Annotated in this window: 56 protein-coding genes and 1 tRNA gene (2 of these 57 only partly in view); 21 read left to right on the forward strand and 36 right to left on the reverse strand. The window is 57.5% G+C overall.

Annotated elements, in window-relative coordinates:
- Both B9Z49_RS09060 and B9Z49_RS09065 read left to right on the forward strand, forming a co-directional pair.
- Positions 1–524, forward strand: the final stretch of a protein-coding gene (locus B9Z49_RS09060; RefSeq protein WP_108353124.1) for an acyclic terpene utilization AtuA family protein. 868 nt of this gene lie to the left of the window's left edge; 524 of the gene's 1,392 nt are visible here — the last part of the coding sequence; the start codon falls outside the window, past its left edge; its stop codon occupies positions 522–524.
- The gene (locus tag B9Z49_RS09065) at positions 521–925 is read left to right on the forward strand and encodes a hypothetical protein (protein WP_108353125.1); all 405 of its coding nucleotides are present in this window, start codon (positions 521–523) and stop codon (positions 923–925) included. Before B9Z49_RS09060 ends, B9Z49_RS09065 begins: the two co-directional genes overlap by 4 nt.
- 4 nt (positions 926–929) lie before the next feature.
- On the opposite strand, the gene B9Z49_RS09070 is transcribed toward B9Z49_RS09065, so the two are convergent.
- The 4 genes from B9Z49_RS09070 to B9Z49_RS09085 are packed head-to-tail and all read right to left on the reverse strand — an operon-like array spanning position 930 to position 4,593.
- Positions 930–2,243 carry a sulfatase gene (locus B9Z49_RS09070; RefSeq protein ID WP_108353126.1) on the reverse strand — a complete coding sequence of 438 codons (1,314 nt, stop codon included), beginning with the start codon at positions 2,241–2,243 and terminating at the stop codon, positions 930–932.
- Between the two features lie 13 nt (positions 2,244–2,256).
- Positions 2,257–2,631, reverse strand: a complete 375-nt coding sequence (locus B9Z49_RS09075; RefSeq protein ID WP_158273463.1) for a nuclear transport factor 2 family protein — start codon at positions 2,629–2,631, stop codon at positions 2,257–2,259.
- A 5-nt stretch (positions 2,632–2,636) separates the two neighbouring features.
- Entirely contained in the window at positions 2,637–3,608 is a 972-nt protein-coding gene (locus B9Z49_RS09080) for a tripartite tricarboxylate transporter substrate binding protein (RefSeq protein ID WP_108353128.1), read from the reverse strand.
- Between the two features lie 4 nt (positions 3,609–3,612).
- Positions 3,613–4,593, reverse strand: a complete 981-nt coding sequence (locus B9Z49_RS09085) for a tripartite tricarboxylate transporter substrate binding protein (RefSeq protein ID WP_108353129.1) — start codon at positions 4,591–4,593, stop codon at positions 3,613–3,615.
- A 148-nt stretch (positions 4,594–4,741) separates the two neighbouring features.
- Between B9Z49_RS09085 and B9Z49_RS09090 the strand changes: the two genes are divergently transcribed.
- The 5 genes from B9Z49_RS09090 to B9Z49_RS09110 all read left to right on the forward strand — a co-directional run bounded on the left by B9Z49_RS09090 (position 4,742) and on the right by B9Z49_RS09110 (position 9,595).
- A complete protein-coding gene (locus B9Z49_RS09090) occupies positions 4,742–5,302 on the forward strand; it encodes a VOC family protein (RefSeq protein WP_108353236.1) in 561 nt (186 codons plus the stop codon).
- Positions 5,299–6,810, forward strand: a complete 1,512-nt coding sequence (locus B9Z49_RS09095; protein WP_108353130.1) for a bifunctional 3-(3-hydroxy-phenyl)propionate/3-hydroxycinnamic acid hydroxylase — start codon at positions 5,299–5,301, stop codon at positions 6,808–6,810. Before B9Z49_RS09090 ends, B9Z49_RS09095 begins: the two co-directional genes overlap by 4 nt.
- Before the next feature lie 12 nt (positions 6,811–6,822).
- Positions 6,823–7,584, forward strand: coding sequence for an IclR family transcriptional regulator (locus B9Z49_RS09100; protein ID WP_108353131.1), 762 nt, complete (start codon positions 6,823–6,825; stop codon positions 7,582–7,584).
- Positions 7,585–7,618: 34 nt separating this feature from the next.
- The gene (locus tag B9Z49_RS09105; RefSeq protein WP_108353132.1) at positions 7,619–8,470 is read left to right on the forward strand and encodes a fumarylacetoacetate hydrolase family protein; all 852 of its coding nucleotides are present in this window, start codon (positions 7,619–7,621) and stop codon (positions 8,468–8,470) included.
- A gap of 117 nt (positions 8,471–8,587) precedes the next feature.
- Entirely contained in the window at positions 8,588–9,595 is a 1,008-nt protein-coding gene (locus tag B9Z49_RS09110) for a tripartite tricarboxylate transporter substrate binding protein (RefSeq protein WP_108353133.1), read from the forward strand.
- Between the two features lie 65 nt (positions 9,596–9,660).
- Here B9Z49_RS09110 and pcaF read toward each other — a convergent pair whose 3' ends face one another.
- The gene (pcaF, locus tag B9Z49_RS09115; RefSeq protein ID WP_108353134.1) at positions 9,661–10,863 is read right to left on the reverse strand and encodes a 3-oxoadipyl-CoA thiolase; all 1,203 of its coding nucleotides are present in this window, start codon (positions 10,861–10,863) and stop codon (positions 9,661–9,663) included.
- A 113-nt stretch (positions 10,864–10,976) separates the two neighbouring features.
- On the opposite strand from pcaF, the gene B9Z49_RS09120 reads away from it, so the two are divergent.
- Positions 10,977–11,411: a DUF1841 family protein gene (locus B9Z49_RS09120; protein WP_199225028.1), complete on the forward strand. Its 435-nt coding sequence runs from the start codon at positions 10,977–10,979 to the stop codon at positions 11,409–11,411.
- Between the two features lie 79 nt (positions 11,412–11,490).
- Here the strand turns inward: B9Z49_RS09120 and B9Z49_RS09125 are convergent, their stop codons facing one another.
- Positions 11,491–12,150: a cytochrome c gene (locus B9Z49_RS09125; protein ID WP_108353136.1), complete on the reverse strand. Its 660-nt coding sequence runs from the start codon at positions 12,148–12,150 to the stop codon at positions 11,491–11,493.
- Between the two features lie 106 nt (positions 12,151–12,256).
- Here B9Z49_RS09125 and B9Z49_RS09130 point away from each other — a divergent pair, with 106 nt between their 5' ends.
- The 8 genes from B9Z49_RS09130 (at position 12,257) to B9Z49_RS09165 (ending at position 22,248) form a co-directional block, all read left to right on the forward strand.
- Positions 12,257–13,099, forward strand: a complete 843-nt coding sequence (locus tag B9Z49_RS09130; RefSeq protein WP_108353237.1) for a MoxR family ATPase — start codon at positions 12,257–12,259, stop codon at positions 13,097–13,099.
- A gap of 10 nt (positions 13,100–13,109) precedes the next feature.
- Entirely contained in the window at positions 13,110–13,349 is a 240-nt protein-coding gene (locus B9Z49_RS09135) for a hypothetical protein (RefSeq protein ID WP_108353137.1), read from the forward strand.
- Positions 13,346–13,957, forward strand: a complete 612-nt coding sequence (locus tag B9Z49_RS09140) for a GNAT family N-acetyltransferase (protein WP_108353138.1) — start codon at positions 13,346–13,348, stop codon at positions 13,955–13,957. Before B9Z49_RS09135 ends, B9Z49_RS09140 begins: the two co-directional genes overlap by 4 nt.
- A gap of 15 nt (positions 13,958–13,972) precedes the next feature.
- Positions 13,973–15,157, forward strand: coding sequence for a VWA domain-containing protein (locus B9Z49_RS09145; RefSeq protein ID WP_108353139.1), 1,185 nt, complete (start codon positions 13,973–13,975; stop codon positions 15,155–15,157).
- Complete coding sequence (locus B9Z49_RS09150) at positions 15,154–17,016, forward strand: autotransporter assembly complex family protein (protein WP_108353140.1); 1,863 nt, start codon at positions 15,154–15,156, stop codon at positions 17,014–17,016. Before B9Z49_RS09145 ends, B9Z49_RS09150 begins: the two co-directional genes overlap by 4 nt.
- A gap of 2 nt (positions 17,017–17,018) precedes the next feature.
- A complete protein-coding gene (locus tag B9Z49_RS09155; RefSeq protein WP_108353141.1) occupies positions 17,019–21,023 on the forward strand; it encodes a translocation/assembly module TamB domain-containing protein in 4,005 nt (1,334 codons plus the stop codon).
- 162 nt (positions 21,024–21,185) lie between these two features.
- The gene (locus tag B9Z49_RS09160; protein WP_108353142.1) at positions 21,186–22,127 is read left to right on the forward strand and encodes a hypothetical protein; all 942 of its coding nucleotides are present in this window, start codon (positions 21,186–21,188) and stop codon (positions 22,125–22,127) included.
- Positions 22,128–22,173: 46 nt separating this feature from the next.
- Positions 22,174–22,248 (forward strand) — tRNA-Arg (locus B9Z49_RS09165).
- Between the two features lie 110 nt (positions 22,249–22,358).
- On the opposite strand, the gene B9Z49_RS09170 is transcribed toward B9Z49_RS09165, so the two are convergent.
- From B9Z49_RS09170 to B9Z49_RS09190, 5 genes are all read right to left on the reverse strand, one after another.
- Positions 22,359–23,633, reverse strand: a complete 1,275-nt coding sequence (locus tag B9Z49_RS09170) for an aminotransferase class V-fold PLP-dependent enzyme (RefSeq protein ID WP_146188510.1) — start codon at positions 23,631–23,633, stop codon at positions 22,359–22,361.
- Positions 23,593–24,393 (reverse strand): ABC transporter permease subunit, encoded by an 801-nt coding sequence (locus B9Z49_RS09175; RefSeq protein WP_146188511.1) that lies wholly within the window; start codon positions 24,391–24,393, stop codon positions 23,593–23,595. Before B9Z49_RS09175 ends, B9Z49_RS09170 begins: the two co-directional genes overlap by 41 nt.
- Positions 24,390–25,253: an ABC transporter ATP-binding protein gene (locus B9Z49_RS09180; protein WP_233254571.1), complete on the reverse strand. Its 864-nt coding sequence runs from the start codon at positions 25,251–25,253 to the stop codon at positions 24,390–24,392. Before B9Z49_RS09180 ends, B9Z49_RS09175 begins: the two co-directional genes overlap by 4 nt.
- Positions 25,254–25,258: 5 nt before the next feature.
- A complete protein-coding gene (locus tag B9Z49_RS09185) occupies positions 25,259–26,296 on the reverse strand; it encodes an ABC transporter substrate-binding protein (protein WP_158273464.1) in 1,038 nt (345 codons plus the stop codon).
- A 135-nt stretch (positions 26,297–26,431) separates the two neighbouring features.
- Positions 26,432–27,121, reverse strand: coding sequence for a GntR family transcriptional regulator (locus B9Z49_RS09190; protein WP_108353146.1), 690 nt, complete (start codon positions 27,119–27,121; stop codon positions 26,432–26,434).
- A gap of 180 nt (positions 27,122–27,301) precedes the next feature.
- Here B9Z49_RS09190 and B9Z49_RS09200 point away from each other — a divergent pair, with 180 nt between their 5' ends.
- Positions 27,302–27,559 carry a hypothetical protein gene (locus tag B9Z49_RS09200; protein WP_108353147.1) on the forward strand — a complete coding sequence of 86 codons (258 nt, stop codon included), beginning with the start codon at positions 27,302–27,304 and terminating at the stop codon, positions 27,557–27,559.
- Positions 27,560–27,692: 133 nt separating this feature from the next.
- Here B9Z49_RS09200 and B9Z49_RS09205 read toward each other — a convergent pair whose 3' ends face one another.
- Positions 27,693–28,412 (reverse strand): aldolase, encoded by a 720-nt coding sequence (locus B9Z49_RS09205; protein ID WP_108353148.1) that lies wholly within the window; start codon positions 28,410–28,412, stop codon positions 27,693–27,695.
- Between the two features lie 181 nt (positions 28,413–28,593).
- On the opposite strand from B9Z49_RS09205, the gene B9Z49_RS09210 reads away from it, so the two are divergent.
- Positions 28,594–29,916, forward strand: coding sequence for a VWA domain-containing protein (locus B9Z49_RS09210; protein WP_108353149.1), 1,323 nt, complete (start codon positions 28,594–28,596; stop codon positions 29,914–29,916).
- A gap of 258 nt (positions 29,917–30,174) precedes the next feature.
- Here B9Z49_RS09210 and B9Z49_RS09215 read toward each other — a convergent pair whose 3' ends face one another.
- From B9Z49_RS09215 to B9Z49_RS09240, 6 genes are all read right to left on the reverse strand, one after another.
- The gene (locus B9Z49_RS09215) at positions 30,175–30,927 is read right to left on the reverse strand and encodes a hypothetical protein (RefSeq protein WP_108353150.1); all 753 of its coding nucleotides are present in this window, start codon (positions 30,925–30,927) and stop codon (positions 30,175–30,177) included.
- 63 nt (positions 30,928–30,990) lie between these two features.
- On the reverse strand, positions 30,991–31,716 hold the full coding sequence (locus B9Z49_RS09220; RefSeq protein ID WP_108353151.1) for an ABC transporter ATP-binding protein: 726 nt from the start codon (positions 31,714–31,716) through the stop codon (positions 30,991–30,993).
- Positions 31,709–32,482 (reverse strand): ABC transporter ATP-binding protein, encoded by a 774-nt coding sequence (locus B9Z49_RS09225; RefSeq protein WP_108353152.1) that lies wholly within the window; start codon positions 32,480–32,482, stop codon positions 31,709–31,711. The genes B9Z49_RS09220 and B9Z49_RS09225 overlap by 8 nt, the downstream gene beginning before the upstream one ends.
- Positions 32,475–33,434 (reverse strand): branched-chain amino acid ABC transporter permease, encoded by a 960-nt coding sequence (locus tag B9Z49_RS09230; protein ID WP_108353153.1) that lies wholly within the window; start codon positions 33,432–33,434, stop codon positions 32,475–32,477. Before B9Z49_RS09230 ends, B9Z49_RS09225 begins: the two co-directional genes overlap by 8 nt.
- Positions 33,431–34,297, reverse strand: coding sequence for a branched-chain amino acid ABC transporter permease (locus B9Z49_RS09235; protein ID WP_108353154.1), 867 nt, complete (start codon positions 34,295–34,297; stop codon positions 33,431–33,433). Before B9Z49_RS09235 ends, B9Z49_RS09230 begins: the two co-directional genes overlap by 4 nt.
- Before the next feature lie 83 nt (positions 34,298–34,380).
- A complete protein-coding gene (locus tag B9Z49_RS09240) occupies positions 34,381–35,625 on the reverse strand; it encodes an amino acid ABC transporter substrate-binding protein (RefSeq protein WP_199225023.1) in 1,245 nt (414 codons plus the stop codon).
- A 126-nt stretch (positions 35,626–35,751) separates the two neighbouring features.
- Here B9Z49_RS09240 and B9Z49_RS09245 point away from each other — a divergent pair, with 126 nt between their 5' ends.
- Together B9Z49_RS09245 and B9Z49_RS09250 are read left to right on the forward strand one after the other, a co-directional pair.
- A complete protein-coding gene (locus B9Z49_RS09245) occupies positions 35,752–36,654 on the forward strand; it encodes a LysR family transcriptional regulator (protein WP_108353155.1) in 903 nt (300 codons plus the stop codon).
- Positions 36,655–36,780: 126 nt separating this feature from the next.
- Positions 36,781–38,235 carry an aldehyde dehydrogenase family protein gene (locus B9Z49_RS09250; RefSeq protein ID WP_108353156.1) on the forward strand — a complete coding sequence of 485 codons (1,455 nt, stop codon included), beginning with the start codon at positions 36,781–36,783 and terminating at the stop codon, positions 38,233–38,235.
- 142 nt (positions 38,236–38,377) lie between these two features.
- Here the strand turns inward: B9Z49_RS09250 and B9Z49_RS09255 are convergent, their stop codons facing one another.
- The 16 genes from B9Z49_RS09255 to B9Z49_RS09330 all read right to left on the reverse strand — a co-directional run bounded on the left by B9Z49_RS09255 (position 38,378) and on the right by B9Z49_RS09330 (position 53,920).
- A complete protein-coding gene (locus tag B9Z49_RS09255) occupies positions 38,378–39,376 on the reverse strand; it encodes an MBL fold metallo-hydrolase (protein ID WP_108353157.1) in 999 nt (332 codons plus the stop codon).
- A gap of 55 nt (positions 39,377–39,431) precedes the next feature.
- Entirely contained in the window at positions 39,432–41,165 is a 1,734-nt protein-coding gene (soxB, locus tag B9Z49_RS09260; RefSeq protein WP_108353158.1) for a thiosulfohydrolase SoxB, read from the reverse strand.
- Between the two features lie 60 nt (positions 41,166–41,225).
- Positions 41,226–41,882: a sulfur oxidation c-type cytochrome SoxX gene (soxX, locus tag B9Z49_RS09265; protein WP_108353159.1), complete on the reverse strand. Its 657-nt coding sequence runs from the start codon at positions 41,880–41,882 to the stop codon at positions 41,226–41,228.
- An 18-nt stretch (positions 41,883–41,900) separates the two neighbouring features.
- On the reverse strand, positions 41,901–42,704 hold the full coding sequence (soxA, locus tag B9Z49_RS09270) for a sulfur oxidation c-type cytochrome SoxA (protein ID WP_108353160.1): 804 nt from the start codon (positions 42,702–42,704) through the stop codon (positions 41,901–41,903).
- 76 nt (positions 42,705–42,780) lie between these two features.
- Positions 42,781–43,092 (reverse strand): thiosulfate oxidation carrier complex protein SoxZ, encoded by a 312-nt coding sequence (soxZ, locus tag B9Z49_RS09275; protein ID WP_199225024.1) that lies wholly within the window; start codon positions 43,090–43,092, stop codon positions 42,781–42,783.
- A gap of 52 nt (positions 43,093–43,144) precedes the next feature.
- Complete coding sequence (gene soxY, locus B9Z49_RS09280; RefSeq protein WP_108353162.1) at positions 43,145–43,600, reverse strand: thiosulfate oxidation carrier protein SoxY; 456 nt, start codon at positions 43,598–43,600, stop codon at positions 43,145–43,147.
- Positions 43,601–43,669: 69 nt separating this feature from the next.
- On the reverse strand, positions 43,670–44,743 hold the full coding sequence (locus tag B9Z49_RS09285) for a c-type cytochrome (protein WP_108353163.1): 1,074 nt from the start codon (positions 44,741–44,743) through the stop codon (positions 43,670–43,672).
- Positions 44,727–46,091: a sulfite dehydrogenase gene (soxC, locus tag B9Z49_RS09290; protein WP_233254572.1), complete on the reverse strand. Its 1,365-nt coding sequence runs from the start codon at positions 46,089–46,091 to the stop codon at positions 44,727–44,729. Before soxC ends, B9Z49_RS09285 begins: the two co-directional genes overlap by 17 nt.
- Positions 46,088–46,417 (reverse strand): helix-turn-helix transcriptional regulator, encoded by a 330-nt coding sequence (locus tag B9Z49_RS09295; protein WP_108353164.1) that lies wholly within the window; start codon positions 46,415–46,417, stop codon positions 46,088–46,090. The genes soxC and B9Z49_RS09295 overlap by 4 nt, the downstream gene beginning before the upstream one ends.
- Positions 46,418–46,664: 247 nt before the next feature.
- On the reverse strand, positions 46,665–46,988 hold the full coding sequence (locus tag B9Z49_RS09300; protein WP_108353165.1) for a hypothetical protein: 324 nt from the start codon (positions 46,986–46,988) through the stop codon (positions 46,665–46,667).
- A 120-nt stretch (positions 46,989–47,108) separates the two neighbouring features.
- Positions 47,109–47,417, reverse strand: coding sequence for a c-type cytochrome (locus B9Z49_RS09305; RefSeq protein WP_108353166.1), 309 nt, complete (start codon positions 47,415–47,417; stop codon positions 47,109–47,111).
- Between the two features lie 157 nt (positions 47,418–47,574).
- Entirely contained in the window at positions 47,575–47,955 is a 381-nt protein-coding gene (locus tag B9Z49_RS09310) for a rhodanese-like domain-containing protein (RefSeq protein WP_108353167.1), read from the reverse strand.
- A gap of 30 nt (positions 47,956–47,985) precedes the next feature.
- Complete coding sequence (locus B9Z49_RS09315; protein ID WP_108353168.1) at positions 47,986–49,371, reverse strand: TolC family protein; 1,386 nt, start codon at positions 49,369–49,371, stop codon at positions 47,986–47,988.
- An 18-nt stretch (positions 49,372–49,389) separates the two neighbouring features.
- Positions 49,390–49,596: a DUF2892 domain-containing protein gene (locus B9Z49_RS09320; protein WP_108353169.1), complete on the reverse strand. Its 207-nt coding sequence runs from the start codon at positions 49,594–49,596 to the stop codon at positions 49,390–49,392.
- 36 nt (positions 49,597–49,632) lie between these two features.
- Positions 49,633–52,848 (reverse strand): efflux RND transporter permease subunit, encoded by a 3,216-nt coding sequence (locus B9Z49_RS09325; protein ID WP_108353170.1) that lies wholly within the window; start codon positions 52,846–52,848, stop codon positions 49,633–49,635.
- Positions 52,849–52,858: 10 nt separating this feature from the next.
- The gene (locus B9Z49_RS09330; protein ID WP_108353171.1) at positions 52,859–53,920 is read right to left on the reverse strand and encodes an efflux RND transporter periplasmic adaptor subunit; all 1,062 of its coding nucleotides are present in this window, start codon (positions 53,918–53,920) and stop codon (positions 52,859–52,861) included.
- A 148-nt stretch (positions 53,921–54,068) separates the two neighbouring features.
- On the opposite strand from B9Z49_RS09330, the gene B9Z49_RS09335 reads away from it, so the two are divergent.
- Positions 54,069–54,404: a helix-turn-helix transcriptional regulator gene (locus B9Z49_RS09335; RefSeq protein WP_108353172.1), complete on the forward strand. Its 336-nt coding sequence runs from the start codon at positions 54,069–54,071 to the stop codon at positions 54,402–54,404.
- Positions 54,405–54,451: 47 nt separating this feature from the next.
- Here the strand turns inward: B9Z49_RS09335 and B9Z49_RS09340 are convergent, their stop codons facing one another.
- On the reverse strand, positions 54,452–54,901 hold the full coding sequence (locus tag B9Z49_RS09340) for an OsmC family protein (RefSeq protein ID WP_108353241.1): 450 nt from the start codon (positions 54,899–54,901) through the stop codon (positions 54,452–54,454).
- A gap of 181 nt (positions 54,902–55,082) precedes the next feature.
- A protein-coding gene (locus B9Z49_RS09345) for a MerR family transcriptional regulator (protein ID WP_158273465.1) crosses the window boundary here: on the reverse strand, positions 55,083–55,915 show its 3' portion. It continues 151 nt past the right edge of the window; only the last 833 of its 984 coding nucleotides appear in the window; the start codon falls outside the window, past its right edge; it ends in the stop codon at positions 55,083–55,085.

Raw genomic sequence — 55,915 nt, forward strand, 5'->3', positions numbered from 1 at the left:
ACATGGGCCAGATCCAATTGACCGACGAGGGCCAGCACCGCGTGCGATTGACCGGCGCACAAGGCCGCGCACCGACAGATCAGCTGAAGGTGGTGGCGGGCTTTAGGGATGGCTTCAAGGCCGACATCACTTGGGGCTTTTCATGGCCTGACGCCTGGGACAAAGTGCTAGCGGCCGAGGCCATGATCCGCAGCCAACTGCAAGAGCGAAAAATGCCGTTTGACGAGTTGTTTGTGGAATACCCCGGCCTGAATTCGGCGCACGGCCCACTGGCCCCGCTGCCGCCTGCGGCTGAACTGAACGAACGCGCAGAAATTTGGGTGCGCATGGTGCTGCGAACGCCCGTCAAATCGGTGGCCGATGGCTTCGGGCGGCTTTTCCCCTGGATGGCGTTAAGCGGCCCGGCCTACACCTGCGGCTTTCAGGGTCTGAACAATACCAGCGAGCTGCTTGGCATCTGGCCCACGCTGATGGATCGACACCTTGTCAAAGCGCGCATTGAAATGCTGGAGGTGCAATCATGAGCATAACCCTGCGTATTCCGCTGGTCCGCATCGCCCACGCCCGAAGCGGCGACAAGGCCGACTGGGTGGACTTTGGCCTGTTTGCGTGGAACGAGGCGGGTTACCGCATCATCGAGCGCGAAGTGACGGCGGCCCAAGTGCAAGCGCACTTTGCGCCCTGGCTGCCGGGGCAGGTGGATGCCTGGCCTTTGCCGAACATCCTGGCCCTGAAGTTCGTGTTGCACGGCGCTTTGCAAGGCGGCGGCGCACGTAACCTGCGCCTGGACAACTTGGGCAAAGCCATGGGTGCAGCGCTGTTGCGCATGGAGATCGAGGTCAGCGCCGAAGAATTGGCGGAGGCACAAAAAAGCCCCCGAAGGGGCTGGTGGCCAAACGGCACCCCATCGACGAGCACCTCATAGCTTGTCACCTGGACGGCATGTGGCGCAAGGTATAGGCCACATCCACCCGGGCATCTTCTGGCACAGGCGGGACCTGTGCATTCCATTCGAGCCAGGCCGCCTGCATGGCCTTGAACTTGTCCGGCTGACGGTGTGCCTGATTGGCCCGCTCCCGGGCATCTTCTGACAGGTTGAACAGGTATTCGTGGTCATCGACCTGGAGGTATTTCCAATCACCCTCACGGTGCGCCCGCTGTTGCTTGTATTTCATGCGCCAGAACATCGGTCGCTCAAAGGTCTTCTGAGCATCCTGCAAGGTCGGTCTCATCGACACACCATCCAGTACATGCCCTTCAGGCGGCTGCGCTTGGGCGATGTCCAGCACGGTGGCGGTCCAGTCCATGGTCAGGCAGTGTTGTGTGCAGACGCTGCCAGGCTGGGTAATCCCCTTGGGCCAATGCACGATGTAGGGGACACGGATACCCCCTTCCGTCAAGTCCATCTTGCCGCCCACCAAGGGCCAGTTGTCCGAGAAACGCTCGCCGCCATTGTCGCTGGTGAAAATGATCAGCGTATCGTCCAGCTGCCCGGTCTCGCGCAAGGCCTCCACCACCCATCCGATGCCCTCGTCCATTTCGCGGATCATCGTGCGGTAGGTCTCCACATTGCCACCATCGAGGTGCATGTTGTCTTTGACGATATCGGGGTTGATCTGGCCCTGAGCACGTGTCTCCCAGGGCCAGTGGGGCGCCGTGAAATGCAGGCTCAGAAAGAATTTTTGGCCCTCAGCCGCACGGTCGCGCACATACTGCGCGGCCCGTCTGGAGATCAGGTCGGTCAAGTAGCCCGGCTCATCGTAGGGCTGGCCGTCCAGTTCCAGATCCGACCCAGTCCCTCGCGCGTTGTGGCCGTAATAACTCACGCCGCCCGACATGGGGCCGAAGTGGTGCATGTAGCCCGATTTTTCTGGACCAAAATGAGGCCGAAATCCAAGATGCCACTTGCCAATCAAGGCCGTGTGGTACCCCTGCGCCTTGAGCATGGACGGCAATGTCGGCAAGTTGGCGTGAAGTCCCATTTCAGGATGGCCACGCGTAGACCCCAACAAGGGCTCTTCACTGGCCCCGCGGACCCAATACTGGTAGCGACCGGTCATCAATGCAAAACGTGTGGGGGAGCACACAGGCGAGTTCGAATACCCATTCACATACTTCAGGCCCTGGGCCGCCAGACGGTCCAGCACCGGTGACACAGGTCCAAACCCGGCCTCGCGCCCTTCATAACAGCCCAAGTCGGCGTAGCCCAGATCGTCGGCGACGATGAAAATGAAATTGGTCATTTGCAGGTGTTGTTCAGGCGGGGCCAGATGTACCCTGGTACGCCAGCATGCGCAGGCGTTGCTGCCCATCTGCGCCAAGCTCGGGCATCCACACCGTCAGAAACAAGCTGCGCACCGCTTTGGACTGCCCACCGATGATCACCTCGGCCGACATGCGTCCAGTCACCATTTCGCCCGGGCCTGCCGTATGCACTTGCAAGTCTTCAAAACACAAGGTCAGGTACTTCAAACTGCCGCTGGCCATTTTGTCCAGATAGGTGGTCTTGGTATCGCGCCCCCCCGTGGAATGCACGTAGACCAGCCCATCCGACAGCAAGGCTTCGAGTACTGCGATGTCACCACTCAGCATGGCCTGGCGGCGTTGCTCTTCTGCGATCAATGCGCTCATGTTTTTCATTCCATTTTGATGTTCGAGCGGCGCACTACGTCCGCCCATTTGGGGATTTCTTTTTTCACCAATTCGCCAAATCCGGCCACCGTGCTGGTCTGCAGATACACCCCCATCTGGGAGAATCTTTGCTCTAGACCAGCTTCAGTGAGCGCTTTGCCCACCTCGGCATTGAGCCGCTCGACCACCGCTGGCGGCAACGCAGCAGGCCCCACCAGACCCGCCCAATCCCGGACATCAAACTGGGGAAATCCAGCTTGGGCAAAAGTCGGTACACCGGGCAGCGCTTCCAGCGGTTCTGCCGCCGTGACCGCGATGGCCCGCAAACGACCGCTTTTGATGTGGGGCAGCGCCGCAGCCAGCGAAGCGAACATCATGTCCACCTGCTCGCCCATCAGGTCTTGCAAAGCCGCCACCGGCCCCCGGTAGGGCACATGCAAAATGAAGGTGCCGGTCAACTGCTTGAAATACTCGCCCATCAAATGCGCGGGCGAGCCTGCACCACCGGAGCTGTAAATCAGCTTACCAGGGCTTTTACGGGCCAAAGCCATCAATCCGCTCACATCCCGCACTGGCATGTTGCTGCGGACCACGAGCACGTTGTAGGTCCACTGCGTTTGGCTGATGGGCACAATGTCTTTCAAGGTGTCATAAGGCATCTTGGCGACCAGGGCGGGCAATACCGTGTGCGGCATGAACATGATGCCCAGGGTGTGGGCATCGTTGCTTTTGGCCACCTGGTCCATGCCGATGAGCCCGGTGCCCCCGGACCGGTTTTCCACAATGAAGGGCTGCCCAAAAACTTTGGACAAACGGTCTGCCAAATGCCTGGCCATCGGGTCCCAAGGGCTGCCAGCAGCCGATGGCACCACGATGCGCACCGGTTTGGCGGGCCAAGCCTGGGCGCGGCCGACAGAGGTCAGGGACGCCAGACTCGCCGCACCGAGTGTTTGAATGAGTTGCCGACGGGTCGTCATGCGGTCAGTCCAACTTCACGCCGGCTTTGCGGATGGCCGGGCCCCACAGGGCATCGTCTTGCTTGAGGAAGGCCGCAAATTCGGCCGGAGTCTGCGCCTTCAGATCACCGCCATAGGAGCGCCATTTAGCGATCAGATCTGGGTTTTGGGCTGTGGCCTTTTGCATGGCCTCGCCCAGTTTGGCCACCACAGCGGCCGGTGTGCCCGCAGGCGCAAACAAGCCAATCCAGGCGGTGGGACTGAAGTCAGGCAAACCCGACTCGGCAAAAGTGGGCACATCCGGAAAGTTGGGGTGTCGCGTCTTGCCCGTCAGTGCCAAGATCTTCAGCTTGCCAGCCTTGACGTTGCCAATGGCAGCGGGCAGCGCATCAAAAATCACATTCACCTGACCTGCCACCAAATCCGCATAAGGGCTCGAGGTGTTGTAGGGGACAAAATTGATCTTGACCCCAGCGTTCGAGGCAAACCACTCACCGGCCAGATGGGAGTAGCTGCCCACACCCGATGTGGCCGATGTCAAGGAGCCGGGCTGTTTTTTCAGACGCTCGATCAGTTCCTTCGCATTTTTCTCGGGCACGCTCGGGTGGGCTGTCAAAGCGGTGTTCAGCAGACCCACAACGCTGATGGGCACAAAGTCCCGCTCCACCTTGTAAGGCACTTTGGCACCATAGGTGTAGGGCAACACCGACATCGAAGTGGTCGAACCCATCACCAGGGTATAGCCATCGGGTGTGGCCTTGGCTCCCGCTTCCATGCCAATCATGGTGGAGGCACCCGGACGGTTTTCCACCACCACCGACTGCCCCAGCGCCTTGGACAACTCCAGCGCAATTTCACGGGTGTTGGCGTCGGGGCCTGTGCCCACGGGGAAAGGGGCAATGATCTTGATCGGCTTGCTCGGATAGTCCTGGGCCATGGCGGGCCAGGCACTGAACAAAGCCAAGGCCAAAGTGGCCAGGCCCAAGCGGCGGGTGGTGCGGTTCATGCGGGTATCTCCTGTTGGTGGATGGTCACGACCTTGAGGTCTGTCAGCATTCTTTCAAAACAGGTAAATTATCACTATGGGATAAACCATTAGTTTTTTATCCACTAATCAAAATAGAATGAGTGCAATTTTTGCAAAAGGAGTGATCATGGCCCAGCCACTTTCCCAGTCCAATTCGCTGGTCTTCAGCCACATGGGGATTTATGTGCGCGACCTCGAACGCATGGCCCGCTTTTACAAAGACGTGATGTGCTTCTTCGAAACCGATCGCGGCGACTTGGGGCCCGTGCAGCTGGTCTTCCTCAGTCGCGACCCGTCCGAACACCACCAAATCGTGCTGGCCACGGGCCGCCCTGCGGACCTGTCGTTCAGCGTGATCAACCAGATTTCCCTGCGCGTGCCCGACTTGGCCTCGCTGCGCACGGTGCGTGACCGCGTCCAGGCCGAACCCGATGTGAGCGACTTGGTCTGCACCAGTCATGGCAACGCGGTGTCGATCTATTTTCGCGACCCCGAGGGCAACCGCCTGGAGGTGTTCCTGGACATGCCTTGGTACTGCGAGCAGCCGCTGCGCGAACCGATCGACCTGGACCAAAGCGACGAAGCCGTGATGGCAGCTGCTGAAGCACTGGCGCGCAGTCGGCCCAAATTTCGCAGCCGCGCCGAGTGGTTGAAAGAAATGCAGCAACTCATGGGCTACCAGGCATGAACCAGACGGTGTTTGACGTCGCCATCATCGGCTACGGCCCGGCGGGTGCCACGCTGGCCAACTTGCTGGGCCAATATGGCCTGTCGGTGCTGGTGCTCGAGCGAGAGGGCGAGATCTACCCCCTGCCCCGCGCCATCCATTTCGACGGCGAAACCATGCGCGTGTTCGAGACCGCCGGTTTGCGCCCACAGGTTGAGAGCATCTCGCGCCCGGGCCTCAAGGGCATGTACTTCAACAACGCCGCTGGCGAGACCTTGCTGATCCGCGCCGGCACCCAAGAACGTGGCCCGCACGGCTGCGCCACCAACCACTACTTTCACCAACCCGAGCTCGAAGCCGTGTTGCGGTCTGGCTTGCAGCGCTACCCGCAGGTGCAAGTGCGCACCCACCACGAAGTCACTGCCATCGAAGACGGTGCTGACGCGGCCACCCTGAAAGTCACTGACCTGCAAACACAACAAATTCATGCCGTGCAGGCCCGCTACGTGGTCGGTTGCGACGGCGCCCGCTCACTGGTGCGCAAAGTGCTGGGCACACGCATGCGCGATCTGGGCCTGCACCAGCCCTGGCTGGTGTTCGATGTGCGGCTCAAAACCGATGTGCCCACCCTGCCCGACCACACGGTGCAGCACTGTGACCCGTCCCGCCCCATGACTTATTGCAATGTGACCGGCAACCGCAGGCGCTGGGAAATCATGCTCTTGCCCGGTGACAAGCCGGAGGAAATGGTCCTGCCCGAGACACTGTGGAAACTGGTGAGCAAATGGGTCACGCCAAGCCAAGCCGACATCGAACGCGCCGTGATCTACACCTTCCACTCGGTGATGGCCGAAGGCTGGCGACAAGGCCGCTTGATGCTGGCAGGTGATGCAGCCCACCAAACGCCACCCTTCTTGGGCCAGGGCATGTGTGCGGCCATCCGCGATGTGTCCAACCTGGCCTGGAAGCTCGACGCCGTGCTGCGCGGCCGTGCAGACGATGGGCTGCTGGACACCTACGAAAGCGAGCGTTCACCGCATGTGCAGGCCTTCATCGACTTGGCCGTGAAGCTGGGCGACATCATCCAAACTACCGACCCGCACGCGGCACGCGAACGCGACGCCAAGTTCAAAGCCGGGCAGCCTGAGATCTTCCAGTTTCCGACGCCGCGCCTGGGCCCTGGCATCTGGCAAGGCGAGCAGGCACCGGTCGCCCAAGTATTTCCGCAACCCACGCTGGCCAACGGCCATCTGCTGGACACGCTGCTGGGCTTGAACTTTGCCGTCCTGGGCCAGGACACCGTGTTGGCCGAAGTCAGTGAAGACACCCGTGAGCGCTGGCAGGCGCAAGGCGTGATCACCGTGCCTGCGCGCGACCCCGAGGTCAAAGCCTGGCTGGACCAACAAGGCGTGCGCGCCGTGCTGCTTCGCCCGGACCGCTACATTCTGGGAGTGGCCCAAAGCAGTGCCGAGCTCGATCGCATCAGCGCCGTGCTGCCCACTGCGGGTGCCTTGGCCCACGGATGTTGAACAGAACCCACCATGACCGATAAAGCAGACAAAGCCGACACCAGCCTCGCCCGGATGCTGAGCGTGCTCGACCTGTTTTCCGACCAGCGCTTGCATTGGAGCGCCGAGGACATCAGCGAAACGCTGGGGGTTTCACTGCCCACCAGTTACCGCTATCTCAAGACCCTCAGCGATGCGGGCCTGCTGCGGCGCGGCAGCGATGCCCAGTTCACGCTGGGGTCCCGCATCGTGGTGCTGGACCACTTCATCCGCCAGGCCGACCCGGTGCTGCAGTGTGGCGTGCCGTTCATGAAAGAACTGGTGGCGCAGACCGGTTTTGACTGTGTGGTCTCCAGCTTGCACGGCGACCAGTTGCTGGACACCCACCGCGAGTTCGGCACCATGCCTGCCAATTTGAGTTATGGCCGTGGGCGCCCGCGCCCGCTGTTTCAAGGCGGCGCACCCAAAGTGATACTGGCAGGGCTTCCTACACCACAACTGCACAAACTGCTGGACACCCACAGCATGGCGGTGGCTGCAGCCGGGCTGCCCACCGATTGGCCCAGCTTTCGGCGTTACTACAGCCAGATCCGCAAGGACGGTTTTTATTTCTCCAACGGCGAACTCGAAACCACTTTGGCTGCAATCGCGGTGCCCTTACAGCAGACCGACGGCACCGTGATCGGCGCACTCTCTCTGGTGACCACTGTGCAACGCATGGCGGTGATCGACCAGACCAAACTCACCCCCCTCATCCAGCGCGCCGCACGCGAAATTTCTGCGCGGCTGCACTGATGCTTATCCTTTCCATTTGACTGAAAGATCCTCCATGAAACTCATCAGCTTTTTGAACCAGGGCGTGCCCTCCTACGGCGTCGTGAACGGCGACGACGTGCTCGACCTGAGCCCCTTCCTGGGTGCACAAGCGCCCGACCTGAAAACCCTGATCGCCAAAAACCTGTTCGGTGCAGCCGCCGATGCGGCCAAGGCGCACAAGCCGACGCTCAAGTTCTCGCAACTGCAGCTGCTGCCGGTGATCCCCAACCCGGGTCAGATCTTTTGCATCGGCCTGAACTACGGCGAACACGTGCTCGAAACCGGCCGTGAAGTGACCGAAGTACCGACGATCTTCATACGCCTGGCCGACTCGCAGGTCGCGCACGGCCAGGACATCATGCGCCCGCCCGAGTCGCACCGCCTGGACTACGAAGCCGAAATCGCCTTGATCATTGGCAAAGGTGGCCGCCGCATCCAAGAAGAAGACGCCTGGGATCACATTGCCGGCTACAGCTGCTACAACGACGGCTCGGTGCGCGACTGGCAAATCGCCACCTCGCAGTGGACACCCGGCAAGAACTTCTACAAGACCGGTGGCTTTGGTCCCTGGATGGTCACCAGCGACGAGATAGCGCCTGCGCAAGTGATGCGCCTGCAAACCGTGCTCAACGGTCAGGTTTTGCAGGACACCACCACCGACAAGATGATCCACAGCATTCCGCGCCAGATCGCCTACATCTCGACCTTCATCCCGCTGTCGCCTGGCGACGTGATCGTGACCGGCACCCCCGGTGGCGTGGGCAACAAGCGAACCCCGCAAATATTCATGAAGCCTGGTGACGTGTGTGAGATCGTGGTGGACGCGATTGGCACGCTTCGCAACGGCATCCGCGACGACGCATGAGCCAAGCAGTCTTTTAGGATCGTCTTTACACCTTTGTAAAACCACGATCATCGCTACCATGACACGTCACTTGTTCTTGTCGCATCAGACCCACATCCATTTTCTGGAGACCACCCGATGAACAGTTCCACGATTCACCACCCTGTCCGCACCCTTGGTCACACGATTGGCCGTTCATGGGTTTTGGCCTTGGGCCTGATGGCCGGCTTGGGCATTGCTCACGCGCAAGACACATGGCCCGCGCGGCCCATCAAACTGCTGGTGGGCTTTGCGCCCGGTGGCAGCAGCGACATGGTGGCCAGACTGATTGCCACACCCTTGGGTGAGCGACTCGGTCAGCCTGTGGTGGTAGAAAACCGCGCGGGAGCGGGTGGCAACATCGCCGCCGATGCAGTGGCCAAAGCTGCACCGGATGGTTACACGCTGGTGCTGCTGCCCAGTGGTCATTCGAGCAATGCCGCGATGAAAAAGAACCTGCCCTTCGATCCGGTCAATGACTTCGCTTGGGTCTCCACCGTCACCACCTATCCGCTGACTTTGTCGGTCAAGCCAAACTCGCCCATCACCTCGTTCAATGATTTCATCCAGCGCGTGAAAAGCGAACCCAACCGCTACACCTACACCTCGGTGGGCGTGGGCACGGCGATGCACTTGGTTGGCGAATGGCTAATGGCCGAAAGCGGCGGTGTGGCCACACATGTGCCCTTCAAAGGCGGCACGGCGCCGATGATGGAGTTGCTGGCCGGTCGGGTGGACGTGATGATCGACACCATGACCACCACAGCGCCGCTGTTCAAGGACAACCGTGTACGCGTGCTCGCCACCACCGCGCCAGCAGGTCAGAACGCCCTGCCAGGCGTGCCTTCTGTGGCGGACATTTTTCCGGGGGTGGTGTTCGATTCTTGGCTGGGCATCGCGGGCACCAAAGGCACACCGCAAGCGGTCGTCGATCGGCTCAACCGTGAACTCCGTGCTGTGCTTGACCAACCTGCGGTTAAACAACGCCTCATCGACTGGGGTGGTCGCCCACAGGCCAACACGCCCGTGGAATTTCGCACCCGTGTGGACGGCGAGATCCGCCAACTCAGCCGGATCGTGGCCGATCGCAAGATCGAGGCACAGTGAGCCGCGATCTGGCGATCCTGATGCGAGATTGACCCAGCAGCAGTGCACTGCCTGCTGGGCAAAACTCACACCCGCTCGATGATCAGCGCAATGCCCTGGCCCACGCCAATGCACATGGTGCACAGCGCGTAGCGGCCAGCGGTCTGCTGCAGGCGGTTGATGGCCGTGGTGGCCAAACGCGCACCCGATGCACCCAGCGGGTGACCCAAGGCAATCGCACCACCCCAGGCGTTCACGCGGGCATCGTCGTCTTTCAGGCCCAACATGCGCATCACCGCCAAGCCTTGTGCGGCAAAGGCTTCGTTCAGTTCGATCACGTCCATGTGATCAATCGTCAAGCCGGTCTGCGCCAACACTTTCAGCGTGGCGGGCGCCGGGCCAATGCCCATCACGCGAGGCGCGACACCTGCAGTAGCCATGCCCACGACGCGGGCCTTGGGCGTCAAACCATTTTTGGCAGCGGTGGCTTCATCGGCCAGCAGCAAGGCACAAGCGCCATCGTTCACACCCGAAGCGTTGCCTGCGGTCACGGTGCCGTCGGGGCGCACCACGCCTTTGAGCTTGGCCAGCGCTTCAAGGCTGGTTTCGCGCGGGTGCTCGTCGGTGTCCACAATGATCGCGTCACCTTTTTTCTGGGGGATGCTCACGCCGACAATTTCGCGCGCCAGGTGACCTGCTTTGATGGCGGCCACAGCGCGCAGCTGGCTGTTGTAGGCCATCAGGTCTTGCGCTTCGCGCTCGATCTTGTAGTCAGTCGCCACGTTTTCAGCGGTCTCGGGCATCGAATCCACGCCGTACTGGGCTTTCATCAGCTTGTTGACAAAGCGCCAGCCAATGGTCGTGTCGTACACCGCGTTGTTGCGGCTGAAGGCGGTTTCGGCTTTGGGCATCACGAACGGGGCGCGGCTCATGCTCTCGACACCGCCCGCGATCATCAAACCAGCTTCACCGGCCTTGATGGCGCGCGCTGCGGTGCCAATGGCGTCCAGGCCCGAGCCGCAAAGGCGGTTGATGGTGGCGCCGGGCACGTCAATCGGCAAACCGGCCAGCAAACTGGCCATGTGGGCCACGTTGCGGTTGTCTTCGCCAGCTTGGTTGGCACAGCCATACAGCACGTCGGTCACAGCGGCCCAGTCGACATTAGGGTTGCGGGCCATCAGGGCACGCAGGGGCACAGCGCCCAAGTCGTCGGTGCGCACACTGCTCAGGGCGCCGCCGTAACGGCCAAAGGGGGTGCGAATCGCGTCGCAAATGTAGGCGTGGTTCATGGATATCTCTTGAGGGTGGGGAAGTTGTCTGCGATTAACATGTTGAATGTTGCACACTTAAATTTTATGCCATTGACCGACCGCCTGGTCGGTTTTATTCTTTCAGAGCCATGCTGATCCAACCCTCACAAGCCGACGTTCGACGTTTTTTTTGCGGCGTTTACGCCAAAGCCCGAACGACGGCGCCGCTCGAACCCATGGAAATGCTCGTCAGCCAATGGATCGACGAACACCCCGAATACCACGCCGAACTGGCCGATGTCGATGCTGCGCTGGCCAGCATGCTCAACGACGACCCCAACCGGACCAATCCGTTTTTGCACCTCTCAATGCACCTGTCCATCAGCGAGCAATGCAGCATCGACCAACCCCGGGGCATCCGCCAGGCAGTGGAATTGCTGACGCACCGGCTCAACTCGCTGCACGACGCGCACCACCGGGCCATGGAATGCCTGGGACGCATGATTTTTGAAAGCCAGCGCTCGGGCCGCATGCCCGACGGTGAGTCCTACATCGCCTGCGTGCAGCGCAACGCCACCCAAGACTGAGGCGGGGGGCCCCGGAAAAAGGCGAACAGACAACAAAAAACCCGCCGAAGCGGGTTTTTTGTTGAGAGAAGTCAAAGCTTCAACGTAGGCGGGACTGGGGCACGGTCTTCATGTCCCCCTCCAAAGAGCCGATGTAAGCAGAAATGGCTTTGAGTTCGGCATTGGAAAACTGCTTTGCAATGCCACCCATTACGCCATTGTTGCGGCCCCAAGTGGCCAGGTTTTCAGTTTTGTAAGACTTGAGCGCCACATACAAAAAGTCTTTGTGCTGACCCGCCAGCTTGGGGTAGCTCGGGTCGATCGGCTTGCTGAAATTGTCACCGTGGCAGGAAATGCAAGCGCCTTTTTGCAGCAAGGCAGCGACTTTGGCGTCAGGCGCCTTGGGTGTCTTGGCCACCGGTTCGGTCTTGCCATGCTGTTCGTAGTAGGCGCCCAAATCAGCCATGTCTTGCTCGCTCAGGCTGGCGGAAATGCCGCGCATGGTGGGGTGCTTGCGTTCGCCTTTTTGGTAGGCGTTGAGAGAGGCCACGATGTACTTGGCGTTTTGACCAGAGATCATCGGCACGCGGTAGACCTCAGGGAAGCTGGCTTGGTAGCCCTTGATGCCGTGGCAACCAATGCACATGGCGATTTTTTGCTCAGCGGCTTTGGCATCGCCCTTGATTTCCTGGGCATGGGCGGAGATGGCGGTCACAGAGGCGACAGCCAAGGCAAACATCGAGGTCAACAGCTTATTCATTTTGCTCACACAATCCAAACGATTGATAAAAATCAACTGCGGATTATATCGGGCTGGCCCTCATAATCCTGACAAGCTTCATTCCTGTTTCAAAGAACTGTCCATGATCAAATTCCAAGGTACCGAAAACTACGTCGCCACCCCCGACCTGATGCTGGCCGTGAACGCCGCCATCACCCTTACACGCCCCCTTTTGGTCAAAGGTGAGCCCGGCACCGGCAAAACCATGTTGGCCGAAGAAGTGGCCGAGGCTTTGGGCCTGCCCCTGTTGCAGTGGCACATCAAGTCGACCACCAAAGCCCAACAAGGCCTTTACGAATACGACGCCGTGAGCCGTCTGCGCGACAGCCAGCTGGGCGAAGAAAAGGTCAAGGACATCGAGAACTACATCATCAAGGGCGTGCTCTGGCAAGCCTTCACGTCCGAGACGCCCGTGGCCATTCTGATCGACGAGATCGACAAGGCGGACATCGAATTCCCAAACGATTTGCTGCGCGAGATCGACCGCATGGAGTTTTATTGCTACGAAACGCGCCAGCTGATCAAGGCCAAGACCCGCCCGCTGGTGTTCATCACCTCGAACAACGAAAAAGAGTTGCCCGACGCCTTCTTGCGCCGCTGCTTTTTCCACTACATCAAGTTCCCCGAAGCGGACACCATGCGCCAAATCGTGGATGTGCACTTCCCAACGCTCAAAAAAGACCTGCTGGCCCTGGCGCTCAAGACCTTTTACGACGTGCGCAGCCTGCCCGGCCTGAAGAAGAAACCCTCCACCAGCGAGCTTCTCGATTGGCTCAAGCTCTTGGTGGCCGAAGACATCCCGCTCGAAGCCCTGCAAAGTGCAGATCAAAAATTGTCGGTCCCCCCACTGGTGGGCGCTTTGCTCAAAAACGAGCAAGACGTGACCTTGTTCGAAAAGCTGGTGTTCATGAACCAGCGCAACCGTTGAACATGAACCGATGACCTCACCCAACCCTCTCACGGAAGGCATCTCAGATGCCGTGGGCTTTGTCGGCGGTGCGCTGACCGGTTACTGGGCCGGCAAATGGCTGGGCCTGAATATTTTCAGTGCCGGTTACGACAACGCCAGCATTGGCGGCATTTTGCTGGTGGGCTTGGGTGGCGGTGCCGGTCTGCACTTGGCGCGCTTTTGGCGCAACAAACAAAAAGCCAAAGACAAGGACAATGACGCATCATGAATCCTTGGATCGCACCCATTTCGCTATCGGGTCAACATGTGCAACTCGTGCCCTTGTCGCACTTGCACCACGATGATCTGGTCCAGGCCGTGCGTGACGGCGACCTTTGGAACCACTGGTACACCGCCATCCCCACCCCAGAGGGCATGGCGGCCGAAATCACCCGCCGCCAAGACTTGCAGGCCAAGGGCAGCATGTGCCCATTCACTGTCATCGACCCAGCCACCGGGCAGGCCGTGGGCATGACCACCTTCATGAACATCGACGCAACGAACCGCAGGGTTGAAATCGGCTCGACCTGGTACCGCCAATGCGTGCAACGCTCGCCCCTCAACACCGAAGCCAAGCGCTTGCTTTTGGCCCATGCGTTTGAGCAACTGAACTGCATCGCAGTGGAGTTCCGCACGCATTTCTTCAACCAGCAAAGCCGCCGCGCCATCGAGCGTTTGGGTGCCAAACTGGACGGCGTGCTGCGCAGCCACCAAATCAACCCCCACCCATTGAGCGCTGGCGCACTGCGCGACACCTGCGTTTACAGCATCATTGCGAGTGAATGGCCCAATGTCAAAACACACTTGGACTACCAACTCGCACGTGTGCGAGCCTGAGGACAGAAAGACGTCATGCTGATCGATTTTTTCTACACCCTGCGTGCAGCCAAACTCCCTGTTTCGGTGCGCGAATATCTGACCTTGCTCGAAGCCCTGCAGGCCAACGTAGTCGGCCCAGCGTCTGATGCCTGCAGCATCGACGATTTTTACCACCTGGCCCGCACCGTGATGGTCAAGGACGAAAAGCACTTCGACAAGTTCGACAAGGCTTTCGGCGCTTACTTCAAGGGCGTGGAGATGCTGACCGACTTCACCAAAGAAGTGCCGCTCGAGTGGCTCGAAAAAATCCTGCAAAAGGAACTCACGCCCGAACAAAAAGCCGCCATCGAGAAGATGGGCTGGGACGAGCTGATGGACACTTTGAAGAAGCGCCTCGAAGAACAAAAAGAGCGCCACGAGGGCGGCAACAAGTGGATCGGCACGGGCGGCACCTCGCCGTTCGGTAACGGCGGCTACAACCCTCAGGGCATCCGCATTGGCGGCAAAGGAGGCAACAAAAGTGCCATCAAGGTCTGGGAGCAGCGCGCCTACAAAGACTACGACGACCAGCAGGAGCTGGGCACGCGCAACATCAAAGTGGCGCTGCGCCGCCTGCGCCGCTTTGCGCGTGAAGGCTCGCAAGACGAATTCGACTTGGACAGCACCATCCGCAAGACCGCGGCCAACGCCGGTTACCTGGACATCCAGATGCGCCCGGAGCGCCACAACAATGTGAAAGTGCTGCTGCTCATGGACGTAGGCGGGACCATGGACGAGCACATCACGCGGGTCGAAGAAATGTTTTCAGCTGTAAAAGCCGAATTCAAGCACCTGGATTTTTATTACTTTCACAACTGCGTCTACGACTTCATGTGGAAGAACAATAAGCGCCGTTACGCCGAAAAATTCCCCACCTGGGACATCCTGCGCAAGTACAACAAGGACTACAAGCTGATCTTCATTGGCGACGCCACCATGAGCCCCTACGAGATTTTACAAAAGGGCGGCAGCGTCGAATACAACAACGAAGAGGCCGGGGCCGAATGGCTGCAACGCCTGACGCACACCTTCCCCAAGTTCGCCTGGATCAACCCAGAGCCCCAAGGCGTTTGGCAATACCGCCAGAGCATCTCCATCGTTCAGCAGTTGATGAGCAACCGCATGTTCCCGCTGACCCTCAAAGGGCTGGAAGATACGATGCGTTTGCTGAGCAAATGAGGCAGCCAGCGCGGCCCGTTGGCTTGCCGCGCACGGCCCTGACCTGGCTCTTGGCTGCACTTGCAGCTCTGGCCCTGGCCCCCTCCTGGGCACTGGCCCAAACGCCCCAAGCTGATGCGCCAGCCGCACAAAACCAAACACCGACCATCCCCCAAGCCTTCGGTCTGGAAGTGCGCAGCAGCGACGAGGGCATCCGCGACTTTTTGACGCAACACCTGGACTTGCAGCGCTACCGCAGCCTGAGCGATCTGGACGAAATGGAGCTGACCCGTTTGCTGCGCGAAGCCGATGTGCAGGCCCGCGAGCTGTTGGGCACGCTGGGCTTTTTCAAGCCAGCGCTGCGCTGGTCGCACGACAAAAGCGAGCAAAGCGCCAGCACCGGCAGCTTGGGCCAGGTGCTGGTAGAGGTGGACACTGGCCCTGCCGCGCGCATCTCCGAAGTGCAGTGGCAGTGGCTGGGCGATGTGGCCGATGACCCCGATGCACGTGCTCAGCGGCTAGCCGTCGAACAGCAATGGGCTTTGCCCGTGGGCGAGACCTTCAGCCAAAACGGCTGGAGCCGGGCCAAAAACCAGGCCCTGAGCCAGCTGCTGGCCGAGCGTTATCCCTGGGGCCGCATCCTGCACAGCCTGGCCCTGGTGGACGAACCCAACAACCTGGTGCGGCTTTGGCTGACGCTGGAATCTGGCCCGGCGGTGCGGCTGGGGACCTTGCAAATTTCCGGGGCCGAAAAATACGGCGCCACCCAGGTCGAGCGCCTGGCGCGTTTGCCTGTCGGCCAGATGTACCGTCAAAACGATTTGCTCGAAGCCCAGCAGCGCTTGGTCACCAGCGGTTTTTACGATTCGGTGTTTGTCAGCCTGGATGCACAAGGCAACCCGGCACAGCCACCCGTCAAGATAGAACTGAAGGAAAGTCTGCGCCAAAAATGGGTGCTGGGCCTGGGCGTGCGAAGTGACAGCGGTGGCCGCGTGAGCGCCGAGCACACGCACCACAGCGTGCCCGGTTTGCATTGGCGTTCGGTCAGCAAACTTTCTCTGGACAAGGACTTGCAAAGCGCGAGCCTGGACTTGCTGGCACCACCGGACGCTAGCCTCTGGCGCTGGAACACCTCGGCCAAATTCGACCGCGAAAAACTGTTTGACATCCCCTTGCAAAGCCAACGCTGGCGCGCGGGTCGTACCAAACTGGGTGAAAAAATTGACCGCTCTTACTTCGTCCAATACGACTCAGCACGGCTGCAAGGCGGCCTCCAGGCCCAACGCGAATCCATCAGTGCCAACTACGGCTGGACCAGGCGCCTCTTTGACAGCCTGCCCTTTCCCAGCCGGGGCCTGGGCGTGGGCATCGAGTTGGGCTCGGGTGTGACACTCGGCAGCCAGAGTGAGCCTTATGTGCGCTGGCTGGTCAAAGGCCTGGGGCTTGTGCCTTTGGGCTCAAGCATGGGCCGCCTGGCTGTGCGCGCCGACATCGGCGGCGTGGTCAGCCGCGACACAACCAACCTGCCCGCGACCCAGCTGTTTTGGACAGGCGGCGACAACAGCGTGCGCGGTTACGCCCCCAACAGCATTGGCGTAACCGATGCAACCGGCGTCACCGCACCGGGCCGCTACCTGGCCGCGGGCAGCCTGGAATGGCAGCGCCCCATCCGCTACAAGGGGCAAGCCACCGATTGGGAAAGCGCCGTGTTTGTCGATGCGGGGACGGTGACCAATGACACGGGTCAACTCAAGCCCAAAATCGGCTATGGCCTTGGCGCCCGCTGGCGCAGCCCGGTCGGGCCAGTGCGCATCGACCTGGCCTATGCGCAAGCGTTACACAAGCTGCGCCTGCACCTGAGTGTAGGTTTCACATTTTGACGATGAACACCCGCACCGAAGCCCACAACGACACAGATCCCCCGACGCAGGCCGTGGCCTCGCCGGTGCGCCCCACGTCGGACAAGACGTCTCCGGCGCGTTCGCTGTTGCGGCGCGTCGCGGCCGGCCTGGGCGCTATGTCGGCGATGAGCTTGTCGGCCTTGCTCGGGCCCTTGGCGCTGGCCGCCGCGCTGTGGGGGCTGTGGGCCTGGACGGGCACCCCCGGGTCTTTGAGCACCGCCCTGAACATGTTCCACTGGGCCTTTCCCTCGGGCCAGCAATTGCGCAGCACTGATGTGCAAGGCAACCTGAGGCAAGGCGGGCGCATTGGCCAGATCAGCTGGCAAAGCGGTGGTTTGAAGGTGCAGGCTCAGGATGCACTGCTGGTGCTGGACTGGTCGAAGCTTTGGCGACAGGCCTGGCCCCTCAAGAGCATCCAGATCAACATCCTGCGCGTGCAAGACCAGCGCCCTCCCCAGCCCCTCACGCCCCTGACCGAATTGCGCCTGCCCCTTCCCTTGCATTTGAACGTGCAAGTGACCCAATTCAGCTGGCAAGGCAGTACTTCGGTGAAGCTCTCCGATGTTCGGGCCCAGTACGCCTTTGACGGTCAAGAACACCGCCTGCATGTCGACTCGCTCGCGCTGGCCCAAGGCCGCTATACCTTGCAAGCGCGTTTGCAGGGGGCAGCGCCCATGGCCTTGCACATCGCGGCCCAAGGCCAGGTGCAAACCCCGGCCAGCGGCCGCACACCGGCCCTGCAGCTGCAAGTGCAGTCCACGGTGCAAGGTCAATTGTCAGGCCCGCAAGCCCAACTCTCGGTACTAGCCGAACTGGCCCCCGCACCTGGGCAAGGCGCTTTGGGGCGTGCGCAGGACAAGGTCCATCTGTCCCTGCAAGCGCAAATCCAACCCTGGCAAAAACAAGCGGTGCTGCAAGCACAGGGCCAGTGGCAGGCGCTGGACCTGGCCCCCCTGTGGCCTGGTGCCCCACAAACCCGCTTGCAAGGCCAAGCCCAGCTGCAGCCCGATGGCGAGGCCTGGCAACTCGATGCGCAAGTGGAGAACCTGCTGCCCGGTGCCTGGGACCTGCAACGCCTGCCCCTGGCACAGCTGAGCCTAAAAGCCCGCCATGCGCAAGGCCTGTGGCAGGTGCAGCAAGCCCAAGCCCGCATGGCCGCAGGCCAGCTGCAAGGCGAAGGCCAGCAAACTCCACAGGGCTGGACAGGGCAGCTGGACATCCAGAACCTTCAGCCCGGCTTGATGCACAGCGCCTGGGCCGGGCCTGCTGTGCAAGGCCGCCTGAAAGCCGAGGCCACCGGCGCTGACACCATCGCGCTGAGTGCCGACCTGCAAGCACAAAAGGCACCAAACCCCTCCCCCGCCAACGTCGCCACTCCACCCGCGTTGCAATGGGAACAACTGCAACTCACAGGCCAGTGGCACCCCGACCGTTGGGACATCGACAGCCTGCGCCTGCAAGCCGCCAAGGCTGTGCTGGAGGCGCAGTTTCAATGGCAACCGGCCCAAGAATCGGTGCAAGGCCGCATGACACTGCAACTGCCGGGACTTCAAGCCACAGCCCAAGGGAACCTGGCCCCCACCACAGGCCAAGGCCGCCTGGACGTGCAAATGCAAGACGCCGCCCTCAGCCAAGTCTGGTTGCAAGGCCTGCCGGGCTGGGGCGCGCAACGCCAGGCCTTCAAAGCCAGCGGACCGGCCCAACTGCAAGCCCAATGGCAAGGCGGCTTTGCCCAAGCCGATGCCCCGCTGTCCCTGAGCCTGCAATGGCCGCGCATCGAATGGGCGCAGCCCAGCCCCGCCAGTTCAGCAGCCCCTCGGTCAAGCACCCAGCCAGCGCCTTGGTTCCTGGCCCCGGGTCAGCTGAAGATGCAAGGCACGCCCCTGTCGGTACAGGCCGAGCTGCAAGCGCGCCTGGGCCAGGGCCCGCTCAGCGCCCAGCTGCAAACCACCTGGCGGGGCAACCGCGCAGATGTCCACAGCCCCAGCTGGCAAGGCCGCATCGAACAGCTGGCCCTCAGCACCCCCAACATTCAAAGCCCGTCGGCCGAGCCCTGGCGGTTGGCTTTGCAATCCACGCCCGCCTGGCAAGCCCGGCTTGACCAGATGGTCCTGACTTGGGAACCGTCGACCTGGATGCTGCAAGGCCCCGGCCCAGGCCGCCCCCGCTTGGAAGTCGAAGCGGGCGGCTGGACAGCGCCCGGCCCGGCCCAACCCCAGCAAACCCACGGGGCGGTGCGCTGGACAGACCTGCCTGTCTCCTGGGCGCAAGCCTGGCTGGGCACCGACATCCTGAACGAGATCACGCTCAAAGGGCAGGCGCAGTGGCGCATGGACAAGGATCTTGACTTGAGCCTGTCGGCCGAGCGCACCCACGGCGATTTGCGCATCCAGTCCGACAGCCTGCCCGGGCAACTCAAGACCGCTGGTTTGCGCCAGGCCCAGTTGTTTTTGCGCGTGCAAAACGAGCAGATGCAAGCCGATCTGAAATGGGACAGCGCCCAAATGGGCCAGGCACAGGCCAAACTGTTAAGCCAGCTGAACCGAACCCCAGACGGCTGGCAATGGGCCGAGAAGGCCCCTTTGATCGGCAGCGTGCAGGCCAGCTTGCCGCAGATCGGTGCCTGGTCGGTGTTGGCCCCACCGGGCTGGCGCGTACAAGGCACGCTGGACGCCAGCCTCACCGTGAGCGGCACACGCAGCCAACCCCAATGGCTAGGTCGCTTGCAAGCTGACCAACTGTCGGCCCGATCTGCCGTGCAAGGCATCGAGTTCAGCCAAGGGCAAATGCAGGCGCGCCTGCAAGGCCAAAGCCTGGTGCTGGAGAGCTTGAGCCTGCGCGGAGCTGGCGCACAAGGGGGCGAACTCCAAGCCAGTGGCCAGGTCGAGTTCAACGCCAACGCCAACGCCAACGCCAACGCCAACGCCAACCCCAAGGCCAACCCCAAGGCCCAAGCCGTCCCCCGCAGCAACCCTTTGCGCTCGGCCGACATGGCTTTGCAAATCGAGGCCAAAAACCTGCGCGTGAGCAACCGGGCCGATCGGCGACTGAGCGTCTCGGGCGATGTGACGGCGCGCATGGCGCAAGGCCAATTGCAACTGCGCGGCGGTCTAAAGGCCGACCAAGCCTTGTTCATCCTGCCCGAGGGCAGCACCCCCGGTCTGGGCGACGATGTGGTGGTAATTCGCCCTGGCATGGGCCAACCGAACCTAAGCGCCCTGACCGCACCACCCGACCCCAACGCGTACTCCAGCTCTTGGCTGGGTGTGCCCGATGTGCGCGTCATGCTCGACTTGGGGCAAGACTTTCAGCTGCAAGGCCAAGGCCTTAACTCACGCCTGACTGGCCAAGTGGAACTGCTAAGCAACGCCAGCACACGGGGCCTGCCACGCCTGAGTGGGCAAGTGCGCACCGAAGGCGGGCGTTACAAAGCCTACGGCCAGCAGCTGAACATCGACACCGGCGTGCTGCGCTTCAGTGGCCCCTACGACAACCCCAGTCTGGACATCACTGCCCTTCGGCCCAACTTGCCACAAAAAGTCGGCGTGCAAATCAGCGGCACCGCTTTGCTGCCACGCATCCGTTTGTACGCCGACCCGGACCTGCCCGACGCCGACAAACTCGCGTGGCTGGTGCTGGGCCGCTCAGCGGCCAACGGGGGGGCCGAATCGGCCGTACTGCAACAAGCGGCGGTGGCCCTGCTCAGCGGCAATGGCAAAACCCTGACCGGCGAGTTGGCCAGCAGCTTGGGACTGGACGAAATTTCACTCGCCAGCGGCAGCCGCTCGGACGCCACAGCCACGGGCGCGGCCGTGTCCCTGGGCAAACGCTTGTCCAAAGACTTTTACGTTGTGTACGAGACCAGCCTGAGCGGCGCTTTCGGCAGTTTGTACATTTTTTACGACCTCTCGCGCCGCCTGACCCTGCGGGCGCAAGCCGGCGAACAAAGCGCGCTGGATCTGATTTTCACGGTGCGGCGAGATTGAACTGCTTTTCGAAGCTTTTTAAACGCCATGAATCCCAAGTACTTCAAGATCTGAAAATCATTTCAATGAATTCTTAGTATTTACATATTTATTCAAACTGTACTATCATCGTGAACTTGCCCTGTTTCTGTGCCTCCCATCCACTGAAGTCAGCTTTCACCTATGAACAATTCCACATGGCGTTCTGAAGAAGGGCAGCTCTTGCGAAGTTTGCGGGAAGAGGCAGGTATTGATGAACTGGTTTTCGCACGGAACAACACGGTGTCTTTGGCCCAGCTCAAAGAACTTGAGCTCGGTGGCCACAGCAGTTTTTACAACCCTGCCATCAAACGCAGCACGGGTGTCAAACTGCTCAAAAAATTGGGGCACGACTTGGTCACGCCAGACGTGGCGATCGTGACCCAAGAATCCGCAGAGCCCAGCGAGAACGAGTCCCACTCTGTCATGGCCACCGTGATGACGCCAGCGCCTGTCGGCCATCCAAAGGCCCATTCCGATTCACAGCGACGTGGGCTGTTTCAATCACCTTTGTTTTGGACTTTGGGTGTACTCAGTCTGGTGGCCTTGACCACCATCAAACCCTGGAGCTTGTGGGAAGGGCATGCAACCGACCGCCGCTTTGTCCAACAGGCAACGCAGGCTCCGTCCCCAAAGCTCTTGTCGACCCCAAAAACTGCAAAGTCCGAGCTTGCCCAGCACGAGCCAAAGCCATCTGCAGCGCCAACCGAAGTGATCGCCTTGGCCCCTGCCGCGAATGAACTGTCCAGGCCAGCGGTCAAAGTCTCAATGCCAACCGCCACCCCGGCCTGCGATTGGCAACACAGAGACAGCAGCAAAACCCACACACCCAACCAGCCGCTCAAACCAGGCAACTATGTTTACCTGGAGGCCCAAGCCGACAGCGAACTGTGTGTGCTCGACAGCCAAAACCAAAAAACACTGGTGCAACTCAAAGCGGGTATGGCCAAAAGCGTTTATGGCTCTGCCCCTTTTCTGGTTCACAGCCAAGATTGGCAAAACCTCAAGTTGTTCTTCCAGGGTCGTCGTGTGGTGGACACCCTGACCGATGTGCAGCACCTGCTTCTCGACAGCGAGCCACTTTGACGCAGCCCCTGAACTGCCATGCTCGGCCATTACAATCCGCATCTTGGCCACCGTAGTTCAATGGATAGAACTCTCCCCTCCTAAGGGAGTGATACAGGTTCGATTCCTGTCGGGGGCACCACTTCGATGTGCGCAGAAATGCAGCGAAATTCGAAATTTCCACTGCTAAAAACAACCTAGAGTCTTTTGAGGTCCGTGATGGTTCAGTATTTGAATCCGCCCAATACGTTTTCAATACTGTGCACTTAATTTGCCTACTTGCTTGGAAGAAGATGCTTGTGACATGCTATCTGACAAGTCATTCAGATAGCGAGGAATAGCAGGCTCGTGAGTGAGGTTCAGCATGTGGTGCAATCCCGGAGGGGTTGTAACGTGACCCACTAGCCAGCCATGCGCGGTCATTCGAACGCCAATATCAGCGATGTTATGTTCGTAAGAACCGTATGCGAGGATGGACAGTTTGGGGTCGCCAAAAGTGGTGAGGCCAAGGGCTGTGGTGCCCGTCTGAAGAGCACATCGAGTATCGATGACGCGCTGAGTTACGCGTTGATAACCCGATTGACCAAGGTATTTCATCACAGCCCATGCAGCTGCAATGGCGCCACCTGGACGCGTGCCTACCAACGTATTGGTGGTGTATTGGCCCCGTGGCCAGTTATCAAAGGACCAACCCATTCCTGCAAAAGATTCTGCGTCGCGGAAAAAGAGAGTCGATGCCCCCTTCGCGGTGTACCCATATTTGTGCAAGTCGGCTGAAATTGACGTTACCCCCGGAACCAGAAAGTCCCAGTCGGGAATGTTTTCACCGAGTTGTTTGACAAAAGGGGCAAAGTATCCGCCTACGCATGCATCCACATGCATCCATATTCCGTGCTTCTGAGCTAAAGCCGCCATCTCGCTGATGGGGTCAATCACACCATGTGGATACGCAGGAACAGAGCCCACAATCATGACAGTGTCAGGGGTGATCGCCGCCTCTATAGCAGCCGGGTCGGCACGAAAATCAGCCTGCAATGGAGTACGTACTGTGTCTAGCCCCATAAAGTGGGCGGCCTTGTCGAAGGCCGGATGGGCGCTGCAGGCCATCAAGATCTGGGGCTTTCCTCGACCTGAGTCTCGCTTTTTTGCCAGATCGCGTGCTGCTTTGACAGCCAGAAAAATGCTCTCAGTCCCACCGGTGGTCATCGCTCCTCGCGCCAGCGCGTTACCGTGCAGTAAGCCTAGCCCCATTTCAACCACTTCAGATTCGAATTTTGCAAGGCTGCGAAACGCACGCAAACCGAGGCCGTTCTCTGAGAAGTACATCAGGTAGGCCTGCTTTGCCACCTCCAGCACATCGTCGCCGGCATAGTGAATAAACATGGGTACCCTGCCGTTGCGCCAGTCCACATCATCCTTACCCGCTTCGCGAAGTTGGTCTTGCAGTTCGAGCCATGGTATGCCTTTCAACGGTAAAGTATTCAATTCATCCTTCTTTCCCGCCCCAATGGACGATACGGTTTTCAAGTGCTCGAGCGCACAGGTCAAGGGTGTAGCCCAACGAAGCCATGATCAATGCCCCAACGATCACCACGTTAGTCAACAAAAAGTCGGACGCTGACATAGCCATAAACGCGATACCGGCGCTGGTGGCAATCATTTCTGCGCCGACCAACATCGTCACGCCAATCCCGATGCTGACGCGAATACTGGTGAATATGCCCGGTAGACTGGCCGGAAAAATAACGCGGCGAAAAATCATGGAACGAGAGGCTCCTAGTGCCATCGCTGCCTGTACCTTACGTTGACCAACACCACGCACAGCCTGCATCGCGCTGATCGACAGAATCGGAAAGAGTGCCAAGACAATGATCGCAACCTTGGCAACCTCGCCTATGCCAAACCAGATGATTAGCAGAGGTAGCAAGGCTAACTTGGGCATGGGGCGGCTGATCTCTATTGGTGGGTCAAGAACAGCTTTGACGGTTTCGTTCATTCCCATCCATAGCCCAAGCGGCACTGCAACAAGCACTGTGAGAGTAAAAGCCAGGCCAAAGCGAAACAGGCTGATACCGAGATGAAACCACAGGCTCTTGCCTTGGTAGCCGTTTTTTATCAGCATCGAAAATGTGTCCCACACCGACCCTGGTGATGGCAGAAATAGCGGTGCAACCAATGGCTTTTCGCCAAACGGGGTGGTAACAAGCCACCACATCATGAGCAAGGCCACGAATGAGCCAAGGTTTATCCAATTAGAACGCCTTGATTTGTAATTGGTCGAATTCAACGCATCACCTCTTGGCGCTGAGCTGTCAAAGCCTCTTCACGCAACATGCCAAATATGTCGGACTTCATACGAACAAACTCGGTACCCGTGACCACTGCTGGATCCCGGCTCAGCGCAAACTGCGGCGTCAATCTGGCCTTTATTCGTCCGGGTCTGGCGGTCATGACAACGATGTCTGTTGCCAGGAATAACGCCTCTTCAATGCTGTGTGTAATCCAAAGAACAGTCTTTCTAGTGTCCTGCCATATGTGCTTGATCTCCTCTTGCAGCAACTCCCGCGTCTGCGCGTCAAGCGCTGCAAAGGGTTCGTCCATCAGGAGGATTTGCGGATCATTGGCTAACGCTCGCGCAATACCCACCCGCTGCTGCATGCCACCTGACAGCTCGTAGGGGTAGCGCCGTGCAAAGCTGGTAAGACCCACCATCTCTAGGTAATGAGCCGCAATGCTGGCGGCTTCTGTTGGGCTCTTGCCAGTGGCCAAAGGGCCAAAGGCGACATTGTCCTGAACACTCATCCAAGTAAATAGCGCACCCTGCTGAAACACCACACCCCTGCGCGCATCGGGTCCACTGACCGGCAAGCCGTCCATCATGACCTGTCCGCTGGTGGCCGTCTCGAAGCCAGCAAGAATATTCAATAAGGTGCTTTTGCCGCAACCCGAGGGGCCGACAAGGCAGACGAAGGCGTTTTCTGCAATGTCGAGTGATATGGGTTCCAATGCGAGTACGGATTCAGGGCCTGTGCCAAAGCGTTTGGATACTTGATTGAAACTGGCTTTTACAATCCCCTTGGGAGCGCCATCAGATGAGCTTACGTGCACGACACCAGCCAATGCTTCGGGAGATGCTGTCGTAATCACGAAATTCAGACCATCTGCGCTAAGAAACTGCTGTCGACTAATCCGTTCATGTCCTTAGGCAGGGCATTGATCTGCCCGGTTTCTTTCAGGAACGCAGCCTGAACTTGCAGTGTCTTTACTACCGATGAGTTCTTAGTTCCCGGCTTGCCCAGCCATTTGTCAGTAAGTTGTTCGCGCGCCGTCACCGGGTAAAACGTGTTGAGTGAGCGCATCACAGCCGCCTCATCGACGCCCAAGAACTTGGTCATGGTGTCAACAACATCCTTAGGGTTTTGCTTGAAGGTAACCGCAATCTTCTCAAAATCTTTCAGGAAAGCCAGCACCAGTTCCGGATTTTTTTTCTTAAAGTCGTCGCGTACCAGGAAGGCATCGAACATCACCAAGCCGGTGTTATTCAGGTCACCAGTCTTGAAGATGATCGTGCCACCGTCTTCCACCAACTTCGGCATTACGGGGACCCAGATGTAGCTGGCATCGATTTCACGGCGTGTCCATGCAGAGGGAATAGTGTCGGCGCGCATGTTGATCAACTGCACGTCGTTAACCCCGAGTCCCGCAGTCTTAAAAGCCGCCAACGCAGCGAAGTGAACAGACGTATTGAACGGTAGGCCAACGCGCTTTCCCTTCAGATCTGCCAAGGTTTTGATTTTCGCGCTGTTCTGAACCACCAGCGCCTCGCTGTCGATGATGTTTTTATATATGTAAACCAGCGAGGCCTGCACACCATTGGCATAACCCACGACCATTGGACTGGAGCCGAGGTTGCACATATCCAGGCTGTTTCCGGCCATTGCAGCAATCACTTCAGAGCCAGCACGAACGGTGACGAAATCAACTTTTGTTCCACCACCAAATGTCTTGTCCATGGCATTTTTGGCTCTGATGTAATTCTGTGCATCGATGCCGCCAAAGGTGCCCAGGTTCACCGTCTTTTGCTGAGCAAACACGCTGCCCGCACTCATCAAGGAGCCTCCAGTCACGGAGCCGATGATCATTTGGGAAGCAGTTAAGCTGAAGTCCCGGCGTGATAGATTCAGTTTCATGGGTGTGGCCTTAAGTGAACAGTGAACAATTAAAGGACCTGCACCCCTAGACATTTTGGAGGTGTAGTTATCTCATGATATATCGTATTTAGAAAAAAAGGGGGATTTTTAACTTTTTGTAAAATTCGCAGAACTTCAGGGCTTGAGCCAGCGCAACAAATAACTGGAGCCATGCAACAGATCATCCCGGATGGCTTGAGCGAGCGCGTTGCCATCACGTCGTCGCAAAGCATCAATCGCAGAGCGGTGCGCTTGATGACCGGCCAAACTTCCACAATATTGCGGGAATAACCAATTAAGCGTTGGCCCTACTCGCAGATACAGACTTTCAATGATTCCAACCAAAACAGCTTGCTCAGAAGCACGATATATCGACATGTGAAAATCAGTGTTTGCAGTTAAAGTTCGATGCGCCTCTCCGGCCTTTATGGCCTCCAAATGATCGGCCATCACCCCGTCAAGTCGCTCAATCTCTTCATTGCTCATGCGATAAGCCGCCTCGTGGGCAGCCATAGGCTCTAGTTCAAGCCGGATTTTCAGAATTTCACGGTAGGTTTCTATATCCAACCGTGGAACGCAAATGGTCCTTGCATTTTCTATCGTCAAAGCGCCCGCTGCGCACAGGCGCTGAATTGCCTCTCGAGCCGGCGTCAGGCTTACCCCATAGCTTTCGGCTATGCCTCGTATGGTTAACACCTGCTCTGGCAACAGACCGCCCGTCATTAACGCCCGATGTAGGCGAAGGTAGGTTTGCTCAGCAAGCGTTTGGGAAGATGTCTGCGAATCAATACTCGGCGAGTTGAGGATCGGTGGGTTTGAAGGCATGGGGGGGCGGATTCAAAAGTTAAGTGCAACACCCTTGATTTCAGTGGATGAGGGTGGAATGTTGCGAACTATCCAGGAGCAGTTCCCTGTAAACAATCAGCGCCGATCGTACTCCCAAACCTTTGCACGGGCGGTTGTTGATTTCATCTGCAACCGCAGCTCAAAGAAATACTGGGCCAGATGCAGCACCCCATATACGGGCTGGACAAAAAAATCAGCATCGACATGCCGGGCATGCCTAGCATCAACGACCTGATGTTTTTCACGCTCATGCAAGCACTGCTCGAAGACCTGCCCATTTCCATCACTGTCAAAACACCCCAAGGCTCTGCGCAAGACCACGAAGTCATCCCCAGGCACCTGCGCATTCGGCACGACGGCTGGCAGCTTCAATTGCAAACGGGAGGCGAATTCAAGGACGAAGTGCAACAAAGATGAACCCACTATTGAATGGCTGAGGATGCGTTGGCATCATGGTCACTTAGGCCTAAGAACAGTTACGCGTTGACCGCGATTTCTATAGTCATGGTCTGCCGCAACCTATTGACACGATAAACGGGGGGGGCCAGCCTCAACCCATTATCCTGCGCAAGCTGGAGAAAAACAGCTCCGACTGAAGCCGCTCCCCGTTGGTCTGATCTGCGACACGCTGAGCGAGTGCGGCGTCCACAGGTTTCAGCGCCACACCGGTCGAGGCCGCCAGCACCTGAGCTTGGCAGGCGCGCTCCAGGTAGTACAAGTCGTCATAGGCGTAGTCCACGCGTTCACCACACACGATGACACCGTGGTTGCCCAGGAACACCACATCTGCCCCACGCATGGCATTCGCGATGCGCTCACCCTCGGTCATGTCCAGGGCCAGCCCGTTGTAGTTCGCGTCCACCGCCACGCGGCCATGAAAGCGCATGGCGGTTTGTGACAAACGGGTGTCCAAGGCCCGCGCAGCCGTCAAGGTCAGGGCCGTTGCGTGCGGCATGTGGGTGTGCAGCACGACCGACTTGCGCGCTAAGCGGTGCACCGCAGCATGAATGAACATGGCCGTGGGCTCCACCGGGTGGCGGCCCGCCAGTTGCTCGCCCGCAGCGTTGCACATCACAATGTCAGGCGCTTGCACCTCACTCCAATGCAACCCACGCGGGTTAAGCAAAAACCAGTCGTCCCTTCCAGGCACCGCCACGCTGAAGTGGTTGCACACACCCTCGCTAAGTCCCTGAGCAGCGGCAGCCCGCAAGGCCAGCGCCAGGTCGTCACGCAGCGGCAACAGGTCTTCAAAGGTTTCATCGGCTTGCATGGTGTACCTCCATCTTCCAATCATCGGTTTTTGAATGGTGCATTTCTGGCAAAAGTGGGCAGACCTGCGTTGTGGCATTTGACCAGATAAAAAAGCTGGTGACCTGAACAGCCCCGTAGGCTCTCGCCTTGAGCCTCGTCCCCAGCAACATCATCGCCCTGACCAACCCAAGGAGCCTGTGATGACCCAACCCACGATTGTTTTTTCTCCGCTGCAAGCGGGTGTGCCTGCTGCAGGCGGTGCGCTGGAGGTGCTGGTGCGGGTACAGGCGCCTGACCGCCCTACCGATTTGGCTACAGCCCATTTGCCCAAACGCCTGGCTTTGGTGGTGGACCGTTCGGGCAGCATGAACGGCCAACCGCTGCAAGAGGCTTTGCGCTGCGTGACGCACATTGCCAGCCACCTGACATCGCAAGACGCTTTGGCGTTGGTGGTGTACGACGACAAGGTGGACACGCTGCTGCCTTTGCAGCCCATGCGTTCGACCGACGCGGTGGCCAAGGCAGTGGCGGGGGTGGAAGCAGGCGGCATGACCAACCTGCATGGCGGCTGGCTGGCCGGTGCCCAGCAGCTGGAGGGCGGCACAGAGCAAACAGTGTCGCGGGTAATTTTGTTGTCCGATGGGCAAGCCAACCACGGCGAAACCGATTTGTCAGCCATCGAGGCGCAGTGCCGCGAGTGGCTTGGCCGGGGCGTGAGCACCACCACGGTGGGTTTGGGGCGTGGCTTCAATGAGGATTTGATGATTGGCATGGCCCGTGCAGGTGGCGGGCAAAACTATTACGGCGAGACGGCCGCCGACCTGTACGACAGTTTTGACGAAGAGCTGGCTTTGCTGCAGGCCATGTACTTGCGGCAAGTGGGCTTGAAGCTGTTGCCTGCGGCTGGGGTGATTGTGGAGATGATCAGCCCAGCCCAACAGCTGGCCGATGGCAGCTGGCGCATGACCGACCTGGCCTGGGGTGCCGAGGCTTGGGTGGCAGTGCGCCTGCACCTGAGCCCCGGCATGGCGGGCCAAACGCGAGACTTGCTGGCCGCCAGCGTGAGCGGCACTGCACTGGATGGCACCCAGCTGCAAGCGCATGCGCCTGTGTTGCAACTGCCTGTGCTGGACGCAGCCGCTATGCAAGCCCTACCCCGCAACGAAACGGCTTACACCAGGCTGGAAGAACTGGCCTTTGCCAAAGCGTCTGAGCACTTGCGCCAATTGGCCAAAGAGGGCGACCGCCAAGCCACGCAGCAGGCTTTGGATGTGCTGGAAAAGCGCTTTGGTCACCATCCTTGGCTGAGCGCCAAAATTAAACAATTGCGCCAGCTGGCCGATGAAGACAGCGAAATGATGGCCAAGGAAGTGCGCTACTCCATGATGCGCATGTCACGGCGCTTGGTCTCCAAAGAAGAGATGGCCTACGAGGGCGACGAGACCCACGTCAGCGAGTCGGTCATGCCGTCTTTCATGCGCAAGAAGGTAAGCGAGGGCAAGGGGAAGAAGCGCGAAGTTTGACGGCTCATGCGGTGAATCCATCTTTCGTCCAAGCGGCTGCGCTGGTTCACCGCAACAAGACAAGAAGAAAAATGTCATCCAAAAAAGAAATCACGCTCGAGGCCCTTCAAGAAATGGAGGAGCGATTGGATCAATACTTTGCAGTCTTGGACCGACCTAACCAGCTGGAGAATGAAAGATGCCCAGTGACGAAAAAATCAAAGAAAAGCGTCCACAGGTTTGGGGGAATGTCGCTCCTCAAAATCCGGGGCGATTCAGTTAGACTTTTATGACATGTTCTTGAAACACAGCTCGACAATCCATCTCATACTCTAAATCTACTACTGGCGGGCGATTGAAGTGCCATGTTAGACCATGGCCAAGGGCCTTGGTTTCCTTAAATTGCTCGGCCAACAGACTGTGAAAATCGTGGATGGTGTAAATCTGCGTAGCGGTAACATCAGGCCAGTCAAAACCAAGCAGCTGCATTCGACGTTGCATTTCATTAATTACAAAGGTCATCTTTTTTCGAAGACCCTCATTCGATAAATCACCCAATGACACAGTAACTTCGCGATACGAACCATGCCCTTCGGGGGCCTCAGCACTACCAGCTACAACAAAAGATGGTTGTGCATTGGTATCAGGCACCGTGTAAGAAAAGGCATGAATGCTCGGCTCAGCAGGAGGCGCAATCTGGGGGCAAACATTGCTTCGCGCAACTGGATTAACACCCTCAAGAAAAATACCCCATCGTTTGAGTGTGCCAATATAAATCTCATTGAAGTCACGAAAACCTTGTTCGGTAAATGGTGCAGGTGAGCGAAGCTCACATGCACAAAAGGCTTGAACCGGACGTCCAATTTCTTTTAGATGAGCCTCAATGCGTTCAAAACCACGAGCAAGCAACAAAGGCTTAGTGAAACGAACTCGATGCAGTGCAAAGCCAGGCTGTGCAGCGACGCCTGCCGAATACTGCGAGACTCCAGGCGCATAACGATACCCACCTGTCTCAAATACAGTTGCTGTCATGTTGATCTCACTTAAAAAATTGAAAGACTGAGCGTGAAATTTTTAGATCAAATATCGATTCGACTAGGCGAGTTCTCCCAAATATGCAGCACGAATTGAAGGATCAGCCAGAAGGTCTTTACTTGCACCTTGTCGAACAATGCGCCCTTGGTCCATTACCAAGCTAGCCTGAGAAACCTCAAGGGCTGTCACCACATCTTGCTCCACAACAAAAATTGACAACCCCTCTTCGTTGAGCTTGATCAATGAACCTATCAGATGCTCAATCAGCACAGGCGCCAAGCCTAAAGAAAGCTCGTCGATCATCAGCAAAGTTGGAGCGCTCATGAGTCCACGCCCAATGGCACACATCTGCTGCTCTCCACCCGACATGGTCGAGGCTGCCTGTCTGCGTCGCTCGTAGAGCTTTGGGAAAATCTGATAAATACGATCTAGATCTCTGGCCAATTCTGCTCGAGATAACTGCGTTCGAAGATAAGCACCCATCATCAGGTTTTCTTCGACAGACATCGCGCCAAAAAGCCGTCTTCCTTCAGGCACATGGGCAATTCCACGGGCCAAAATCTGAGCTGGGGTCTCTTTCCCAATTGATGCGCCCTCAAATAGGATCTCACCTTCAGTTGGTGCAATCAATCCAGACAAAGTGCGCATCAATGTTGACTTGCCAGCGCCGTTTGAGCCTATCAACGCTGTGATCTCGCCTTTTTTGATGGTGAAATCAACGCCCCACAAAACATTGATCTCACCATAACCGGCCCGAAGTGAGCTTACTTTTAAAAATTCAGTCAAGGCTTACCTCGGCATTTTTTAAGTAATCTTTTGCTGCCTGCGAATAACGTTTACCAAGATAGGCTTCCACCACTTTGGGGTCATTTACCACTTGGCGAGGGTCCCCTTCAGAAATCAGCTGCCCGTTATGAAGCACCACAATTCTGCTGCATACGGTAACCACCACTTTAATCAAGTGCTCAATGAGCACGATGGTAGTTCCCGTTGCTGCAATCTTCTTAATCAGCGACATAGCCTGCTCGACCTCAGCTGAATTGAGGCCCGCATTGACTTCATCCAAGAATAGCAATTTGGGACGCATGGCCAAGGTCTTTGCCAACTCAAGACGTTTACGCATTGCCAGAGTCAAACTCGCTGCAGGTAAGTTGGCTTGGGGGAAAAGTCCGACAAATTCGAGCTGCTCTAGAGCAAACTCCTGAGCCTGACGAATTGAAAAACCTGACCTTGAAAAAAGGGCGGCTGCAGTTACGTTATCTAAGACTGTCAGATCAGGGAAAGGCTGAACAATCTGAAATGTTCGCGCTAGTCCAATTCGTGCTGTCTCATAGGGCTTATAGCGAGTGATATCTTTACCTTGGTAAAACACCTGTCCACCCGTAGCCGTGTGCACTCCGGTAATCACATTGACCAAGGTTGTCTTGCCAGCACCGTTTGGACCAATGAGGCCCACAACTTCGCCGGCTCCAATCGAAAGTGAGACATTTTCCAAGGCTTGAAGGCCGCCGAAACGCCGACTCAAGTTGTTCAGCTTAAGTAGCTCAGTCACGTGAGACTCCGTTTGGGCGAATTAGTCGTTTTCCAAGCCAGCTGCTACCAAATGAGACAAGCCCCTTGGGAAGAAACAGCAGCAGCACCACAATTAAAAGTCCAAGCACGCCCGTGTGTAGATTTAGCAGATTGCGCCATACAAACTCTTCAATGCCCAGAAAGAGAAAGGCACCCATCACTGCGCCAAGCGTGGACCCCAATCCACCCAAAAGGGCCATCACGATAGGCTTAACCGAGTAAAGAATATCGTAAACATCAGGCGGTTCAATGTAGTGAACCCAGCCTGCATAAATTACCCCTGCCATAGCAACAAAGATACCTGAAAAGCCAAAAGCCAAGCTTTTATAAAGTGTAGAGTTCACGCCAATCATGTCCGCTGCAGACTCGTTTTGACAAATGCAGCGAAGGCCAAAACCTAACTTTGATTTTTCAATTCCGATGACAACAATTAAAGTCACAATCAGAAGAGACCACATGACATAAAAGATAAACTGTGCTTCTCCTTCAACGCTCTTTAACACCGACGACATTGGGATATTCAGCCCCATGCCGCCTCCAGTAAGTTCCGTTGCTGCATTGGTGAGCTCTCGCAGGACTTCTGCTACAGCAAGGCTTCCAATTGCAAAGTAATGGCCCTTGAGCCTAAGTAAGACAACTCCAAATAAGAATGCTGCAGTAAACGTCATGAGCCCAGCAGCGACCGTTGCGAAAGCCAACGACACACCGCCAGCCAGCATGATTCCACCAGCGTAAGCACCAAATCCGAAAAAGGCAGCAGTTGCAAACGACGGGTATCCCGCCATGCCTCCGATCACATTCCATGAAACAGCCAAGATCGCATACATACTGGCAAATGTGCCAATGCGCAGTGCATAAGCGCCTCCCACAAATGGCAGAAGGCTCAGTAGTCCAACCAAACCTACAATTATCCAAAGGCTATTGCGGCTCATTCGTACCCCTTCTTGCCTAAAATTCCATGAGGGCGAAGAATTAAGAAGACAATCAACAATGAAAATGAAAGTGTCACGGAATGCTCTGGTCCGAAAACTACTGCCCCTATGCTCTCAGTAACGCCCAGAAATAGTCCGCCCAAGATCGCACCAGGAACACTTCCTAAACCACCTAGAACGCACACAACAAAGGCTTTGCCCAAGTAGGCTCCGGCCGATAGCGGTGATATAGGAAAAATTAAAGCCAGCAGAACGCCTGCACAACCAGCCATCGCTGCCCCAAGCCCAAAGGCAACTGCATAAATGATTTTGATATCAACGCCCATCAACAAAGATGCATCACGATCCATGCGTACAGCAATGATTGCGCGCCCGATGCGCGAGTGTCGCAAAATTAAATAAAGAGCAAAAGTCAGACCCAGTGCCAGCACCATGGCGAGCAATCGGTCAACTGGCACCACAATTCCCGCTAACAAAAATGAGCCAAGGGGAGGCGAAAGAATAAGTTTTCGGTAGTCAGCGCTAAATGCAAGAAGCATCCCGTTGTTTAGGATCAAATCCATACCGAACGTCAGTGTGAGCGTGACCAAAACTGGTGCAGCAATAACACGGTTCAGTATTCCGCGCTGAATAAGATAGCCAATACCGAAAAACAAAGGGGCGGCAATTAAAAGCGTAAACCAAGGATCGATGCCCATGCTGCTGTAAGCAAGCCATGCCAGGTAAGACCCCGCTACGATAAAACCACCGTGCATGATGTTGATGACGTTGAGCACTCCCCATACCAGCGAGAAACCCGCAGCGATACACGCATACAGGCATCCCAGTACCAAGCCATTCGTTAGAACTTGTAAAGCCAGCATGATTGAGAGTTTTCTTTGTTCAATAGCAATGGAGTTAAAAGTGCTGTGGCCTCACCTAGCGCCACAGCACGCACTCAACCAACTTACTTGACACCAATTCTCAAATCACCTTGCTTGATTCCTGCGGGGTGAACAACAATCGGCTTAGCATTCTGAATTTGGAAAATTGGCGGCTCAAGCGAGGTGATTTGGCCATTAGGTCCAAATTTCACTTGACCCCAGAATGTTGTGACATCCATCTTGGCCAGTTCATCCCTTACTTTTTGACGATTTATAGTGCCCGATTTCTCGATGGCGATCTGAAACAGTGCACCCGATACAGATGCTGATGCGTTTGCGTAATCAGGATCAGCTTTGTATGTGTCCCTGAAAAGTTTTACATAGCTCTCGGTTGTGCCGAAAATATCAATGCCCTTATAGCGAACGGCTGGATGCCACCAAGCGGCACTGGTGATGTTTTCAGCTCCCTTGCCAGCGGCATCAATAAACTCTTGATAGGCGGGTGCAGCAATCATCGTGACAACAGGGGCCTCAATGCGTTGATCTGTCATCTGCTTTCGCATAAGGACTAGGTCATTCGTGTAACCAGTGGCAAAAATCCACTGTGGATTTGCCGCCTTGATTTGCGCCAATGCTGAAGAGTGATCGAGGGTGTTGATGGCAAACTTTTCAAAATACACCACCTCCAGGCCACGTTCTTTGGCTGACTTTTCCATCTCTTGGGCGATGGCCAAGGGAAAAAGATCGTTACGCGCAAGGATTGCGACTTTTTTCACATCCGGCAGACGCTGCCTAATAATTGTTGCCAGGGGATTTGTAAGCGTGTCATTCGGAGTAAAAGTGCCAAACAAGAACTTATACCCTTGGTCGTAGACCTGTGAGGACGAAGCTGTGGCCGCAATCATAGGCACGCCATAACGCTCAGCCACTGTGCTGGCAGCTTTGGCTGCTCCAGATCCAAACGGTGCGAAGACAAATTGGACATTGTCTTGGGTGATCAAGCGTTCGGTCGCCTGAACGGCGCGCGGGGTGTTGGATTGATAGTCGATGTAAACGATCTCGACTTTCATCTTCTTGCCTGCGACGTTGATACCTCCGGCAAGATTGACTTGATTAGCCCAGAGGTCATAGCCTTGCTTTTGTTTCAATGCCTCGGGTGCCAAAGGTCCAGTGATAGGAAGTGGCGCACCGAATTTAATCACCTCCTGAGCATGGGCGGTCTGGAGACCAAAAACCGAGGACACAGCAACTGCTGCCAACCAGAGCGGTACAGCTCTGCGACCGCGGTTCACCGCGGAGTGAAGTAAAGCCATCGTGAAGTTTTTCATGCCATTCTCCTTTTGTGTCATTCAAGAAACCAGGGACTGCCAGATCAGTTTAACCAGACCACCCGAAGCCGGGAATCCTATATAGTTCAGGACTGTGTTCTCATTTTGCGAACAGGGTCATTCAAGATGCTCCAGCCTCATGTCCTCAAATATTTCGCTGATGTCGCCCGAAATGGCTCGTTGCGTGTTGCTGCTGACCTGCAAGACATCGCACCCAGCGCGCTCAGCCGTCAGATTTCTCAACTTGAGAAATTTTTAGATGCAAAGTTGTTTATTCGAACTGCTAAAGGCATGCAAATCACTGAAGTAGGCCGAGAGCTTTTTTTGTTCGTTGAGGAGAGCAATCGGGGTGTTGAAGCACTGTTACATCGCATTGAAGAAATTGATGAGCTCCGACACGGGGCAGTAAGAATTGCCTCGATTGAAGGTGCAATCACCAGTTTTTTGCCTGATGTTCTTGCTCGTTTCTCTGCCTCTTTCCCCGGCATAAAGTTTGAAGTCGTTGTCTGTGGCTCTAACGATGTCGCTCATCGTGTGGGTCGAGGTGAGTCTGAAATTGGCTTGGCATTCAACTGCCCCTCAAGGGAAGATGTGATTCTTCGGGCGAGAATTGCACAACCCTTGAACTTAGTGGCTCGTCCTGGCCATCCCGTCTTTGAAGGCGGCGAAAAAAACTTTTCGCAACTCAAAGAATTTCAATTTGCCTTGCCGAATCGTCGATTTGGCATTCGTCGCCTTATCGACCAGGCTATGCATGCTACCCAGACAGAGCTTGCGATCGCCTTCGAAACCGATTCGCTGCAGCTCATCAAACAGCTTGTGTCGCAAACGGATATGCTGACATGTTTACCTCGAATTGTTTTCGAACGAGAACTCTCAAATCAAACCTTGGCTGCCATACCTTTAAAAGACTCACTCTGCTCCGCGGCAAGTATCGACATCATCACTCAGCAGTCACGGACACCTTCTGGGGCAGCGCGAAAATTTTTAACAATGCTACTTGACACAGCCAAATCGACGTACAGCTAAGTCATGTCTTGCATTGAGACTGTTCTAGTTTGAGCAACATATGGTTGCGAAAGACTGTCTTCTCTGACTGTTGGTTTAAGACTCTAATTACAAGCACCAGTTGCCTTGTTCTTTTGGAGTGCTTCCATGAAAACCGTCAAGATTCTTTCCCCCTATAACCAAGCCATCGTTGGTGAAATGCCTGAGTCAGAAAGTCAGGATATTGAATCAGCAATTCAGCGCTCTCAGGCTGCTTTTCAAGTCATGCGTAAGTTGCCGCGATTTGTTCGGGCAGACATCCTGATGCGCGCAGCAGAAGGACTCAAAGCACGTCGCGAGGAATTTGCGAGATTGATTGCTCAGGAGGCGGGTAAGCCTCTTTACGACGCACGAGGCGAGGTGTCCAGAGCAATCTTTAACCTCAGTAATTCAGCCGCTGAGGCGCGACGGTTTAGTGGAGAGGAAGTTCCACTAGATATGGATGCGGGTGTTTTTGAATATCAGTCAACTGACTCAAGCGGAAAACCAATCGCGCTGCAAGATCTAAATCTCGACAAGCTATCGGCCATGCGCCGGCGTATCGGCATCGCACGACGTTTCCCTATTGGTCCGATTTTGGCAATTGCACCATTCAATTTCCCCTTGAATTTGGTGTTGCACAAAGTTGCTCCAGCGTTGGCCGTTGGAAATAGCGTGGTACTGAAACCAGCACCTCAAACCCCCTTGACATCAGTTTTACTCCAAGATCTGCTTCGTGATGCAGGACTTCCCGATGGTGCACTTGAAGTGTGTCATTGCTCAGTGTCCTTGGCTGAATCTATGGTGAAAGATGAACGCTTCGCCATGGTGAGCTTTACGGGAAGTGCGAAGGTTGGATGGCATATCAAATCTATCGCAGGCAGAAAGAAGGTGGCTCTAGAGCTTGGTGGCAATGGGGCTGTGATAGTGGCAGAGGATGCCGATATAGACCAGGCCGTAGCGCGTTGCGTTCGGGGCGGTGTGGTTTATGGGGGACAGTACTGCATTGGTGTTCAACGGATTTTGGTGCAGCGATCGGTTTACGATAACTTTCTGAAAAAACTGATTGAAAAAATCGAAAAATGCAAGGTCGGCGATCCTCTTGAGGAGGGTATCGATATAGGACCCGTGATCGACGAGGGGTCTGCAATTCGTATTCAAAGCTGGGTTGAAGAGGCCGTTGCTCAGGGCGCAAAAATTGAGACAGGTGGTCGTCGCGATCGTGCTGTTGTCCAGCCCACAGTGCTCACCAAGACCCAACCAAACATGAAGGTGGAAGCCGAAGAAATCTTTGGCCCCGTCATGACCGTCAACGTTTACGATGAATTCGAAGAGGCAATTGCACGGTGCAATAATTCAAAATACGGTTTGCAAGGTGGATTCTTTACGCAAAACCTGAAACATGCATTCCGTGCAATTGAAGATTGGGAGGTTGGCGGACTGATGATTAACGATGTACCCATCTATCGAATCGACAACATGCCTTTTGGTGGCTGGAAGGAATCAGGTCTTGGTCGTGAGGGCACTCGCTACGCCATGGAAGACATGACAGATATCAGGCATCTGGTCATTAATTACGCTTAATCTGTTCCCGCCGCATGCGATTTGACCAGCTGGGGGTGCAGTCTGGTCACATCATGATCGGCCCTTCCTGATGCCGTCGACCGAAAACTGATCGCACCAAACCCGAATCCGCACACGTTCAAGCTGGTGCGGATTTTTACTTTTAGAACGCGACTTTCTCGGCTTCCAAGTAAGCCAGGCTCACATATTTGCCAATGTTGCCGCCAAAGCCTTGCATGGTCTTGGCCCTTGCGGCCACACGCGGGTCTTTCAGCACGGCAGCTTTGGCCTCGGCTTCGGATTGGTTGTCTTCCACCGCTTTGAGGCAGGGCTCCCAGATGCCCGCCAAGAATTCGCCATAAGTCTTGAGCAAGTCTGGTCTGGCCTGGCCGTGGCCGGGCACCCACAGCTGATCGCCCGTAGCCGTTTGCAGGGCTTTGTAATATTTGAAGGTGCCGGGGTAAGAGCCGTCGTCCATGTTGGCGATGCGGTTGGTCATGGCGATGTCACCCACTGCCGTCACCTTGTCTTGAACCACCTCGACACACAGATCCGATGGCGTGTGCGCCGTGCCGTAGTGGTGCATGCGAAATGTCACATCGCCGATCTGAAGCACTTGGCCATGCTGCACGGGTGTGTTGGGCAGCACCACTTGCGTGCCAAGCGTTGACTGGTTGGTCCAGCGCTCCATCAGGCTGCGCCACAAGTTGCCTTCTGCGCCTTTGAGTTTTTCAATCGTGCTGTGCAGCGCGTAGATGGGCAGCTTGTTGCCATAGGTCTTGGCAAAGGCATGGTTGCCCAGCCAATGGTCACCGTGGTAATGGCTGTTGAACACGGCCACCACGGGTTGGTCGGTCACCTTGCGGATCATGCGGATCGCCATCTGGCCGATTTGCAGCGAGGCCCCCGAATCGATCACCACCACCCCAGCCGAAGTCACCACAAAAATCACGTTGGCCATCATGCCCCGGTTTTCAGGGGTGGGAAATCCGTCAGGGGAGTAGATCATCCACACATGGGGCGACAGCTGTTGCGCCGGAATGTCGGCCACGGCCGGGCCTTCGATGAAGTCCTGCGCTTGCTGCGCGAGCAAACGGGCCTCGGGCCACAGGGCTGCGCCACCGATGGCAGCGCTGGCCCACAACAGTTGTCTTCTTTTCATGCTGATCCTCCATCGGTGCAGCCCCGGACAGTGCCAAGAGCGCTGCACACACTCGTCAAACGGCGTAACCCTTGTTGGGCAATGCGCCCATGATTTTCGGCGTGTTGAGTTGGCGTGGCTTGATGCGACCGCCTTGGGCTTTGAGCCAGGTTTCCACCACATCCCACACCTGCTTGTTGCCCTGGTTGCGGGCTTCTTCGGCCACGGGGGCCCAGCCCGCCACCTTGTACTTTTTACCCGCGTCGATGAGCTGCCCTTTCAGGCGCATATCGCCAATGCGTTGACCTGCCTTGGCCACCGGATTGCAGCTGTAAGTCAAGCCCCCCACGCGCACCATATCACCGCCTTGCTGGTAATAGGGATCGGGGTTGAACAGGTTGTCGGCCACGTCTTCGAGCACGGTCTTGATGGTCTCGCCCGTCATCTCGGTCACCGTGGCGTACGAATAAGTGGTGGCGGTCATGTCGAGCAGCCATTCGCGCGTGATGGCCTGGCCCGGCAAGAGCGTGGTGCCCCAGCGAAAGCCGGGCGAGAACGCGATGTCTGCGCCCTGCACGTCCAGCAGCGCGTCGATCAGCAACTGGTCACCCGTGCCGTTGAAGTTGCCGCGGCGGTACAGCAGGCCATCGGTCACGGCCAGCTTTTCTGCCAGCTTGCTTTCATAAGGCGCGCGGATCTTGGTGATGAGCGCGTCCATCTCCTTGTCGGCGGGCAGCATGTTCGAGAACACGGGCAGCAGCTTGTAGCGGAAGTCGCTGACCTTTTTGTCTTTGACTTCGAAGTCGAGCACACCCAAAAACTTGCCATTTGAGCCCGCGTTGGTGACGATGGTCTTGCCGCCTTTGTTGGACACCAGAGTGGCCACGGGCATGCCGTCGTGCGTGTGTCCGCCCATGATGGCGTCGATGCCGCTGACGCGGCTGGCCATTTTCAGGTCCACGTCCATGCCGTTGTGGCTGATGACAACCACGACCTGTGCACCTTTGCCACGGGCCTCGTTCACCATCAGCTGCATGTTCTCATCCTGGATGCCGAATGCCCAATCGGCCACCATGTAGCGGGGGTTGGCAATCGGCGTGTAGGGAAAGGCTTGGCCAATGATGGCGCAGGGCACACCATTGATCTCACGGATCACGTAGGGCTTGAAGACCGGGTCGCCAAAGTCATTGGTCTTGACGTTTTGCGCAACAAAGTCCACCTTGCCCGCGAAATCTTTCTCGATGATTTCCTTCACGCGCGCCATGCCCAGGGTGAACTCCCAGTGACCGGTCATCACGTCAACACCCAGCAGTTTGCAAGCATCGACCATGTCCTGACCGTTGGTCCACAGGCTGGTGCCCGAGCCTTGCCAGGTGTCACCGCCGTCAAGCAACAAAGCACCGGGGCGGCTGGCCTTCATGCGCTTGACCAGTGTGGCCAAGTGCGCAAAACCACCGACTTTGCCGTAGCGCTTGGCGGCTTTTTCGTAGTCCAGATAGGTCAGTGCATGGGCCTCTGCCGTGCCCGGGCGGATCTTGGCCACTTGCAACAAATATTCACCCACCAAATGCGGCAGGTTGCCCTGCATAGAACCAATGCCTAAGTTGATGCTGGGCTCACGGAAATAAATCGGCTTGAGCTGGGCATGGCAATCGGTCATGTGCAGGAAAGAAACATTGCCGAACTTGGGAATGTCATAAAGACCATTGGCGGCCGTGGTGGCACTGGACTGGGCGTAGGTGCCCATGCTCATGCCAGCCATCGTGCCAGCACCCATGACTTGGATAAATTCGCGCTTGGAGAGATTCATATTTGCAACCACTGATATATACGGAGCTAAAAAACCCGGACAAGCCGGGTTTTCATAGGCTTATTGGTTAACGGGGGACTTGGGGTCGAGCAATAAGCCCACGATGTGGCGGACCTGTGTTTCGTTCAGGATGCCCATGTGCCCAGCGCGGGGCATGTTGGAGCAGGCGTTGTAGGCCTTGGCGTTCCAGATCTTGCCCCAGGTGTATTCCACAATGGCCTTGCTGGCCGGATCGTCGGGGTTGGACACGCCACGAATCTTGCCGTAGTTATAGAGGCTAGGACCAATGGTGCCGTAAGAAATTTCTTTCTTGTCCATCTGGTGGCAGTTGTAACAGTTGCCACCATTCACGCCCGTGGCCGAATCGGTCCAAGTCAAGCCACGACCGCTTTGGGCAATGGCTTCGCCTTGCTTCCAGTCACCGATGAACTTGCCGTCTGAGGGCCACTTGATGGCTTTGAGGTTGGCTTCTTCGATGCGCTTGGCTGTTTTTTCATCCAAGGGTTTGCCTGCCACATCGGCTTCACTGCAGACGCGGTTGGTTTCGTCGGTGGCGGTGATCCGCTCCACTTTCACATGGCTTTGGTCACGGAATGAGGCCTTGACGATCTTGTCGGTCAATGCATTGAGCTCGGCCACAGAAGGGCCGGAGGCGCAGCCAGCTGCCACCAAAGCGGCCGCCAAGCTGGCCAATACGAGTTGGGTCTTTTTGTTCATGAGGTTCTCCTGTTCAGATCAGCGCTTGATGGCCGGGGCAACGGAAGCTGCACCCTTGGCATTCACACCCAAGTAGGTGGACAGGGCAATCGTGGCATCGCTGCCAAAACCAGGGTAAGGAAACCGCTGCTGGCGGTAGCAGTCGTTCAGGCGCAATTGCATGCTCCACATCTGACCGTTGGAGACGCGATAAGCTGGCCAGGCGGCAAAACCAATTCCGTCGCCGGGGTTCTTGGTCAGGATAGGCAGGTCTTGCAAGCGGATGCGTTTGCCTTCTTCACCGTGGCAGGAGGCACAAGAAAAGTCGTGCGGCCCACCACGCTGGAAGAACAGGCGTTTGCCCACTTCGTAGAAAGTTTTTTCTTGGGGGTGCGCTTGTGACAAGTTAAAGCGCTGCCCTTTGGACTCGGCGGCGATCCAGGTAGCCAAAGCCGTCACATTGGCCATCTCGCCGCGACCAAATGCGGTCTTGGAAATTTCAGCGGCATTGAAGCCTTGCAGGGTTTCCATGCAGGTGACCAGGCGGGACTCCAAGTCTTGCATGCGCTGCGTGTCAGCGAAGTATTTGGGCAACTCGACAAAAGCACCTTTGACCACGCCAGGGCCTTTGCCCAGATCGCATTTTTCGAGACTGGCGTTTTTGGGTCCGCGTGCTTTTTTCCAGAGGTCTTCGCCTTTGGCTTCAAAGAGTTCAGCGGGGTTACCGTCTTGCAGCATGGCGCGGTATTCGTCAATGCCTTGGCTGGCGGTCTTTTGGGCCAGCGCGGACATGGTACTCAAGGCCAGTGCCGCTGCCATGGTCAAACTTGATGCTTTGTTCATTGTCACCTCTGTTGGTATTTTTAAAACGCGAAAAGGGTGAAGTCGTGGCTTCACCCTTTGTTCTGTCATCGCACGATCACGAAACGGTGGCTTCGTCCGTGCGGGTATCGCCCTTGTTGTCTTTCCAGGTCACAGCAATCTTGTCGCCAGCTTTCGCGCCTTTGACGGCGAATTGCAGGAAGGGGTTTTTCGACACAGCGGGGCCCCACTCGGCGGAAAACACGTCTTTGCCGTTGAGTTTGGCTGTCACTTCCTGGATGAACCAGGCGGGCACGGTTTTGCCGGAAGCGTCTTTGCGTTGACCGGTTTCCATTTCGTGGCTCATGAGCACACGAACGGTTGCTTTGTCACCAGAGGCCTGGGCACGGATGCGCATTGGATCTGCCATTTTTCTCTCCTAATCTTTCATTGAATCGATGTATGAGGGTGTGCACAGGGGCTTAGCCGCCGCAACCGCCCAAAGTGACCTTGACTTCTTTCTTGGCCCACAAAGCTTTGCCGTCGTTCATGATGGCCACAGCGTAGACATCCGAGGACTGGCCCATTTTGGCGCGGGTCGAGAAATTGGCGTCGACCGCATCGGTCACGTAAAACATGGCCACCAAAGCGGATGGGTTCTTCTCGACCATGATCAGCAACTGCTTGACGCCAGACAGTGCTGTGCTGGCACCCAATGGCACAACCGCACCGTTTTCGGCGATGTCCGGACCTATGATGGTCACGTCTTTGCTTTCGGTCAGGCTGGTCGCGCCTGCGGCCTTGGCAGCGTCTTGCACCGACTTGGCGTCGAATGCGGCTTTGTTGAAAGCGGCGTGGGCAAACTGTGGGAAACCCGCAGTGGCCAAGAGGCCAGCCACAACAGCGCTTTGCTTGAGTGTCTCGCGACGGTTTTGCATCTGATATCTCCTTGATGATTGAGTGATGCTATTGAAACAGGTTCAGAAGTGCAACGGGTATATCCCGTATTACTTGCTGGCCCCCTTGGAAATCCATTCAGCAATTTGCTTGGCATCTGCTTCAGGCAGATTTTGTGCAGGCATGGGGATTTGACCATACACACCCACACCACCGGCCTTGATTTTGCTCAAAATATAGTCGGTCTTACCGGCTTGTTTTTTGGCAATTTCATTGAAGCCAGGGCCCACAATCTTCTTGTCCACACCGTGGCAAGCTGTGCAACTGTGCTTGTTCAGGAGCGCAATCGCTGCTTTGGCTTCGTTGTTTTCAGGCTTAGCAGCGGCCACTGGGGCTGCTGCGGCCACCGGAATACCAGCCTTGGGCTCGGGTTTGGTGGTGTCTGCGCCGCGCTGTGGGCCAACGATGCGGTTTTGCTCTTGCAAGTTACCGTGGGCATTGCGCGCAAAGTCAGGCAGGTACGAAGCGACCTTGGGCTCAGGCGTGCAGTCCTTCATGCAAATCTTGTTGGCGGTGTCGGGTTTTTTAACGCCACCGAATTCATGGCCAGGCCACATCGCATGGGCCGTGGTCATGCCGTTGCGGTTGGGCATGTGGGCCTGCACTTCGGCGATGTTCTTGTCCGACAGCACGTAGTTGTCGGGCACGATGTTGGCCAGGTTGAGCATGAAGGCGGTCACGGCATACACCTCCTCAGTGGTCAGTGTCTTGGGGTTGGTCCAGGGCATGGCCCGGTTGATGTAATCCCACAAAGTGGAAACAGTGGACACCTTCATGATGGTGGTGCGGCCCGGAAAGTCCGTGCGCTGCAAATTGGCTACACGGCCTTTCTTGATGTCTTCTGCGGTGGTGCCACCAATGAGTGGACTGAACACCTCGTTGGACTCACCAAACACACCGTGGCAATGGGCGCACTTGGCCTCCCACACATCCTGTCCTTTGGCCACCGAGCCCGAGCCGGCAGGCAGCCCCTTGAAGTCGGGGCGCACATCAATGTCCCACTTGGCCACTTCCTTGGGTGTGGCAGATCGCCCCACACCCGGGTATTGGGTGCTTTGCGCAGTTGCCAAACCAGCAGCTGCCATCAACGTCACAGTCAAAACAGCATTACGAAACCTGGACATTTTTCACCTCACCGTTTTCCTGGACCAACCACGACTGGATGGCATTGTTGTGATAAATAGAGCGCGTACCACGCACAGTACGCAACTGTTGGTATGTAGGCTGCAGATGGCCTGTTTCGTCTTGTGCACGACTTTGGATGATGGCGGGCTTGCCGTCCCAGACCCAATCCAGATTGAAACGGGTTAAGGCTTTGGACAGAACTGGCGTCTCTAGGCGTGCCTGACGCCAGTTGCGACCGCCATCGGTGGAAACATCCACGCGCTTGACCTTGCCTTTGCCCGACCAAGCCAGGCCGGTGATGTTGTAAAAGCCCTTGTCGAGCAAAACCTGACCACCCGAAGGCGTGGTGACCACACTCTTGATTTCCTGCAAATTGGTGTACTGGCGGTGCAGCCCGCTGGGTTGCAAATCGATGTAGTGAATGGCCTCGTCTTTGGCGGCATAGGGCTTGTCGCCCACTTCGATGCGGCGCAGGTACTTGACCCAGCTCACACCTTGCACGCCAGGCACCACCAAACGAAGGGGGTAGCCGTTTTCGGGGCGCAACATTTCCCCGTTTTGTCCATAGGCCACGATGACCTCCCCCGAGGTGATCAGGCTCATGGGGATGGTGCGGGTCATGGAAGAGCCGTCGCCACCTTCGGCCAAAACGAACTTGCCGTTTTTGAGGTCAGCACCCGCCAACTCCAGCAAGGTGATCAAGGGAACGCCCGTGAACTCACTGCAAGACAACATACCGTGCGTGTACTGCACAGTGGGCACCGCCACATTACCCCATTCGGTCGCTGTGTTGGCACCGCACTCGATGAAGTGGAAACGCGACACAGAAGGCAAACGCATGATCTCGTCCATGGTGAAGACCATGTTCTTTTTGACCATGCCGTTGACCATGAAGCGGTGCTTTGACGGATCGATATCCCACCAACCTTGGTGGTGACGCTCGAAGTGCAGGCCGCTGGGCGTGACGATGCCAAACAAGGACTGCAGTGGCGCGAACGACACCGATGCTTGTGTGGTTTGTGTCAGGCCAGGGCTTTGACGGCGCTGCAAGTTCGCTTCGAACTTGGAGGGCTTGCCATAACCTTCAACGGCCACACCCTGCCCCAAACCCGTGGTGTGCTCGGGCAAGTTCAGGATGTTGGGGTCACCCCCTTCGGTGGGCACGGGGTTGCTCTGGGCCATGGCCATGGGTGCAGCCGCACCAGCAGCCGCAGCCGCAAAGGCGTTGCGAATGAAATCGCGGCGACCTTTTTTGCCTTCTGCAAAGACCTCCTTGATGCCACTGGGGGTCAGGAAGCTTTCAGGCGCTTTTTGCACCCGTCCTGAGTTGATGTTGTCTGCGTTCACACAAACTCCTTGTTGAGTTGATCATTCATGTCCGCACCGATGGCCACTTGCGTGCATACCGCACGGCAAACCCTCGCCACAGTGTCATCCGCAATCCGATAAAACACCTGAGCGCCTTGACGGCGCTTGCCCAACACCCCCGACCGGAACAGGATGTTCAGGTGCTGCGACATGTTGGGCTGGGCCACACCGATGTTCTCGAGCAATTGCCCTACGTTTTTTTCACCCTGGCAAAGCGCACTGATGATGCGAAGCCGAATGGGTGTCGACATCACGGCAAACAAATCTGCCGCTTTGTCAAATACCTCATCCTTTTCCACTGTCATGCTGTCCTTACCATTAGGTTCATATATTCGGAAGTTCGAATATATACGATAAGCGATGAATCTGAATCAGGGATTACACGAGGTTCGCTTCATGATCGGGACAAACCCTGATGTGAGTTTCCAGTCCTGCTGTTTTGATGAAAACCCAGTCGGAGGTCGTAGACGATGGACTTCAATCCAGCCGTAAACATGCCTTTTGAAAAAGCAGGGTGTTTGTCAGCGCCCCAAAAGGCAAAGACCTAAGGCTTCATTTGAACTTGTAGTGATCCCGGTTGAGCACCGCCGCCACCGAGGTCACGTCCTCTGGAAACATGCCCAGGTTGAGCTCGGTGTTGCACTGCTCCACCATGCCGCGCAAAAAAGCGGCAGTGTTGATGCGCCCCTGTGGCTTGTAAATCGCGCTGCCGTCGCCCCCCACCTTGGCCACGTGACAGGCCGCACATTTGCTTTCGGTGATGAGTTTTTCACCCAGTTTGTAGTCGGCATCCTTGAAGATGGCGGGTTGGGCATGGGCCAAACTGCTTCCCAAAATGCAAAGCCCTGCCAAGACGGTTGTTCTGCAAATGTTCATACCCATTTCCCCGTAAAAAAGCCGCTCAAGGGCAGACCTTTGAGCGGCAAACAAAAGCCACGAGTACCAATCGAGCTTTCTAAATCATCTGTTTTCAACCAAGCCTGTCAACGGCTTGAATTACTTGGCACCAGCCAGAATCCAGGTGGCCAGCGTCAGGGCGTCGGCGTCGCTCAAAGCCGCTTGAGCGGGCATGGGCACAGGGCCCCACTTGCCTGAACCACCGGCTTTGATGCTCTTGGCCAAATTGGCTGCTGCGTCCTTTTGGCCGCCGTATTTTTTGGCCACGTCCTGGTAAGAAGGACCCACCAGTTTCTTGTCCACGGCGTGGCAGGCCATGCAGGCGTTTTTCTTGGCCAAGTCCGGGTTGGCGAATGCGGGGGCTGTCATCAGGGCAGAGACGGCAACAGCAGCAAAAATCAGTTTCATGAGAGCTCCGTGTGAGGGGTTTTAAATATAACCAGACGCTAATTTAACCTAAATCAAGACGGCTCTGTGCAAAACCGCTCAACTTTAGTCTCAGGGATTTTACTGAGCGCCCGCTGCACAGAGCCCCAAAGCCATCCCCAAAACGCGGCCATAGGACTCACTCAAAGGCAGGCTGCTCGGGCTTGACCACCGTTTTGCCAGCAGCGGCCCAAGCGTCAAAACCACCCGCAATCGATGAAACATTCAGGTAGCCCATGCTTTGCATGGTTTGCGCTGCCAAGGCTGCGCGGCCGCTGGTCTTGCAGTACAACACCACCTTCAGGTCGCGGCCCGACAAGGCGGGCGTGCCGCTGAGCTTGAACTCGAGTAAGCCCCGGGGCACCAGAACCGCGCCGGGCAAATGGCCTGCGGCAAATTCATCGGCCTCGCGCACATCCATCAAAACATCGGCTTGCTGAATGGCTTCATCGGCGTCTTGCAAGGCGATCTCGCGGACATGGGCTTTGGCTTGCAGGACCAGATCATGGGCTGTTTTCATGGTGTATCCTTAAAGTTCAAACAATGGGTTTCAGGGTGCCAACTGGGCGTTCAGGCCCTGCAAGCTTTGCACAGAGAGGCTACCGGTCAAGGCGTCCAGTTGCAAGCGGGTCAGCAGCAACTCGGTCTGCGCGCGCAGCCAGCCCAGTTCGGACTGGGCCGCGTCGTTTTGGGCTTGCAGCAAATCCAAGGTGGTGCGGTCACCCACTTGGCGGCCCAAGCGGGTGGCGTCCAGTCTTGCAGTGCTGGCTTTCCATGAGGCTTGCAGTGCCGACAAACGGGCAGGCCCGGTTTGCAAAGCCAACCATACCGAGCGGGCTTGCTGCTGGGTTTGCTGTACGGTCAACTCGTATTCGGCCTCGGCTTGCGCTTGCGCGCTCACGGCTTCTTGCAGTTTGGCGCTGCGGTAACCGCCGGTGTACAAGGGCACGTTCAGGCTCAAGCCCACCATCTGCTGGCTTTGCGTGTTGCTGGCAGGGCCAAAGTCGCCGTCGCCGCTCAAGCGGTCACGCCCGGCTTGGGCCACCAGGTCCAGTGTGATACCGCCGCGGGCTTGGTGCTTTTTCACTTCTTGCCGGGCAACATCCCACTGGGCTTTTTTCAGGCGCAAACCGGTGTTGGCTTCGCGCACTTGGGCCAGCACCTGGTCCAAAGGCGGCGATGCGGCTGCAGACTCAGCGGCTTTGGGCGTCAGGGGTTTCAGGGTCTCGGTGGGCAATCGGGTGGATTCGGCCAATACTTGGCGGGCCATTTGCAACTCGCTGTCGGCAGCCAGCCACTGCGCTTGCAAGCCCGAGGCACGGGCTGCCGCTTCGTGCGTGTCGGTCACAGGCAAATCACCGATCGCAAAACGGTCTTGGGCTTCGGTCAGCGAGCGCTGCACGGCAACGTGTTGGCTTTTCAAAACTTGCAACTGGCGCTCGGCCAGCAACACGTTGAAATAGCGCTGCACCGTGAGCAGCATGAACTGCTGCTGGGCCAGATCGGCGCGCCATTCAGCCACGCCTGCTGCGTGCTGCAATTGCGCTTGCTGGGCTTGGCGCTCAGGGCTGTAAAGGGGCTGCTTGGCTTGCAAAGACCAGCGCGTGGACAACGCTGCGCTGGCCGAGGTGGCAAAACTGCCGGGCATCGGCGGCTGACCACCGACTGCAAACTGCGCACCTGTGGTGCGGGTCTCAGACGACATGGCCCCCACCGTGGCGCTGCCCATCACGACAGGTCGCCATAGCGAATGGGCCTGCGCTTCGTAGGCTTGCACCGTAGAACGGGTGGCTTGCACCACCTGCATCTGCGGGTCGTGCTGGCGTGCCTGCTCCCAGGTTTGCAGCAGGTCCAGCGCCTGCGCCGAAGGGACGAAGAGCGCTGCGGCCAACAGCGCACCGCTCAGGCGTTTGAGGTTCAATCGTGAGGGGGTCATGGCGCGCTGGCTTTCTGATCAGCCGCGCTCAACGCCCAGCTTGCCGAGGATGGACTCCATCAGGCACCACTTGGTGAGGGCGCTTTGCAGCAGGTTGGCCCCCACAAAGGCGGTGAACGCCAGCCACCATTCGCTTACAAAAAGGGGACTGCCCTGCACGCCCAAAGCCAAAGACAACAGCACAAAGGTGCCAGCGACCAAACGAACGATTTGCCAAGATTTCATGGTGATTTACTCCTGTGATTTAAAAAAAGAAACACTTCAAGCGCCGTACTTTTTGCGGTAGGCCACGTAATACAAAGTCGGGATGACGACCAGCGTCAGCACGGTGGATACGAAGATGCCGAAGATCAGCGAGATGGCCAAGCCATTGAAGATCGGGTCGTCCAGAATGAAAAAGGCACCGATCATGGCCGCCAGGCCCGTGAGCATGATGGGCTGGGCACGGGTGATAGCCGACTGCACGATGGCGCGGCTAAATTCCATGCCGCTTAGCACCTGCAGGTTGATGAAGTCCACCAACAAGATCGAGTTGCGCACGATGATGCCCGCCAGGGCGATCATGCCGATCATGCTGGTGGCGGTGTACTGCGCGTGCAGCAGTGCATGGCCCGGCATGACCCCGATGATGGTCAAAGGAATCGGCGCCATGATGATGAGCGGCGTGAGGTAAGAACCAAACTGCGCCACGACCAGCAAATAGATCAGGATCAGGCCCACGCCGTAAGCCGCACCCATGTCGCGGAAGGTCTCGTAGGTGATCTGCGACTCGCCATCCCACTTGATGCTGTAGCCACGCCAAGCGTCGTCAGGTTGGTGGATGAAGTACTCCTCCACCTTTTGACCATCCGGACCTTTGATCTGCGCCATGTCGCCGCGCATTTTGAACAGGCCATACAAAGGACTGTCCACCTTGCCTGCCATGTCGGCCATGACAAAGTTCACCGGCAGCATGTTTTTGTGGACGATGGGTTGCTCGCGCAGCGTGTCGCTCACGGTGACCAACTCGCGGATGGCCACCACTTTGCCCGTGGCGCTTTTCACGCCCAGCTGTAACAAGGCGTCAAGGTCGCCATGAAGATGCGCGGGCAACTGGATCAACGCAGGCACCGGGTATTTGCTGCCGTCATACAAATAGGTGGTGTCTTCGCCCGCCAAGCCTGCTCGCAAGGTGGTCACGATGGCTTGCTGCGACACGCCCAAGACAGCGGCCTTGCGGCGGTCCACCAACAAAACTTTTCGCGGCGCATCGGCGATGGCGCTCTCGTCCACATCCACCACGCCTTCGGTTTTCTCGAACACCGCACGCACGGCTTTGGACACTTGGCGACGCCCTTCAGCGTCAGGCCCATAAATTTCGGCCACGATGGGCGACATCACAGGGGGGCCGGGAGGCACCTCGACCACCTTGACGTTGGCCCCGTGACGGCGGCCGATCTCTTGCAAAGCCGGACGCACGCGGGTAGCGATCACATGGCTCTTGTCGCTGCGATCGGATTTACCCACCAGGTTAACTTGGATGTCCCCCAGCTCAGCGCCTGCACGCAGGTAGTACTGGCGCACCAAGCCGTTGAAGTTGATGGGCGAAGCGGTGCCGACATAGGCCTGGTAATGCGTGACCTCGGGCACCGTGGCCAAGTGACCACCCAGCTCGCGCATGACGGCCGCTGTTTTTTCCAGAGGCGTGCCTGCGGGCATGTCCACCACCACCTGGAACTCCGACTTGTCGTCAAAGGGCAGCATCTTGAGCATGACCAAACCGGTCGCAGGCAAGACCAAAGACAAGGCAATCAAACCGGCAATGCCCAGACCCAACAGCTTGCGGTTGCGCCCGCCCGATTGGGGGTTGAGCAAAGGCTTGAAAACTTTTTCGAACAGGGGTTCGAGTTTGGCGCTCAGGCCGGTGTGGCCTCCTGCCGCGTCATGCGCATGACCAGTCAGAGGCTTCATCCACATGCCCGCCAACCAGGGTGTGATGACAAAGGCAATGGCCAGTGACAGCAACATGCCCAAGCTCGCATTGATCGGAATCGGGCTCATGTAAGGGCCCATCAGGCCGCTCACAAACGCCATGGGCAAGAGCGCAGCGATCACGGTGAAGGTGGCCAAGATGGTGGGGCCGCCGACTTCGTCCACCGCACCGGGGATGATGTCACGCAAGGATTTCCCGGGGAACAGCTGCTGGTGTCGGTGGATGTTTTCCACCACCACGATGGCATCGTCCACCAAAATCCCGATGGAAAAAATCAACGCAAACAGCGACACGCGGTTGAGCGTGAAGCCCCAGGCCCATGAAGCGAACAGCGTAGCCGTCAGCGTCAAGATCACAGCCACCCCCACAATAGCGGCCTCGCGGCGGCCCAGCGCCATGAACACCAGTGCCACCACCGACGCGGTGGCAAACAGCAGTTTCTGGATCAGCTTTTGCGCTTTATCGTTGGCGCTTTCGCCGTAGTTGCGCGTCTCCACCACTTGCACGTTGTCAGGGATCACGGTGCCTTGCAGTTTGGCCACACGGCTTTTCACGCCGTTGGCCACGTCGATGGCGTTTTCGCCCGACTTTTTGGTGATGGACAGCGTGACGGCGGCGAATTCCTCTCCCCCATTTTTTTCGTTTGTGCCGTGCCAGACATAGCGTGCAGCCGGCATGGGGCCGTCCTGCACATCGGCCACGTCTTTCAAAAACACCGGCTTGCCCTGCACCACCTGGACCACCAGGTCGGCCACTTCAGAGGCCTGCGACAGGTGCGGCCCGGCTTCGATGGCCACGCTTTGGTTGCCACCCAACAATTCGCCCACCGGCAGCCCCAGGTTGGCCGACTGCAAAGCCATGCGCAAATCGTGCACGGTGACGCCCGAGCCGTTCATGCGCTGCGGGTCAATTTGGACCAGCACCGCACGGCGCGGCCCACCGATGGTGACCACATCGCGGGTGCCCGGCACGCGCTTGATGTCGGCTTCAATGCTGTGCGCCACGCGTTCCAGATCAAAAGCGCTCACATCCGCATTTTTCCCGTGCAGCGTGAGCGACACGATCGGCACATCGTCAATGCCCTTGGGCTTGATGAGCGGTTCAGGCAAGCCCAAGTTGCGCGGCAACCAATCGGCGTTTTCGCGGATCGTGTCGTGTAACTTGACCAGCGCCTCGGTGCGCGGCACGCCCACCTTGAACTGCACCGTCATGATCGCCACGCCAGGGCGCGAGACCGAGTACACGTGTTCCACGCCCGCAATTTTGGACAGCACCTGCTCGGCCGGAATCGCCACCATTTGCTCGACATCGCGCACCGATGCACCCGGGAAAGGCGCGATCACGTTGGCCATTGTTACGTTGATTTGCGGCTCTTCTTCGCGGGGCGTCACCATGACGGCAAACACGCCCAACAAAAAAGCCACCAGCGCCAGCAAGGGCGTGATCTGTGCGCTTTGGAAGGACGCTGCGATGCGGCCCGAAATGCCCATTTTTGGCTCGTTCATGGGGCTACTTTCAAGGTTTGGTGATGACGTTGGCGGGGTCGGTGACGACTTGCTCGCCCGTGCTCACGCCCGACAAAATTTCCACGTTCAGGCCATTCACCCGGCCCAGACGCACCTGGCGCAAACGGGGTTTGCCTTGTGCGTCCATCACGTACACGCCCGTCATTTCGGCGCGGCGCACGATGGCCGACAAGGGCAACACCACCGGATCGGCCTTGGTGTTTTGGGTGGTGCTGGAAGCCTGAACGCCGGACACCCACACGCGGGCAAACATGCCCGGCACCAGGCCCTCGATGCCAGCGGGCAAAGCCAGGCGCAGCTGTGCGGTGTGCGTGACCGGGTCCACCGATGGCAGCAGCTGGGCTATGCCCGCCTTCACCGGCTGGGCGCTGTGGCCTGCGATCTCGTAGCGCACCGACGCGAGTTGGCTGCGCACGCCACTGAGCATCGACTGAGGCACAGCCGCGCTCACGCGCAAAGCCGAGGGGTCATGCATGGTCAACATGGGGCGGCCGGGCATGGCCATGTCACCCAAGGTGACGGCCAGATCGGACACCACACCATTGAAAGGGGCGCGCACACTGAAGAAACCGGTTTGTGTTTGCGCCGCGCGGGTCTGGGCCTGCTGGGCCTGCACCTGGGCGCGGGCCGCTTCCCACTGGGCCTGGGCGCGGTCGAGCGCACCCTGGCTGATGTATTGCTTTAGGAAGAGTTGCTTTTGACGATCAAGCTCTTTGCTGGCCACATTCAGATTGGCTTGTGCGGCTTCGAGTTGGGCGCTGCTGCCCGCCACCTGCTGCTGGGCAGCGCTGGCGTCGATGCGCAACAGCTCTTGCCCGGCGCTCACGCGGTCACCGGCTTTGACATTCAGGCCCACGATGGTTCCCGCTACCTGAGCGGACAAGGTGGCTTGCCGCACCGCCTCGACCACAGCGTCCAGGCTGACCTGGGCAGCACCGGCCGTGTTGGCGGTGACTGCCATCGTTTTGGCGCTGTCTGCATTGGCCCACACAGGGGCCATGTGCACAGCAGAAAGGGCCAAGGCCGAAGCCAGGATCAAGCGTCTTTTCATCGAAACATCTCCGTTAAACCGTTGAGTGGCAAAAGTCTGTTTAATTTTCAAATTTGCGTAATTGCTTATTTGCTTGTTAACGCAATGATACAATCTTTTCAAGCCTGCCGTCAATTCAAGACAAAAAAACTGTAAATTGGAGCGCACCATGAAAGACCTGCCCGACAAAGCCTTGGACCAGATCGCTGCCTATTTCCAGGCGCTGTCGGAGCCCACGCGCCTGAAAATCCTGAACTTGCTGCGCGAACAAGAGCGCAGCGTGGGCGAATTGGCCCAACTCAGCGGCTATTCCGCAGCCAACGTCTCGCGCCACCTGTCTTACCTGGCCCAGCACGGATTGGTGGAACGAGAAAGCCGTGGCGTCAGCGTTTTCTACCGCGTCAGTGACCCCTCTATTTATGCGCTGTGTGATTTGGTGTGCGGCAACATCGCCCGTCGGTACGAACAAGCCTCCAGTGACCGCGCCGTGTTCACGCCCACCTGAACGCGACGTCAAGACCCTCACCTGGCACCCATCCCCTTGCGGCCCCTTCAGGCTGTCAACATCCGCCCATCGCCATCGAGCACCCGCACTTGAATGGGAATCCCCTGACCCACGCTTTGGGTGACGGTGCAAAAACCTTCAAACTGACCGAGTACCCGCTCAAGCTGTTCCAGCTGGGCCGCTGGCACACCCAGGTGCAAAGTGGCCACCATGTTCAACACGCGCATGCGGCCTTCGGCATTGCGTCCCACTTCGGCTTGCACTTCACAGCGCAAAGGCTCGGGTGCTTGTTTGAATTTGCGCAATGCAAACATCAGCGAATCACTCAGGCAATTGCCCACCGCGGCACACAGCAACTGCACTGGCGAGGGCCCCAGCCCTGTGCCCAAAGGCGCTGGCTCATCGCTGGTCAGCACCGGCATGTTGTCGTCAAAGCGGATGTCAAAGCGGTAATCGTGCTGCTGGGTCAGCGTGACCGAAATCAGTTTTTCACTCACGGGGCCCCACTTTCTGATCATGACCACAAACGGTCCACCGATCCCGCTTGCTGGGGGACCACCGGATCCATCTGAACAAATGTCAGTTTATGACTGAAGGCCAAGGCCGCTTTTGACTGGGATCAACAAAATGCGTCTTGACGACAGGGGTCACCGCGGACTTTGCCCGAGTCGGGCAGCCTCAGTGTTGGGCTTCACGCAAATCAATGCCCTCATGCTGTGCGATTTTTTCGAGCGCGTTTTCGAACAAGCTGCGTGCCGAACCGGAGATGGCGCGCAAATACGAGTGCAGGTGCGCGTCTTCGCTGTTCTTGTTCAGGCACTCTTGGCTGTACGCCTCAAAACTGGCCAACTGCGCGATCAGCTCAGCCACATGCTTGGGGCACTCGCACAAGACGTTGGTCGAGATGCCGGCCACGCGCCGCAAAGTGTCGTCCGAATATTTACGACCGGCAATCACCGCCCCCTGGTGGCCATAGGCCTGGGCACGGTCGCGGTCCACGAACAAAATCGACTGCAACAACTCGGCCAACTCGCTGTCCGAGATCGGGTTACGCCGGACCGTCAAACCGGCCAACTTCATGGTTTGCACCACCCTATCGGGCGCGAAGTGGTACAGCACGATGGTCTGCGCAAACGGCTGACGCTGCATCAGCGCCTGGATCGACTCGAACACCGTGTCCTGCAGCGAGTTGACCTGGACGAGCAGCACTTGCGGCTTGCCTGACAAAGCCGCGTGGTGCGCGGCGGCCAGATCGTCCATCACGTCGGTGACCTGGATGCGGTGCTGGCTGAGAACAGCGGCAAATTGATGCGACTCGATGCGGTTGGCCAGGCCCAAACCCACCACCGCCAAACACACGGGCTGGGCCGGAGCCAACAACGCCGGGGCCTGATGGTCTGGATGACACAGTAATCTCAGCTGCGCCAGATCCAAACGAGCAATGCTGCCAATGCCATGCCCGGCTCCCGACAGCTGTTTGAGCAAAAGCGCCTTGGACACATCGTGCTCGG

The organism is Limnohabitans sp. 2KL-51 (assembly GCF_003063645.1).
Lineage (GTDB): Bacteria > Pseudomonadota > Gammaproteobacteria > Burkholderiales > Burkholderiaceae_C > Limnohabitans_A.

What these genes read in the sequence shown, in the direction of transcription:
- B9Z49_RS09065 (WP_108353125.1), top strand. Translation starts at nt 521, where the DNA reads ATGAGCATAACCCTGCGTATTCCGCTGGTCCGCATCGCCCACGCCCGA.
- B9Z49_RS09070 (WP_108353126.1), bottom strand. Translation starts at nt 2,243, where the DNA reads ATGACCAATTTCATTTTCATCGTCGCCGACGATCTGGGCTACGCCGAC.
- B9Z49_RS09075 (WP_158273463.1), bottom strand. Translation starts at nt 2,631, where the DNA reads ATGAGCGCATTGATCGCAGAAGAGCAACGCCGCCAGGCCATGCTGAGT.
- B9Z49_RS09080 (WP_108353128.1), bottom strand. Translation starts at nt 3,608, where the DNA reads ATGACGACCCGTCGGCAACTCATTCAAACACTCGGTGCGGCGAGTCTG.
- B9Z49_RS09085 (WP_108353129.1), bottom strand. Translation starts at nt 4,593, where the DNA reads ATGAACCGCACCACCCGCCGCTTGGGCCTGGCCACTTTGGCCTTGGCT.
- B9Z49_RS09090 (WP_108353236.1), top strand. Translation starts at nt 4,742, where the DNA reads ATGGCCCAGCCACTTTCCCAGTCCAATTCGCTGGTCTTCAGCCACATG.
- B9Z49_RS09095 (WP_108353130.1), top strand. Translation starts at nt 5,299, where the DNA reads ATGAACCAGACGGTGTTTGACGTCGCCATCATCGGCTACGGCCCGGCG.
- B9Z49_RS09100 (WP_108353131.1), top strand. Translation starts at nt 6,823, where the DNA reads ATGACCGATAAAGCAGACAAAGCCGACACCAGCCTCGCCCGGATGCTG.
- B9Z49_RS09105 (WP_108353132.1), top strand. Translation starts at nt 7,619, where the DNA reads ATGAAACTCATCAGCTTTTTGAACCAGGGCGTGCCCTCCTACGGCGTC.
- B9Z49_RS09110 (WP_108353133.1), top strand. Translation starts at nt 8,588, where the DNA reads ATGAACAGTTCCACGATTCACCACCCTGTCCGCACCCTTGGTCACACG.
- pcaF (WP_108353134.1), bottom strand. Translation starts at nt 10,863, where the DNA reads ATGAACCACGCCTACATTTGCGACGCGATTCGCACCCCCTTTGGCCGT.
- B9Z49_RS09125 (WP_108353136.1), bottom strand. Translation starts at nt 12,150, where the DNA reads ATGAATAAGCTGTTGACCTCGATGTTTGCCTTGGCTGTCGCCTCTGTG.
- B9Z49_RS09135 (WP_108353137.1), top strand. Translation starts at nt 13,110, where the DNA reads ATGACCTCACCCAACCCTCTCACGGAAGGCATCTCAGATGCCGTGGGC.
- B9Z49_RS09140 (WP_108353138.1), top strand. Translation starts at nt 13,346, where the DNA reads ATGAATCCTTGGATCGCACCCATTTCGCTATCGGGTCAACATGTGCAA.
- B9Z49_RS09145 (WP_108353139.1), top strand. Translation starts at nt 13,973, where the DNA reads ATGCTGATCGATTTTTTCTACACCCTGCGTGCAGCCAAACTCCCTGTT.
- B9Z49_RS09150 (WP_108353140.1), top strand. Translation starts at nt 15,154, where the DNA reads ATGAGGCAGCCAGCGCGGCCCGTTGGCTTGCCGCGCACGGCCCTGACC.
- B9Z49_RS09155 (WP_108353141.1), top strand. Translation starts at nt 17,019, where the DNA reads ATGAACACCCGCACCGAAGCCCACAACGACACAGATCCCCCGACGCAG.
- B9Z49_RS09160 (WP_108353142.1), top strand. Translation starts at nt 21,186, where the DNA reads ATGAACAATTCCACATGGCGTTCTGAAGAAGGGCAGCTCTTGCGAAGT.
- B9Z49_RS09185 (WP_158273464.1), bottom strand. Translation starts at nt 26,296, where the DNA reads ATGAAACTGAATCTATCACGCCGGGACTTCAGCTTAACTGCTTCCCAA.
- B9Z49_RS09190 (WP_108353146.1), bottom strand. Translation starts at nt 27,121, where the DNA reads ATGCCTTCAAACCCACCGATCCTCAACTCGCCGAGTATTGATTCGCAG.
- B9Z49_RS09200 (WP_108353147.1), top strand. Translation starts at nt 27,302, where the DNA reads ATGCAGCACCCCATATACGGGCTGGACAAAAAAATCAGCATCGACATG.
- B9Z49_RS09205 (WP_108353148.1), bottom strand. Translation starts at nt 28,412, where the DNA reads ATGCAAGCCGATGAAACCTTTGAAGACCTGTTGCCGCTGCGTGACGAC.
- B9Z49_RS09210 (WP_108353149.1), top strand. Translation starts at nt 28,594, where the DNA reads ATGACCCAACCCACGATTGTTTTTTCTCCGCTGCAAGCGGGTGTGCCT.
- B9Z49_RS09215 (WP_108353150.1), bottom strand. Translation starts at nt 30,927, where the DNA reads ATGACAGCAACTGTATTTGAGACAGGTGGGTATCGTTATGCGCCTGGA.
- B9Z49_RS09230 (WP_108353153.1), bottom strand. Translation starts at nt 33,434, where the DNA reads ATGAGCCGCAATAGCCTTTGGATAATTGTAGGTTTGGTTGGACTACTG.
- B9Z49_RS09235 (WP_108353154.1), bottom strand. Translation starts at nt 34,297, where the DNA reads ATGCTGGCTTTACAAGTTCTAACGAATGGCTTGGTACTGGGATGCCTG.
- B9Z49_RS09240 (WP_199225023.1), bottom strand. Translation starts at nt 35,625, where the DNA reads ATGAAAAACTTCACGATGGCTTTACTTCACTCCGCGGTGAACCGCGGT.
- B9Z49_RS09245 (WP_108353155.1), top strand. Translation starts at nt 35,752, where the DNA reads ATGCTCCAGCCTCATGTCCTCAAATATTTCGCTGATGTCGCCCGAAAT.
- B9Z49_RS09250 (WP_108353156.1), top strand. Translation starts at nt 36,781, where the DNA reads ATGAAAACCGTCAAGATTCTTTCCCCCTATAACCAAGCCATCGTTGGT.
- B9Z49_RS09255 (WP_108353157.1), bottom strand. Translation starts at nt 39,376, where the DNA reads ATGAAAAGAAGACAACTGTTGTGGGCCAGCGCTGCCATCGGTGGCGCA.
- soxB (WP_108353158.1), bottom strand. Translation starts at nt 41,165, where the DNA reads ATGAATCTCTCCAAGCGCGAATTTATCCAAGTCATGGGTGCTGGCACG.
- soxX (WP_108353159.1), bottom strand. Translation starts at nt 41,882, where the DNA reads ATGAACAAAAAGACCCAACTCGTATTGGCCAGCTTGGCGGCCGCTTTG.
- soxA (WP_108353160.1), bottom strand. Translation starts at nt 42,704, where the DNA reads ATGAACAAAGCATCAAGTTTGACCATGGCAGCGGCACTGGCCTTGAGT.
- soxZ (WP_199225024.1), bottom strand. Translation starts at nt 43,092, where the DNA reads ATGGCAGATCCAATGCGCATCCGTGCCCAGGCCTCTGGTGACAAAGCA.
- soxY (WP_108353162.1), bottom strand. Translation starts at nt 43,600, where the DNA reads ATGCAAAACCGTCGCGAGACACTCAAGCAAAGCGCTGTTGTGGCTGGC.
- B9Z49_RS09285 (WP_108353163.1), bottom strand. Translation starts at nt 44,743, where the DNA reads ATGTCCAGGTTTCGTAATGCTGTTTTGACTGTGACGTTGATGGCAGCT.
- B9Z49_RS09295 (WP_108353164.1), bottom strand. Translation starts at nt 46,417, where the DNA reads ATGACAGTGGAAAAGGATGAGGTATTTGACAAAGCGGCAGATTTGTTT.
- B9Z49_RS09300 (WP_108353165.1), bottom strand. Translation starts at nt 46,988, where the DNA reads ATGAACATTTGCAGAACAACCGTCTTGGCAGGGCTTTGCATTTTGGGA.
- B9Z49_RS09305 (WP_108353166.1), bottom strand. Translation starts at nt 47,417, where the DNA reads ATGAAACTGATTTTTGCTGCTGTTGCCGTCTCTGCCCTGATGACAGCC.
- B9Z49_RS09310 (WP_108353167.1), bottom strand. Translation starts at nt 47,955, where the DNA reads ATGAAAACAGCCCATGATCTGGTCCTGCAAGCCAAAGCCCATGTCCGC.
- B9Z49_RS09315 (WP_108353168.1), bottom strand. Translation starts at nt 49,371, where the DNA reads ATGACCCCCTCACGATTGAACCTCAAACGCCTGAGCGGTGCGCTGTTG.
- B9Z49_RS09320 (WP_108353169.1), bottom strand. Translation starts at nt 49,596, where the DNA reads ATGAAATCTTGGCAAATCGTTCGTTTGGTCGCTGGCACCTTTGTGCTG.
- B9Z49_RS09325 (WP_108353170.1), bottom strand. Translation starts at nt 52,848, where the DNA reads ATGAACGAGCCAAAAATGGGCATTTCGGGCCGCATCGCAGCGTCCTTC.
- B9Z49_RS09330 (WP_108353171.1), bottom strand. Translation starts at nt 53,920, where the DNA reads ATGAAAAGACGCTTGATCCTGGCTTCGGCCTTGGCCCTTTCTGCTGTG.
- B9Z49_RS09335 (WP_108353172.1), top strand. Translation starts at nt 54,069, where the DNA reads ATGAAAGACCTGCCCGACAAAGCCTTGGACCAGATCGCTGCCTATTTC.